Source organism: Streptomyces sp. NPDC005402, assembly GCF_040606575.1.
In the GTDB taxonomy this organism is placed as follows: Bacteria; Actinomycetota; Actinomycetes; order Streptomycetales; family Streptomycetaceae; genus Streptomyces.
Genome location: NZ_JBEXFB010000030.1, coordinates 1 through 54964 on the forward strand (window position 1 = coordinate 1; position 54964 = coordinate 54964).

The 54964-nt window shown below is 69.9% G+C and carries 64 protein-coding genes and 5 pseudogenes (1 of these 69 cut by a window edge); 25 read left to right on the plus strand and 44 right to left on the minus strand.

Annotated elements, in window-relative coordinates; translation table 11 throughout:
* Nucleotides 1-447 precede the first annotated feature (447 nt).
* The 14 genes from ABZT02_RS38980 to ABZT02_RS39045 all read right to left on the minus strand — a co-directional run bounded on the left by ABZT02_RS38980 (nt 448) and on the right by ABZT02_RS39045 (nt 11104).
* A complete protein-coding gene (locus ABZT02_RS38980) occupies nt 448-834 on the minus strand; it encodes a hypothetical protein (protein WP_356026563.1) in 387 nt (128 codons plus the stop codon).
* Between the two features lie 64 nt (nt 835-898).
* Nucleotides 899-1177: a hypothetical protein gene (locus ABZT02_RS38985; RefSeq protein ID WP_356026565.1), complete on the minus strand. Its 279-nt coding sequence runs from the start codon at nt 1175-1177 to the stop codon at nt 899-901.
* 361 nt (nt 1178-1538) lie between these two features.
* Complete coding sequence (locus tag ABZT02_RS38990) at nt 1539-2330, minus strand: SDR family NAD(P)-dependent oxidoreductase (protein ID WP_356026567.1); 792 nt, start codon at nt 2328-2330, stop codon at nt 1539-1541.
* The gene (locus ABZT02_RS38995) at nt 2327-2602 is read right to left on the minus strand and encodes a dihydrodiol dehydrogenase (RefSeq protein WP_234311807.1); all 276 of its coding nucleotides are present in this window, start codon (nt 2600-2602) and stop codon (nt 2327-2329) included. Before ABZT02_RS38995 ends, ABZT02_RS38990 begins: the two co-directional genes overlap by 4 nt.
* A gap of 11 nt (nt 2603-2613) precedes the next feature.
* Nucleotides 2614-3129, minus strand: a complete 516-nt coding sequence (locus ABZT02_RS39000; RefSeq protein WP_142165690.1) for a 3-phenylpropionate/cinnamic acid dioxygenase subunit beta — start codon at nt 3127-3129, stop codon at nt 2614-2616.
* Nucleotides 3129-4445, minus strand: coding sequence for an aromatic ring-hydroxylating dioxygenase subunit alpha (locus ABZT02_RS39005; protein ID WP_356026570.1), 1317 nt, complete (start codon nt 4443-4445; stop codon nt 3129-3131). Before ABZT02_RS39005 ends, ABZT02_RS39000 begins: the two co-directional genes overlap by 1 nt.
* A gap of 4 nt (nt 4446-4449) precedes the next feature.
* A complete protein-coding gene (locus ABZT02_RS39010) occupies nt 4450-5496 on the minus strand; it encodes a dihydrodipicolinate synthase family protein (RefSeq protein ID WP_356026572.1) in 1047 nt (348 codons plus the stop codon).
* A 67-nt stretch (nt 5497-5563) separates the two neighbouring features.
* Complete coding sequence (locus ABZT02_RS39015) at nt 5564-6406, minus strand: 2,3-dihydroxyphenylpropionate 1,2-dioxygenase (RefSeq protein WP_107447363.1); 843 nt, start codon at nt 6404-6406, stop codon at nt 5564-5566.
* Complete coding sequence (locus tag ABZT02_RS39020) at nt 6406-6657, minus strand: hypothetical protein (protein WP_107447364.1); 252 nt, start codon at nt 6655-6657, stop codon at nt 6406-6408. The genes ABZT02_RS39015 and ABZT02_RS39020 overlap by 1 nt, the downstream gene beginning before the upstream one ends.
* 15 nt (nt 6658-6672) lie before the next feature.
* The gene (locus tag ABZT02_RS39025) at nt 6673-7821 is read right to left on the minus strand and encodes an alpha/beta fold hydrolase (protein WP_356026575.1); all 1149 of its coding nucleotides are present in this window, start codon (nt 7819-7821) and stop codon (nt 6673-6675) included.
* 38 nt (nt 7822-7859) lie between these two features.
* The gene (locus ABZT02_RS39030; protein ID WP_356026577.1) at nt 7860-9050 is read right to left on the minus strand and encodes an FAD-dependent oxidoreductase; all 1191 of its coding nucleotides are present in this window, start codon (nt 9048-9050) and stop codon (nt 7860-7862) included.
* Complete coding sequence (locus ABZT02_RS39035) at nt 9047-9274, minus strand: ferredoxin (protein WP_159083370.1); 228 nt, start codon at nt 9272-9274, stop codon at nt 9047-9049. Before ABZT02_RS39035 ends, ABZT02_RS39030 begins: the two co-directional genes overlap by 4 nt.
* 40 nt (nt 9275-9314) lie before the next feature.
* Nucleotides 9315-10514: an amidohydrolase family protein gene (locus tag ABZT02_RS39040; protein WP_356026580.1), complete on the minus strand. Its 1200-nt coding sequence runs from the start codon at nt 10512-10514 to the stop codon at nt 9315-9317.
* Nucleotides 10511-11104, minus strand: coding sequence for an amino acid synthesis family protein (locus ABZT02_RS39045; protein ID WP_356026582.1), 594 nt, complete (start codon nt 11102-11104; stop codon nt 10511-10513). Before ABZT02_RS39045 ends, ABZT02_RS39040 begins: the two co-directional genes overlap by 4 nt.
* 271 nt (nt 11105-11375) lie before the next feature.
* Here ABZT02_RS39045 and ABZT02_RS39050 point away from each other — a divergent pair, with 271 nt between their 5' ends.
* The 8 genes and pseudogenes from ABZT02_RS39050 to ABZT02_RS39085 all read left to right on the plus strand — a co-directional run.
* Nucleotides 11376-11660 (plus strand): FAD-dependent oxidoreductase, encoded by a 285-nt coding sequence (locus ABZT02_RS39050; protein WP_356026771.1) that lies wholly within the window; start codon nt 11376-11378, stop codon nt 11658-11660.
* Between the two features lie 12 nt (nt 11661-11672).
* Nucleotides 11673-11960: pseudogene (locus ABZT02_RS39055) on the plus strand (transposase); the annotation flags it as partial.
* A gap of 240 nt (nt 11961-12200) precedes the next feature.
* Nucleotides 12201-13256 carry an IS110 family transposase gene (locus tag ABZT02_RS39060; RefSeq protein WP_356026584.1) on the plus strand — a complete coding sequence of 352 codons (1056 nt, stop codon included), beginning with the start codon at nt 12201-12203 and terminating at the stop codon, nt 13254-13256.
* Nucleotides 13257-13300: 44 nt separating this feature from the next.
* Nucleotides 13301-14146: pseudogene (locus ABZT02_RS39065) on the plus strand (IS3 family transposase); the annotation flags it as partial.
* Nucleotides 14094-14228 (plus strand): IS3 family transposase, encoded by a 135-nt coding sequence (locus ABZT02_RS39070; protein ID WP_356026586.1) that lies wholly within the window; start codon nt 14094-14096, stop codon nt 14226-14228. The pseudogene ABZT02_RS39065 and the gene ABZT02_RS39070, both read left to right, overlap by 53 nt.
* Nucleotides 14229-14484: 256 nt before the next feature.
* Nucleotides 14485-14796 (plus strand): oxidoreductase C-terminal domain-containing protein, encoded by a 312-nt coding sequence (locus ABZT02_RS39075; RefSeq protein ID WP_356026588.1) that lies wholly within the window; start codon nt 14485-14487, stop codon nt 14794-14796.
* Between the two features lie 89 nt (nt 14797-14885).
* Complete coding sequence (locus ABZT02_RS39080; RefSeq protein ID WP_107447373.1) at nt 14886-15710, plus strand: alpha/beta fold hydrolase; 825 nt, start codon at nt 14886-14888, stop codon at nt 15708-15710.
* Between the two features lie 29 nt (nt 15711-15739).
* Nucleotides 15740-16651, plus strand: a pseudogene (locus ABZT02_RS39085) (C-terminal helicase domain-containing protein); the annotation flags it as partial.
* Between the two features lie 108 nt (nt 16652-16759).
* Here the strand turns inward: ABZT02_RS39085 and ABZT02_RS39090 are convergent.
* The 15 genes and pseudogenes from ABZT02_RS39090 to ABZT02_RS39160 form a co-directional block, all read right to left on the minus strand.
* A pseudogene (locus ABZT02_RS39090) lies at nt 16760-16987 on the minus strand (hypothetical protein); the annotation flags it as partial.
* A 65-nt stretch (nt 16988-17052) separates the two neighbouring features.
* Nucleotides 17053-18180, minus strand: coding sequence for a DnaB-like helicase N-terminal domain-containing protein (locus tag ABZT02_RS39095; RefSeq protein ID WP_356026590.1), 1128 nt, complete (start codon nt 18178-18180; stop codon nt 17053-17055).
* On the minus strand, nt 18180-19454 hold the full coding sequence (locus tag ABZT02_RS39100) for a DNA cytosine methyltransferase (protein ID WP_356026591.1): 1275 nt from the start codon (nt 19452-19454) through the stop codon (nt 18180-18182). Before ABZT02_RS39100 ends, ABZT02_RS39095 begins: the two co-directional genes overlap by 1 nt.
* Entirely contained in the window at nt 19451-20323 is an 873-nt protein-coding gene (locus ABZT02_RS39105; protein ID WP_356026593.1) for a hypothetical protein, read from the minus strand. Before ABZT02_RS39105 ends, ABZT02_RS39100 begins: the two co-directional genes overlap by 4 nt.
* A gap of 181 nt (nt 20324-20504) precedes the next feature.
* A pseudogene (locus tag ABZT02_RS39110) lies at nt 20505-21308 on the minus strand (alpha/beta fold hydrolase); the annotation flags it as partial.
* Between the two features lie 23 nt (nt 21309-21331).
* Complete coding sequence (locus ABZT02_RS39115) at nt 21332-21997, minus strand: hypothetical protein (protein WP_356026595.1); 666 nt, start codon at nt 21995-21997, stop codon at nt 21332-21334.
* Nucleotides 21998-22054: 57 nt separating this feature from the next.
* The gene (locus ABZT02_RS39120; RefSeq protein WP_356026597.1) at nt 22055-23842 is read right to left on the minus strand and encodes a TraM recognition domain-containing protein; all 1788 of its coding nucleotides are present in this window, start codon (nt 23840-23842) and stop codon (nt 22055-22057) included.
* A 401-nt stretch (nt 23843-24243) separates the two neighbouring features.
* Nucleotides 24244-24762, minus strand: a complete 519-nt coding sequence (locus ABZT02_RS39125; RefSeq protein ID WP_356026599.1) for a hypothetical protein — start codon at nt 24760-24762, stop codon at nt 24244-24246.
* 74 nt (nt 24763-24836) lie between these two features.
* Nucleotides 24837-25658, minus strand: a complete 822-nt coding sequence (locus ABZT02_RS39130; protein WP_356026601.1) for a DUF317 domain-containing protein — start codon at nt 25656-25658, stop codon at nt 24837-24839.
* Nucleotides 25649-26005 carry a hypothetical protein gene (locus tag ABZT02_RS39135; protein ID WP_356026603.1) on the minus strand — a complete coding sequence of 119 codons (357 nt, stop codon included), beginning with the start codon at nt 26003-26005 and terminating at the stop codon, nt 25649-25651. Before ABZT02_RS39135 ends, ABZT02_RS39130 begins: the two co-directional genes overlap by 10 nt.
* Before the next feature lie 26 nt (nt 26006-26031).
* Complete coding sequence (locus ABZT02_RS39140; protein WP_356026605.1) at nt 26032-26835, minus strand: DUF317 domain-containing protein; 804 nt, start codon at nt 26833-26835, stop codon at nt 26032-26034.
* Nucleotides 26832-27215 carry a hypothetical protein gene (locus tag ABZT02_RS39145; protein WP_356026607.1) on the minus strand — a complete coding sequence of 128 codons (384 nt, stop codon included), beginning with the start codon at nt 27213-27215 and terminating at the stop codon, nt 26832-26834. Before ABZT02_RS39145 ends, ABZT02_RS39140 begins: the two co-directional genes overlap by 4 nt.
* Nucleotides 27216-27503: 288 nt before the next feature.
* The gene (locus ABZT02_RS39150) at nt 27504-28280 is read right to left on the minus strand and encodes a DUF317 domain-containing protein (protein ID WP_356026609.1); all 777 of its coding nucleotides are present in this window, start codon (nt 28278-28280) and stop codon (nt 27504-27506) included.
* A gap of 95 nt (nt 28281-28375) precedes the next feature.
* Nucleotides 28376-29026 carry a hypothetical protein gene (locus ABZT02_RS39155; protein ID WP_356026611.1) on the minus strand — a complete coding sequence of 217 codons (651 nt, stop codon included), beginning with the start codon at nt 29024-29026 and terminating at the stop codon, nt 28376-28378.
* Nucleotides 29023-29781 (minus strand): hypothetical protein, encoded by a 759-nt coding sequence (locus ABZT02_RS39160; RefSeq protein WP_356026613.1) that lies wholly within the window; start codon nt 29779-29781, stop codon nt 29023-29025. Before ABZT02_RS39160 ends, ABZT02_RS39155 begins: the two co-directional genes overlap by 4 nt.
* Before the next feature lie 165 nt (nt 29782-29946).
* On the opposite strand from ABZT02_RS39160, the gene ABZT02_RS39165 reads away from it, so the two are divergent.
* A complete protein-coding gene (locus ABZT02_RS39165; RefSeq protein WP_356026615.1) occupies nt 29947-30294 on the plus strand; it encodes a hypothetical protein in 348 nt (115 codons plus the stop codon).
* Between the two features lie 220 nt (nt 30295-30514).
* Here ABZT02_RS39165 and ABZT02_RS39170 read toward each other — a convergent pair whose 3' ends face one another.
* From ABZT02_RS39170 to ABZT02_RS39200, 7 genes are all read right to left on the minus strand, one after another.
* Complete coding sequence (locus ABZT02_RS39170) at nt 30515-31360, minus strand: relaxase/mobilization nuclease (RefSeq protein ID WP_356026617.1); 846 nt, start codon at nt 31358-31360, stop codon at nt 30515-30517.
* Entirely contained in the window at nt 31357-31782 is a 426-nt protein-coding gene (locus ABZT02_RS39175; RefSeq protein WP_356026619.1) for a hypothetical protein, read from the minus strand. Before ABZT02_RS39175 ends, ABZT02_RS39170 begins: the two co-directional genes overlap by 4 nt.
* A gap of 99 nt (nt 31783-31881) precedes the next feature.
* A complete protein-coding gene (locus ABZT02_RS39180; RefSeq protein WP_356026621.1) occupies nt 31882-32376 on the minus strand; it encodes a hypothetical protein in 495 nt (164 codons plus the stop codon).
* Between the two features lie 384 nt (nt 32377-32760).
* On the minus strand, nt 32761-33951 hold the full coding sequence (locus tag ABZT02_RS39185; protein ID WP_356026623.1) for a hypothetical protein: 1191 nt from the start codon (nt 33949-33951) through the stop codon (nt 32761-32763).
* Nucleotides 33948-34406 (minus strand): hypothetical protein, encoded by a 459-nt coding sequence (locus ABZT02_RS39190; RefSeq protein WP_356026625.1) that lies wholly within the window; start codon nt 34404-34406, stop codon nt 33948-33950. The genes ABZT02_RS39185 and ABZT02_RS39190 overlap by 4 nt, the downstream gene beginning before the upstream one ends.
* Before the next feature lie 257 nt (nt 34407-34663).
* A complete protein-coding gene (locus tag ABZT02_RS39195) occupies nt 34664-35593 on the minus strand; it encodes a hypothetical protein (protein WP_356026627.1) in 930 nt (309 codons plus the stop codon).
* Nucleotides 35583-35753, minus strand: a complete 171-nt coding sequence (locus ABZT02_RS39200) for a hypothetical protein (RefSeq protein WP_356026629.1) — start codon at nt 35751-35753, stop codon at nt 35583-35585. The genes ABZT02_RS39195 and ABZT02_RS39200 overlap by 11 nt, the downstream gene beginning before the upstream one ends.
* Nucleotides 35754-36204: 451 nt before the next feature.
* Between ABZT02_RS39200 and ABZT02_RS39205 the strand changes: the two genes are divergently transcribed.
* Genes ABZT02_RS39205 through ABZT02_RS39215 form a run of 3 tightly spaced genes read left to right on the plus strand, consistent with a single transcriptional unit; the run spans nt 36205 to nt 38220 of the window.
* Nucleotides 36205-37422, plus strand: coding sequence for a hypothetical protein (locus ABZT02_RS39205; RefSeq protein WP_356026631.1), 1218 nt, complete (start codon nt 36205-36207; stop codon nt 37420-37422).
* Nucleotides 37407-37742 carry a restriction endonuclease fold toxin-2 domain-containing protein gene (locus ABZT02_RS39210; RefSeq protein WP_356026773.1) on the plus strand — a complete coding sequence of 112 codons (336 nt, stop codon included), beginning with the start codon at nt 37407-37409 and terminating at the stop codon, nt 37740-37742. The genes ABZT02_RS39205 and ABZT02_RS39210 overlap by 16 nt, the downstream gene beginning before the upstream one ends.
* 31 nt (nt 37743-37773) lie before the next feature.
* Complete coding sequence (locus ABZT02_RS39215; protein ID WP_356026633.1) at nt 37774-38220, plus strand: hypothetical protein; 447 nt, start codon at nt 37774-37776, stop codon at nt 38218-38220.
* 57 nt (nt 38221-38277) lie between these two features.
* On the opposite strand, the gene ABZT02_RS39220 is transcribed toward ABZT02_RS39215, so the two are convergent.
* The gene (locus ABZT02_RS39220; RefSeq protein WP_356026635.1) at nt 38278-38823 is read right to left on the minus strand and encodes a hypothetical protein; all 546 of its coding nucleotides are present in this window, start codon (nt 38821-38823) and stop codon (nt 38278-38280) included.
* Between the two features lie 209 nt (nt 38824-39032).
* On the opposite strand from ABZT02_RS39220, the gene ABZT02_RS39225 reads away from it, so the two are divergent.
* A complete protein-coding gene (locus ABZT02_RS39225) occupies nt 39033-39206 on the plus strand; it encodes a hypothetical protein (RefSeq protein WP_356026637.1) in 174 nt (57 codons plus the stop codon).
* A gap of 71 nt (nt 39207-39277) precedes the next feature.
* Here ABZT02_RS39225 and ABZT02_RS39230 read toward each other — a convergent pair whose 3' ends face one another.
* The 7 genes from ABZT02_RS39230 to ABZT02_RS39260 all read right to left on the minus strand — a co-directional run bounded on the left by ABZT02_RS39230 (nt 39278) and on the right by ABZT02_RS39260 (nt 46619).
* Complete coding sequence (locus ABZT02_RS39230; protein WP_356026639.1) at nt 39278-40792, minus strand: ATP-binding protein; 1515 nt, start codon at nt 40790-40792, stop codon at nt 39278-39280.
* A 28-nt stretch (nt 40793-40820) separates the two neighbouring features.
* Nucleotides 40821-41282: a DUF6238 family protein gene (locus ABZT02_RS39235; protein WP_356026641.1), complete on the minus strand. Its 462-nt coding sequence runs from the start codon at nt 41280-41282 to the stop codon at nt 40821-40823.
* Nucleotides 41283-41382: 100 nt separating this feature from the next.
* Complete coding sequence (locus tag ABZT02_RS39240; RefSeq protein WP_356026643.1) at nt 41383-42855, minus strand: SCO6880 family protein; 1473 nt, start codon at nt 42853-42855, stop codon at nt 41383-41385.
* A gap of 81 nt (nt 42856-42936) precedes the next feature.
* Nucleotides 42937-44316, minus strand: a complete 1380-nt coding sequence (locus ABZT02_RS39245) for an ATP-binding protein (RefSeq protein WP_356026645.1) — start codon at nt 44314-44316, stop codon at nt 42937-42939.
* Nucleotides 44317-44354: 38 nt separating this feature from the next.
* The gene (locus ABZT02_RS39250) at nt 44355-45047 is read right to left on the minus strand and encodes a hypothetical protein (protein ID WP_356026647.1); all 693 of its coding nucleotides are present in this window, start codon (nt 45045-45047) and stop codon (nt 44355-44357) included.
* On the minus strand, nt 45047-45361 hold the full coding sequence (locus tag ABZT02_RS39255) for a DUF6112 family protein (RefSeq protein WP_356026649.1): 315 nt from the start codon (nt 45359-45361) through the stop codon (nt 45047-45049). The genes ABZT02_RS39250 and ABZT02_RS39255 overlap by 1 nt, the downstream gene beginning before the upstream one ends.
* Before the next feature lie 139 nt (nt 45362-45500).
* Nucleotides 45501-46619: a C40 family peptidase gene (locus tag ABZT02_RS39260; protein ID WP_356026651.1), complete on the minus strand. Its 1119-nt coding sequence runs from the start codon at nt 46617-46619 to the stop codon at nt 45501-45503.
* 512 nt (nt 46620-47131) lie between these two features.
* Here ABZT02_RS39260 and ABZT02_RS39265 point away from each other — a divergent pair.
* From ABZT02_RS39265 to ABZT02_RS39320, 12 genes are all read left to right on the plus strand, one after another.
* Nucleotides 47132-47887: a site-specific DNA-methyltransferase gene (locus tag ABZT02_RS39265; protein ID WP_356026653.1), complete on the plus strand. Its 756-nt coding sequence runs from the start codon at nt 47132-47134 to the stop codon at nt 47885-47887.
* 238 nt (nt 47888-48125) lie between these two features.
* A complete protein-coding gene (locus ABZT02_RS39270) occupies nt 48126-48668 on the plus strand; it encodes a DUF4913 domain-containing protein (protein WP_356026775.1) in 543 nt (180 codons plus the stop codon).
* Nucleotides 48665-49150 (plus strand): hypothetical protein, encoded by a 486-nt coding sequence (locus tag ABZT02_RS39275; RefSeq protein ID WP_356026655.1) that lies wholly within the window; start codon nt 48665-48667, stop codon nt 49148-49150. The genes ABZT02_RS39270 and ABZT02_RS39275 overlap by 4 nt, the downstream gene beginning before the upstream one ends.
* Nucleotides 49151-49168: 18 nt before the next feature.
* Entirely contained in the window at nt 49169-49867 is a 699-nt protein-coding gene (locus tag ABZT02_RS39280) for a hypothetical protein (RefSeq protein ID WP_356026657.1), read from the plus strand.
* 17 nt (nt 49868-49884) lie between these two features.
* Nucleotides 49885-50628, plus strand: coding sequence for a hypothetical protein (locus ABZT02_RS39285; protein ID WP_356026659.1), 744 nt, complete (start codon nt 49885-49887; stop codon nt 50626-50628).
* A 181-nt stretch (nt 50629-50809) separates the two neighbouring features.
* Nucleotides 50810-51124, plus strand: coding sequence for an SH3 domain-containing protein (locus tag ABZT02_RS39290; protein ID WP_356026777.1), 315 nt, complete (start codon nt 50810-50812; stop codon nt 51122-51124).
* A 99-nt stretch (nt 51125-51223) separates the two neighbouring features.
* Nucleotides 51224-51706 carry a hypothetical protein gene (locus ABZT02_RS39295; protein ID WP_356026661.1) on the plus strand — a complete coding sequence of 161 codons (483 nt, stop codon included), beginning with the start codon at nt 51224-51226 and terminating at the stop codon, nt 51704-51706.
* The gene (locus ABZT02_RS39300; RefSeq protein ID WP_356026663.1) at nt 51703-52146 is read left to right on the plus strand and encodes a hypothetical protein; all 444 of its coding nucleotides are present in this window, start codon (nt 51703-51705) and stop codon (nt 52144-52146) included. Before ABZT02_RS39295 ends, ABZT02_RS39300 begins: the two co-directional genes overlap by 4 nt.
* A 10-nt stretch (nt 52147-52156) precedes the next feature.
* Nucleotides 52157-52570, plus strand: coding sequence for a hypothetical protein (locus ABZT02_RS39305; protein WP_356026665.1), 414 nt, complete (start codon nt 52157-52159; stop codon nt 52568-52570).
* 40 nt (nt 52571-52610) lie between these two features.
* A complete protein-coding gene (locus tag ABZT02_RS39310) occupies nt 52611-53453 on the plus strand; it encodes a winged helix-turn-helix transcriptional regulator (RefSeq protein WP_356026667.1) in 843 nt (280 codons plus the stop codon).
* A complete protein-coding gene (locus ABZT02_RS39315) occupies nt 53450-53968 on the plus strand; it encodes a regulator (RefSeq protein ID WP_356026669.1) in 519 nt (172 codons plus the stop codon). The genes ABZT02_RS39310 and ABZT02_RS39315 overlap by 4 nt, the downstream gene beginning before the upstream one ends.
* Nucleotides 53965-54964 carry the 5' portion of an MFS transporter gene (locus ABZT02_RS39320; protein WP_356026671.1) on the plus strand. Its footprint extends 236 nt past the window's final position, so 1000 of the gene's 1236 nt are visible here — the first part of the coding sequence; the start codon lies at nt 53965-53967; its stop codon lies off the right edge, out of view. Before ABZT02_RS39315 ends, ABZT02_RS39320 begins: the two co-directional genes overlap by 4 nt.

Sequence of the window (54964 nt, forward strand, 5' to 3'; positions counted from 1 at the left end):
TGACCTTCCGATCAAGATCAGGTTCAGGCGAAGACCACCCAGAGGGTCACTTTTGATCCGCCGTCAGAGGGTCAGAATTCAGGCGTCGCCGAGACAGGCCGGCTCTGCCCATCGGACCACGCCGCCGGCGTCGTCGTACCCGCCGTGATCACGAGCCAGAGAGCACACGATGGCGGAAGCCCGACCATTGGTGACCAACTCGGGGACGATCAGGACGGCCGCTTCCACGATGCCAACTGAGCTGCCCCACCCCACCCGCGGGGCCTGGACCCGGCGCGGTGTCAGGCCCACAGCCGCCGGCGCGAGACCGGGCAGTCGTACACGAGTGCCCGGGCTCCGCGACGTCAGCGCGCGGTGAAGACAAGCTCCGCGGTCCTACCGATGCGCCTCGATTCACGTCAGGGTCGCTGCGGTTTCTGGAGGCGTCCTTACGGAAGGCGGTGTCCCTCACGAAGTGGAGCCTGTTTTCGAGCACCCCAGTGCACCCTCAAGATCTTCGCGACGCGTTCCGGGGATGCCTGGCGGCTGGTCAAGTCGGTGATGACCTAGACGGTCTCGCGGCTCTGCTTTGCGGTGGCGCATGACCTGGGCGGCGTGTGGGAAGCCGACTCCTAGGTCGGTGACGGTCAGCACCTGCACGACCCGGGTCTCCTTACAGCCGTGCCCCTCGGTGCGGTCGTAGTACTTTGCCGTCGCCTTCTGCCAGGGCAGGGTACGCAGCTGCTCGTAGAGGTTCTTCTGGTTCCGCTTCACGGTGAAGGCGCAGTAAGTTTTCTTCTCCTCGACAAGGAAGCGGGCGTGGTCGCGCCGGGTGTGTAGCGCGTCGCCGGTCACGGGGACTCCTTGCAGGTCATAGGGGTCCAGGAAGGCGGCGAAACAGGTGATCTCGTTCGTTTTCTCAGGGACCCTGAGCTGGGTGACCGGTCATGCCGGTGCCGGTCATCGCGGCCGGCAGGTGCGCGGCCGGGATGGCACCGAGGCGCGAGCCGCGGGCGCTCTTGCCGTCGATCGCGAGTGTGCCGGTGCCGGCCAGGTCGTGGCCGAGGAGGTCGGCCAGGCCGCCGGGGCAGGTGTCTTTGATGACTCTGCGGATCGTCGCGCCGCTGGGCGGTACCCGGAGCGTCCTGCGAGGCTCAGCAGCACTGCCACGAAGGGGTGACGCTTCCCGCGCCGACACCGCGGATCGGCCAGCGTGGCCAGCCGCTCGGCCGGCGGACGCGTGGCACGGTGCTGACGAGTGGGCGACTTGACCAGACAGACGGTGGCAGGCTGACGGCACATCGAAGCTCCGTTGCGCGCAGGCGACTTGGCAAGGTCACCTCCACAACGGAGCTTCGTTGCGTCCGGTCGTGCGCCCTCCCTGCATCGTCCCCCGCTGTGACCTGCACACTCACGAGGTCACAGCAACTTGGCAATCGCCCTGCTGGGCTCATGGCGGTGCCGCAAGCACGCAGGAATGACCCCTGTGCCTGTGGCTCGCGGCCGTACCCTCGCCGTACGCCGCGCACGAGGCGCGGCCGCAAGCCACACGTGCCTCGTCAGCCCTCGATGTGCCCGCCGTCGCTGTTGATGACGACTCCCGTGACGATCCGTGCGGCAACCGGGTCGGCCAGGTAGACAAAGGCACCGGTGTGGTCCTCGGGAGTCGGCTTCACCTGGAGAGCGGTGCCGGCTCTGATGCGTTCGTCGCGGCCGCTCCTGGCCTCGACGGTGGACCCGGCCTGCCCGAGAGCGTCCAGGCCGGAGAACCTGGTGCCCGTGGTACCTCCCGGTGCGACCCCGTTCACCCGCACATAGGGGGCGAGATCCACTGAGAGGTGCTGTACCACGCCCCGCAGAGCCCACTTGGAGCTCCCGTAGAGAACACCTCCACCGGCAGGGCGGAAGGCCGATTCCGAGAGAGTGAGGGTCACGGAACCACGGGTGTCGCGCAACGCCGGCCACGCTGTGGCGACCGCGACCAGAGTGCTGAGGACATTGAGCCGCCACGTCTCCTCGGCGGCACCGACGAGCTTGTCCACGGGCAGCTCGCGGAGCGAGGCGTAATGATCGAACACGCCGACGCAGCAGGTGAGTTGATGGAGGCCTCCGCCGGCCAGGACTGCCTCTTCCACTGCTTTCGCAAGGGTGTCGGCACGGGTCGCGTCTCCTTCGACCACGTGCAGGGGCGAGCCCTCGCCCTCGCGGCGCAGTGCGGCAGCGTGCTCGGCGGACCGCTCGATCGCTGTGACCGTCGCGCCCTCTTGCAGGTAGGCCAGGGTGGCAGCCCTGCCGATGCCGGAACCGGCACCGGCGACGAGCATGCTCAGACCACCGAGGCGCCCGCTCACGGTGCCGGCCTCCTCTCCAGCAGCTCCGAGATCAGCTCCGGCTCTTGGAAGGTGAGGCAGTCGAGGGCGACCGCGTCCAGAAGGATCCTGCTGCCCCGGCGAGGCGACCAGATGTCCAGCCGCATACCGTTGCGCGTCTCGACCTTGCGGATCACGACGTCGGCGAACTCGTTCGCGATGACGATCGGCCCCTCGGCCGACTGCTCCGGGTACTGCGAGACGTCACCGACCGGCGGACGCTCGATGGTGGGTTGCTTGCTGATCTCGTCCACGTCGTGCCTCGCTAGATCAGGATGGACAGGTTGTGCGCGTTGATCAGCGCCTGGTCGAAGGCCGCCCATCTGCGGGCCAGGCGCCATCCGTCCTCCGTGCGACGGACGACGTCCTTGCGGGACAGCGAGTAGAGACTCGGTGTCGGACTGGTGCCGCGGCTGCGGTAGATGAAGCAGTTGGAGTGAACCTTGTACTCGTCGGGGTTGTCGCCCGGGTCGGCGAGGACGTTGGTGACGAAGTGCCGCGTCTGGGAGGGCGGTTGCTCCGCCCAGGCGAAGTCGGTCTCCAACCGCTGGATCCGCACCTCGAGGGTCTGCCGGTCGTCGTCGAAGATCCGCGACGTCGGCGAGAGATCCCAGACTGCGAGGCCTTCCCGGATCACTCGCAGTGGCGCTTCGTAGCGGATGTCGTCGGTCAGCATCGCCAGCCAGTCCCGGAAGCGGCGTTCGTCGAGCGCCAGCGCCTCACGGAACATGAACTCCTGGATCTCGGAGGCGGTGTCGCGGTCGACGGGTTGCTCGCCCATCACGCCTCCCCTGCCAGGTAGTCCGCCCACCGGCTCCACAGGTTCCGGAAGTTGGTGTCGTTGACGTAGGGGACGACCGCGTGGCCCGGGCCCGGGAACTCCGGGTCCGGCGCGCTGTCCATGCCCATGATGTAGGGGAAGTCGACATCGCGGACCATCGTCATCCCTGCTGCCTGGGTGACCTTCGTCCAGTTCTCGAAGTCGTCCTGTTCGAAGGTGCCCGCCTGGCCGAACGCCAAGGTGTAGGCGCGGTAGGCCTCCTTCTTGTACTCCTGAGAGGCGTTCTTGGGCACCAGGCACCAGGAGTACATCTCCATCCGGCCCGGGCCGACGGGGTGGTAGAGCCTCATGGTGACGAATCGGACCCCGATCTCGCCGGGTTCCAGGCTGAACGGCTGCATCAGGAAGGATAGGTTGGGAAAGACCGACCCGACCGCCGTCCGGGTGCGGGAGAACACCTCCACCTGCTCCGGGCTGAGCGACTGCTTCATCTCCGCCACCAGATCGTCGGGGAAACCCCCGAAAGGCGGGAAGTTCGGACCGTGTCCCAGACCGATGCCGTGGCCCTTTCCGGGAATGCTGACGGCCCAGCCCTGGCTGTGCGTCGAGCCCGAGGAGGGGAAGTAGCCGAGGTGGAATCCCCATTGGTGGGCCACCGGGGTGTGGTAGCCGTCGCCGGCGAAGTTCTCGGTACAGATCTTCCAGTCGGTGTCGGCTATCCAGTGGTCCGGCGGCCCGTGGACCTCGACCCCGCCGAGCCCGTGCTTGAGGTAGAGGTCCAGGTAGAACTGGAAGCCTCCCAGGTATTCGTCCAGGGGCGGCGCCTCCGGGTCCAGGCAGCCGAAGACAAGCCCCTCGTAGGAGTCCACCCTGACCCGGACCAGACCCCAGTCCTTGCGCTTGAGCCTGCCTTCGTAGCCCTCCTTCATGTAGGGCACGCCCACCAGTTCGCCGGAGTTCTTGTAGGTCCAGCCGTGGTACGAGCAGCGGAAGTGGGAGGCGTTGCCCATCTCCGCCTTGCACATCACGTTGCCGCGATGCCGGCACATGTTCAGGTTGGCGTGGATCTCGCCGTGCTCGTCCCTGGCGACGATGAGGTTGTTGTTCCCGATGTACCGGGTCACATAGTCGCCGGGATGGGGGATCTCGCTCTCGTGGGCGAGGAAGCACCACGTCTTCGAGAACAGCCGTTCCTGCTCCAGGTCGTAAACGGCCTGGTCGTTGAAGGCGCGGACCGGGAACCGGCCGCTGTCGATACCCTCGCGGGTCTCCTCGACCCATGCGGCGAGGGACTGGGATTCCGGTTTCGTGTTCATCCCGTCACACCTGGCTCAGAGCCTGCTTCGGGGTGCGCTTGCCGAAGCGCTGCTCGATCTCGGCCCGGATCTGCAGGTAGCGCTTCACGTGCTCGTCGGTCGTGGTCACATGTTCCTGCGGGACGAGGTCCTCGGTGTACGGCGGGCGGCACTTGCCGACGTTGAGGTAACCGGCGCCGTTCACCCGGATCTTCTCCAGCGGGATGTTGTACTTGGCGAACTCCATGAAGTCCTGGCCCACCAGGAACGGTTCGTGGGCCCAGCGCAGCCGTTCGGTGAGCCAGCGGGCGTCGTCCATCCGTCCCTGCTGGAGCGCGTCACGCAGTTCCAGGACCGGGCCGGGACCCATCGCGGTCGTGGACGACCAGGCCATGCCGACGAGCTCCTCGCCGTACATCTCCCAGGCCGGGTACCAGTCCGTCTCGATGGACATCAGAGGGAAGCTCGTCCCGGTGTGCGCCATGTCGTTGTGGTAGCGGAAGCCGACCGAGGCACCGCCGGCGTACTTGACCGCCACCACCTGCGGCAGCTCCACCAGGGTCGTGTACACCCGCCGGGGGATGATGCCGCGGAAGGCCGCGGTGTTGTCGTAGACGACGATCGCCAGCTCGGGTACGGCGGTGGCGACGTCGCGGTAGAAGCGCTCCATCACCGGGGCGACCATCTCCCCCCACATCGGCCGGCCGAGCAGCGTGCCGGTGATCCCCAGATCGGCCAGGTACTTCATCCGGGAGACCGTGTCACGGGTGTTGAGCGTGGTAGCGCCGATGAAGACCGGGAAGTCCTCGTCGACGCTCCGGACGGTCTCCGCGACACAGGCCGCGTACGCCTTCCACTCCTCCAGGGTGAGGGTGGCCATCTCGCCGAGGGTGCCGTTGAGCGCGATCGCATCGACGCCGTCGTTGATCAGGTTGCGGATCATGCGCTCGGTCTCGTCCAGGTCGACCGTGTCGACCGCGTCGACGCGCTCGGCGCCGGGCAGGGCCGGGGTCGGGGGGTAGGCCATCACACCGCGCATGTCGCGTCCGGTGATCTTGGGAAGCTTGCTCACGGTAACTCCTTCTGTAATTCCTGAATTTCTGGCGGCAGTGCGTTTTCTTGTGGGGCCTATGTGGTGGTCACAGCCGGGCTGCGGCGACCGCGGTGCCGGTGAGCCAGGCGGGTACCGGCACGTAGGCGAGGACGTCGAAGCCGACCCCGGCCGCACCCGCGGCGACAAGCCAGGTACGGATCTCGTGGGCGCCGTTGCCGGCCCGGTCGATCTCCTCGCCGGTGTACTCCGTCAGGCGCTCCGGATCGCCCGACTCCAGCCGCGCGATGAAGTCGCGGTCGAACTCCTCGTTGATGTCGCCGGATTCCGGGAGTCCGACCCAGTGCGACAGACCGCCGGTGGCGAGGACCACCACTCTCTCGGCTCCGGACTGGCTCTCCACGGCCTCGCGGATCATGCGCCCGAAGGCGTAGCAGCGCTTGGGCGTGGGCCACGGAGGGTTCACTCCGTTGACGATCACGGGGACCAGGGGGTACCTGGAGCCGGGGTCGAGGTGCTTCAGCGGGACGCAGAAGTTCTCGTCGAACTCCAGTCCCCCTTCGACCAGGGCGGGATCGAACTCCGCCCCGAGCGCGAAGGCGTACAGGTGGCTGCCCAGGGCGGCCGCGCCCGGGTACTGGTGCTGCTCGACCTGTAGAAAGCCGGCCATCTCCGCGGTCGCAGGCCCGAGATAGGAATCTCCGGTGGCGATCGCGAAGGCGGGCAGGTTGCCGAGGTGGAAGTTGGTGAAGTGCTCGACCGACACCGCGATCACGGCGTCCGGTTCGAGGTCCTCGATGCGACGACGTACGTCGGCATACGCCTGCTCCACCGTGGCCCGAGCGTCGGACGCGGCGCGCTCTGGCCACCCGGTGATGCCGGGCGAGTGGGATGCCGCGAAGGCGCCGACGATGCGGCCGTGCGTTCTCATCAGGACTTCTCTCCTCGGATCTGCGCGTAGTACGCGGCTCGGTCGACCTCCAGCTGGATCGCGCAGAAATACAGCAGGTACGGGTTGACCCTGTGCTCGTACATCGACTTGAAGTCGAGGTCCTTCATCCAGGTGCGGAACTCCCCGGTGATGCCGTAGGCGTCGAGAACCTCGTCGGGGCTCGACCGATAACGGGCCGCCACATCGGGATGCCGGCGGATGTCCCACAGGAGCCGGTGGATTGAGTACATGGCGGTCTCCGTGCCTCAGCCGAGCCGCTGGACGAACCAGTCGGCAAGGCGCGCGGTCGCGACGGAGAAGTAGTCGTAGCTGCAGTGCAGCGAGCCGGCGCCGTCGTAGATGTCGGCGGTCACGTCGTCCGTGGTGAGGGCGTCGATGAAGCGCTGGGCACCCGCGATGTCCATGATGATGTCGTCGGTGCCGTGCATCACGTAGACCGGGATGCTGAGCTTCTCGGCCACGCCGTCCAGCGTGAAATCGGCCAGCTTGCGGCGCGCCTCGGCGTCGTCCTTGGACCCCGTCAGCCACTGCAGCTGCTGCTGCAGGGGCGGGTAGAACTCGTAGAAGTCGGTGAGGATGCTCCACGTGCCGCACCAGGCCGCGACCGCCTTCACCCGCGGCTCGAAGGCCGCCGCCCGGGGAGCGTAGTAGCCGCCGAAGCTCACGCCGGCGAGTCCGATGCGGTCGGCGTCGACGTCGGGGCGCTGCTCCAGGAAGTCCAGGATGGCCGCGACGGGGACTTCGTAGTCGGGACGGCTGTAGAGCTGCTTGAAGCGCAGGGAGCTGCCGCGGCCGGGAGTGTCCACCAAGACGACGTTGATGCCGCGGTCCGGGAACTCGGAGCCGCCCAGGAAGTAGAGTTCCTCGGCCCAGGAGTCCGCGCCACCGAGGAAGAGGACCGTGGGCCGGGGCGTGTCCGAGGTGTCGGGCCGGACGAAGTAGCCGTCCATCGTCGTTCCCTCGAAGGGGACCTGGATGCGCTCGATCAGTCCGTCGGTGAGCTCGGCGGCCTTCTGGAAGTTCGCCGTCCCCTTCCTGTACGCCTGCTCTCGGCGCGGGTCGGAGGACGCGAGGAAGAACTCCGAGTGCCGGTAGTAACTGCACGACCGCTGCAGGGACCGTTGCGCGGTGGTGATGTCACCGCGTTCCAGAGCCGCCTCGCCGGCAGCCGCGACCTCTTCGGCAGTACGGCTCCATTCTCGCTGCCAGACCTCACCGTCGGTCGTCGTACGACCGATGCGGGCGGCGGTGCGCGCACACTCGAAGAGGTCGGCGCCGCCAACGGCGACCTGCGCGAGCAGACGCATCGTCTGCAGCGACCAGTCCTCGTCCTGCGGGAACAGTTCGATGATCGACAGGGCGTCACGGTTCTCGGTTATGGCTGTGCTGGTCATCTGTGTCCTTGGGTAGGGAGGCGTTGTGCTGGGGCGGGTCAGGAGGCGACCAGGCCGGACCCGACCACTTCGGGGAAGGGTGTGCGGGCAGCGACCGCCTGGCGCAGCGTGGCGAGTTGGCGTGGAGCGTTGACGCACACGGCGCCGCTCAGGAGTCCTCCGCGGCCGTAGACCGCGACGAGGGTGGTGTCGTTCTCGGCGAGGATCGCGACGTCGTCCGCTGCCCCCGGCCGGCCGACGCAGCGCAGTTTCGCGTCGAACTGGTCGGTCCAGAAGAAGGGGACGGACTCGAAGGGGCGCTGCTCGCCGAGCAGGGTCGCGGCGGCGTGACGGCCCTGCTCCACGGCGTTGGTCCAGTGCTCGACGCGCATCGACTCGTCGAATGTCCGGTTGTGCCATCGGGCCACATCCCCGGCGGCCACGACGTCGGGGACATTGGTCGCGAGGTCCGGTTCGCAGAGGATTCCGTCCCCGAGCGACACCTCGGACCCGGCCAGCCAGGATGTGGCGGGTGTCGCGCCGACGGCGACGAGCAGGGCATCGGCCGTGAGGGTCTCCCCGTCGGCCAGCCGGACCAGAGTTCGAGGGCCCTTCTCCTCGATCCCTGCGACACCCGTGGCACAGAGGACCCGGACGCCGTGTGCCTCGTGCCGACGTCGGAACCAGTCGCCCACCCCGGGGCCGAAGGCCCGGTTCATCGGCGACGCGGCGATGTCGACGACCGTCACGTCGAGCCCCAGCCCTCGCGCGGTGGCGGCTGCCTCCATTCCGATGAAGCCCGCGCCGATCACGACGAGATGACCGGAGCGCCGGAGGATCCGGAGCAGCCGTTCGGCGTCGTCGATGCCGCGGAGCTCGTGGGCACGGGTGATCCCGGCTGTTTGGGCGGGTCTGCGCGAGGACGAGCCGGTCGCGATGACCAGGCCGTCGTACGCGATCGTCCTCCCGTCGTCCAGCAGGACGACTCGACGGTGGGTGTCCAGGCCCGAGGCGGCGTGTCCGAGGCGAAGGGTGACGCCGTTCTCCGCGTACCAGCCGGAGGGCCGCAACGCCAGTTCTCCGTGGTCGACTCCGCCGGCCAGCGCCTCCTTGGACAGCGGCGGTCTGGTGTACGGAAGGTACAACTCCGCGCCCACGAGGACGAGTTCGCCTGAGAAGCCGCGTTCCCGTATCTCCTCCAGCGCGTTGACGCCTGCCAGAGAACCGCCAACCACCACGATGCGCTTCACGGTTTCGGCCCCTCGACGCGTATGGCCTGGGCCGGGCAGCAGCGGGCGGACGCCTCGGCCTTGGCTCGCAGTGCGTCGCCGGGGTCGCTCAGGCGAAGGACCGCTCTGTTGCCGTCTTCGTCGAAGTCCCATATCTCGGGGGCTTCGATGAGGCAGTTGGCGTACCCCTGGCACTTGGCCGGTTCGAAGATCACCTGGACGGACATGACACTCTTCCTGTTCACGCGGGGCACGTTCCGCTGATGGCCCCAGTCGGGGATTGCTCTAGTGACCGGCGGCGGCGAGGTGTGGCATGGCCGGCTCGACCTGCACCAGGCGCGCCGCCCTGGGTGTGTTGCGGCTGGTCAGGTTTCGCAGGACACCGGTGGTGATCACGGCGGTGATGCCGGGGATGTCCCCGATGGCCAGGGCTGCGATCGCGTCGTCGGCGGTCGATCCCCAGGGCGCGTCCATCACGACGATGTCAGCGGCTGCCCCGGCGGCGATGAAACCGGCGGGCAGGCTCCAGGTCCGGGCGTTGTTCCCGGTGGCGGCAGCCCACACCTGGGCCGGGTCGATACCGGACAGGGAGGAGAGCTCCGCCACCGTCTTGATGACGCCCAGCGGCATCACACCGGTGCCGGTCGGCGTGTCCGAGCCGATGACCACACGGTCGAAGCGGTCCTCCGCGTGGCATTTCTCGATGATCCGGACCGCGGACCGGAGATTTCCGGCCTGTACCAGCTGCAGGGCCATCCCGGTCTGCTCGATGATCGTGTCCACGCCCGCAGCCGGCAGCGACGTGGGGCCGCCGTTGATGTGTCCGCACACGTCGGGCGCGAGGTGGAGCAGGTGTTCCGGTGTGATCGGCTTGCTGCCGGGAATACTGGCACCGCCAGAGTGGCACATGACCGTGATGCCGTGCTGCTGCGCGGCGCGGACCTGGTCGTATCCGTCGGCCGGGTCCTCGTAGAGCCCGAACCCGAACTTGGCGAGGTGGACACCGGCGGCCTGGAGGTCCGCGAAGTCCTGGTCGGTCAAGCACGGTTCGAGGACGACGGACCCCGCGTGCACGGTCATGCCTCCTGGGTTGAAGCCCGCGAAGCAGGACCTGGCGGCGATGGCCAGCGCCTTGACGCCCGTGGCGTCGTGCGGTCGTCCGGGAGCGTGGATCTCGCCGGGCGAAACCACGCTGGTGATGCCGCCGTGCACATAACTGGCCAGGAAGTCGACGGTCTTCTGACGAGGTGTGTAGTCCCCGAGTACGACGTGACAGTGCGAGTCGATCAGCCCTGGGGCGATCGTCGCGCCCTGGGCGTCGACGACGACCTCGCTTGCCTTCACCTGTGCGGCCAGGTCCGCCCTCCGGCCGACCGCTGTGATCGTGCCGTCGACGGCGATCACGGTATCGGCGTCCGCGATGACGGGTTGCCGGTGGTCGCCGGACAGGATCGTGCCCGCGCCGGTGACGGCGATGCTGCTCACGACGTCGCCTTGGACGTGGCCGTGGCTTTCGCCTCGGCGGCGGTCATTCCACCCACCCGGGCATTGATTCGGCCCCGGTTGGCGACCGCCGCGATGATGACCAGCTCATCGGGGTGGGGGGCGTCAGGGAGGTGCACGGTGATCGCGTCGTAGTGGCTGCGGACCCAGATCTCGTCCTTGAAGGCGAGGGGTACGTCGATGGTCGTACCGGCGGCCCCCGCCTTGGTGACGGACGTGATCCACGCCTTGCCGCCGCCGATCGCGTCGCGCAGGGCGTTGCCGAAGGTGGAGGTGAGCGCGGCGTTGATGTGCTCCTGCTCGCCGTCGGTGCCGACGATGCCTGCCTTGCCGTAGCTCTGTGGTGCCTGGCCGAGCAGACGCACGGCCTCTTCACCGAGTCGGGTGCCGATCTCCTGGGACGCTTCTACGAGCTCGGAGAGATCGGCGACGTAACCGCGGCCGGCGAACGGGTTGGTGACCACGGCGCAGACCGCGATCTTCTTCAACGGCCCCTGGCCGTCCGTCCGTCCGGCGGCGAGATGGGTTTCCTCTATTTGGGCGAAGGTCCTACGGACGACCAGACCACTCACGGCACTTTCCTCCATTGCGGCTCTGCCTGCAGACGCTGCGGCGATGGGAAAGACACTAGGAAAGCTGCTGCCGCCACACAGTCCCCGTTCGGGTGTATTGGGCCTGCCCGGGGCCGGGACCGAGTACGGCCGAGATTCAGGAGTACTCCGTGGTCGCCCTGAAGGCGGGACTTCCCGTCGCCGCGACGGCCACCCAGGGTGAAAGGGAAACTGCTGGACATCGAAATTCGTTGGTCGTGCGCGTGGACGACTGCGGTAGCACATCTGCTACCTGCGGACGGCCGATGGCGCGGCGCCGCTACGGGAACGCCTACGAGCCGCGTCTCGTGTCGCGGTGATCGGCGGCGACTTCGCCGCGCTCGAGGTGACTGCCACGGCGACCGGGATCGGAGTGCTCACGACGGTCATCGAGGTGGCGCCGGTGCCGATGGCGCGCGCCCTCGGCGACGAGCTGGGCAGGTGGTTCCGGCGTCTGCACGAGCATCATGGTGTGGTGATGGTCTGGGGGTGCCTCTATCTGAACCGCCCCGGTTCGAATGGAGACTCGATTTCATGAAAGGATCGAGTCATGGCACGACCTTCCCGTTACCCGCTTGAGCTCCGCCGTCGCGCGGTGCGCATGGTCGCCGAGGTAGGCGACGACTACCCGAACGAGACGGCCGCCCTGCAGGCGGTGGCCGAGAAGCTCGGCATCGGCTCCCGCGAGACGCTGCGGAACTGGGTGAAGCAGCACGAGATCGATGCGGGGACACGTCCGGGGGCGACGACGGAGGAGTCCGCCCAGCTCAAAGCGTTGAAAAAGGAGAACGCCGAACTGAAGCGGGCCAACGAGATCCTGAAGGCCGCGGCGAGTTTCTTCGCGTCAATGCCATCGTTGGAGACGTCGACCCGGTGACGGTGCGACAGTGACAGGTGCCGATGGGGCTGGCTCTTTTCTTTGCTGCCCCGCCAGTTCAGGGCTTTTCGGCGATGTGCCGCCCCGTCGGCGTCCCCGTTCTTCGCGATGTGGCCTGATAGAAGCGTGCTGCTCGCCCGATTGAGGCGTGCCCCCGCGGAGAACGACGACACCTCGTCCGACTCCCGTTGGAGGCATCGCGTGATCGTGGTCGGCATCGACTCCCACAAGAAGACTCACACCCTGGTCGCGGTGGACCAGGTCGGAAGGCGTCTGACGCAGCTGACCGTGGACGCCACCGCCAAGGGCCATCGGCAAGTCTGCGCCTGGCTGGGACAGTTTGAGCAGGTCCTACTCGCTATCGAGGACTGCCGGCATCTGACCAGGCGTTTCGAGGCGGACCTACTGGTGTCGGGGTACGCGGTGGTGCGCGTGCACACGCGACTGATGGCCGGCGCGCGGCGCTCGGCCCGCGAGCGTGGCAAGTCTGATCCGATCGATGCTGAAGCGGTGGCTCGAGTCGCTCTCCGAGAGCCCGATCTGCCCAAGGCCGAGTTGGATGGCCCGACGCGCGAGGTCAAGTTGCGCTCCGATCACCGACGCACCCTGGTCCGACAGCGCACCGCCATCGCCAACAAGCTGCGTTGGTTCCTGCACGAGATCGACCCCGAGCTGGTCGTTCCCTCGCGCGGTCTAAAGCGCCTGTGCGTCCTGGACAGCTTGGAAGCGGGCCTCGTCGCCCGACGCGGAGTCGTGGCGGAGATCGCGTTGGATCTGGTCCAGGATTGTCGGCGCCTGACCCTGCGCATCAACGCGATGGAGGCCCAGCTACGGCATCTGGTTCGCGAACTGGCTCCGAATCTGCCGGCGGTGCCCGGATGCGGGGTCCTGTCGGCGGCGATGATCCTCGGAGAGACGGCCGGGGCCACTCGCTTCAAGTCCAAGGACGCTTTCGCCCGGTTCAACGGCACCGCCCCGATACCCGTCTGGTCCTCCAACACGGTTCGCGTCCGCCTCAATCGGGGAGGCAACCGCACCATCAACAACGCCCTACACATGGCTGCGGTCACCCAAGTCCGCCGAGACGGGCCCGGCGCCGCGTACTACGCCAAGCAGCTCGCTGCGGGAAAGACCGTGAAGGAGGCTCTGCGACTGCTGCGGCGCCGCATCTCCGACCGGGTCTTTCGAGCTCTGTTGGCAGACGAGGCTGCCCGTGATGACCAGCAGATCATCCAGGAACTGCCGATGGTGGCTTGACATAGAAGCATCGCCGAGCTCGACCGGCCACACACACGCTCGTAACGTTCATCGACGAGCACCGGGACCGCTTCGGCGGCGTCGAGCCGATCTGCAGAACGCTCACCGAGCACGACTGCAAGATCGCCCCTTCCACCTACTACGCCCACAAGAAACGCCTCGAAGCTCCCTCCGCCCGTTCCGTGCGCGACGAGGAACTCAAAGAGCGCATCCAAGAGGTCCACACGTCCAACTACCGCGTCTACGGGGCCCGGAAGATCTGGCGCGAACTGAACCGGCAGGGACATGCCGTGGCCCGCTGCACCGTCGAGCGCCTCATGCGCGAACTCGGCATCACCGGCGCCGTCCGCGGCAAGAAGGTGATCACCACGCTGCCCGGCGGGCAAGCCGAACGGGCGCCGGACCTGCTGGACCGCGACTTCGTCGCTGCCGCCCCGGACCGCTGCTGGGTCGCGGACTTCACCCACGTGAAGACCTGGGCCGGTGTCGTCTACGTCGCCTTCGTGCTGGACACGTTCTCCCGCCGGATCGTCGGCTGGTCCGCGGCCACCGTGAAGGAAACGGTCTTCGTCCTTGACGCCCTGCAGATGGCCGTATGGCAACGTGACCGCGACCAACACCCAGTTCAGCCAGGCGAGTTGATCCACCACTCGGATGCCGGGTCGCAATATACGAGTTTCCGGCTCGCCGAGCATCTGGACGCCGCCGGCATCGCCGCCTCGATCGGATCGGTCGGCGACGCCTACGACAATGCCCTGATGGAGAGCACGATCGGTCTGTTCAAGACCGAGCTGATCAAAGCCCCGACGGCCCTGGAAGTCTCTCGCCCAGGTCGAGTTGGCCACCGCAGAGTGGGTCGACTGGTACAACCACCGCCGACTCCACGGTGAGATAGGGCACGTTCCGCCCGTCGAGTACGAAGCCAACCACTACATGGAATCCACGAAATTCCAGGTCACAACCATAATCTGAGATCTCTATCGAACCCGGGGCGGTTCATCGACCGTGTTGGTGAGGAGTACGTCGTCTCGGTGCCCGGTCGCGAGTCGGTCCGTGCCGACCTCGTGGTCGGTGCACTCGATGCGGTGCCGGTCATTGGTCGGCTCTCCGGCAGCGGAGTGGCCGTATCCGACGGCATCGTCTGCGACTTCGCCCTGCGAACTACCGTCCCCGACGTCGTCGCTGCCGGCGGCGTGGCCCGGTGGTACACCCGTTCTTCGAGGAGGACATGCGGGTCGAACAGTGGACCAACGTGACGGAGGGACGCCACGCCGCACGGACACTGCTGGGCGCAGAGGACGCCTACGCCCCCATCCTCTATTTCTGCTCCGACCAGTTCGACGCGAAGACGCGGTTCGTCGGTCGAGCCATCGCCGCCGACGAAATCGACATCCAGACCGGCACCCATCGCAGACTCGTCGCGATCTTTGCCCGCCGCGGGCACCAGATCGGCGCGCTGTGCGTGAATGCCCGCGCAGAGCTTCCCCGGCACCGGGCCGCTACCGCGGCGCGGTCGAACGTGTCGTCACCACCGGTCTGAGACGCAATCCTGCGCCGCAGGTTCGCAAGACCCCGAATTGCCCCGTGCGGGTGACACAGAACTGCCCGCTTCGCAGGGACGATCAACATATGCCAAATAAGACTTCCTCTACGACAACCGAAGTTGTCGACGGAATCGCGCTGACGCAGGTCGAACCGGATGGCGGAGCCACCCACGCCAACCCGATCGTCTTCGTCCACGGTGGGTGCCACGGCGCGTGGTGCTTTGCCGAATGGCAGGGTTGGTTCGCCGCGCGCGGCTGGCGCAATGTCGCATTGGACTGGCGCTCACACGGCTCCTCTGCACCCATGGAGCAGCAGCAGTGGCTCAAGCGTCCCATCACTGCAGTCGCCGAAGACGTCGAAATCGCGGTCGCGCGCCTGGCTGAGACGACCGACGCTGCACCGATCGTCGTCGGACAGAGCATGGGGGGACTGGCCACCTTGACCTACGCCGCGACCACTGGTCGAGACTTGGCTGCGATCGCGCTCATGGCACCGGTGTTGCCGGGGCGTTTCGCTCCAGAACCGGTGGATCTCGCGATCGACATGGACCAGCCATGGGGGCCGCCGCCGCTGGAAGTCGCCCGCGAACTGTTCTGGCCGCGGGTCAACCAGGAGGTCGCGAAGACGTACTACGCGCGGCTCCAACCGGAGTCGCCGACGGCCGTCTGGCAGGCTACACGCTGGACTGCTGAGGTCGACGTCGCTGCGGTCCGGGCGCCGTCACTCGTAGTCGCCGCCGGCGACGACGTTCTTGCGCCGGCCGACCACGTTCGTGCCCTCGGTCGCGCCCTCGGGGCGTATGAGATCTATCGCGAGGACGCTGGTCATTGTCTGTCGCTCGACCCGGTCTGGAAGGAAGTCGCCGAGCAGACCGAAGCCTGGCTTCTCGACGTCGTCACAGGACCGTAGCTGTAGGTCCGGCCCGTACAAGCGGTGGCATGGGAACCCCACCGCCTGCGGCCTGTTCAGCCCGGCCGGCCACCTCGTCCCACCGGCTGCCGTCAGATCCTCCGCCTCGGCCGCCATTGGCACTGGGGCCATGTCGTCACCAGCGCCCGCCAGCGGGCAGAGCAGGCAAGCACTTGCAAGTCCGCGCAGTCTCGGCCAAGTTGGCCCCGTCTGCTCGAGTACTACCGCGAGTGCGTGCTGTCCGACGAGACCGATACACCGCTGATGTCTGTAGACGATCGGGAGTCCGCCTATATGTCTGCCTCTCCGGCTCGGAGCGCTTTCTGTCCGGTGATGTCGACGACGACGGCTGCATCCCCGGCCCGGCAGAGGCCAGCCTTCTGATCGAGTCCGCCACCGAACAGGAGGCCGAACTCTGGGCCGGCTACCCGGCCGTGCTCGTGACCGGACCGCGTGGCGGTCGGCCGTGGCGGCACCCGAAGTTCGCCCCGCTGCTGATCCGCCGCGTGGAGATCGTCCCCGGAGACGGCCAGGTGCGGCTCAAGCCGTACGGTATCTACGAACAGGGCCTGACGGTCCTCACCGACACCCGAGGCCGGCCGTCCCTGCCGAGGCGATCAATCTTCTGGTCGCACGTTCCCGGCCCAGCCACCCGGTCCCCGTCCGGCAGCTCTTGGGTGAACTATGACGAGATCAGACAGGTGGACAGCTTCGTACGCACGCTGCTGGAACAGCTTCCTGAGGACGCCTCGATTGGTGTGGCCACGCCGTTCAAGCCGCAAGCCGACGAACTCCGGGACCGGCTGCGGCAATACGACCAGCAGCGCGTGCGCGTCGGCACCGTACACACCTTCCAGGGAGGGGAACGCGACGTCATGGTCTTTTCCCTCGTCGCAGGCGAGGGCATGCACGCAGGCGCCATCGGCTGGGTCCACCGCCAACTCAACCTGTGGAACGTCGCCATCACGCGCGCCCGCAGCCACCTCATCGTGGTCCGGGACATGAACCTGTGGCGCGAGCGGGGTGGTGTCGCCGCCGAACTCCTGAGCGCCTTCGGCGGTCAGGTGCTTGGCTGCGTCCTGGGCCCAGTAGGGCTCCTCGTGGTCGATGCGGACCAGGACCAGGACGTTGTCGGCGACGACGGTCCAGTCGGCGGCCTCCAGGCCCAGGTGGGCAATGTGGGCCTGGGTGCCGGTCAGGACGGCGGTCACGGCGCTGGGATGGGTGGGGTGGGTGTCGAGGCGGACGTGGGCGTCGATGGGGAGTGTGGTGGTCACGTGGGGGTGTCGTCTCTTCTGCCGGTGGCCGGGTCTTCGGGTCCGGCCACCGGCGGGTGCGGGTGCTATCGGGTGGCTCGCGCGGCGCGGGCGGTAGGGGCGGCCGTGGTGGTCGGCGGGCCGGCGCGAGTGGTGGGCGCCGGCCTCGGTCGCTGCGGCGGGATGGTTCCGGTGGCGTGCTGCCAGCGGGTGCGGATGGCGCCGATGTCGGCGAGGGATCGGCGGGCGCCGGCGACGAGTTGGAACGGCGTGTTCGCCGGGTCGCCGGCGTACGCCTCAATGCGTCGGCCGGTGTGATCGGCGGTTGCCAGGAGGGAGCGCTGCAGGGCGCGCTCGCCCCAGTGCTCCACGGACCCGGCTGGTTCGGCCAGCAGACGGAGCACCTCGCCCGGTTCACTTCCGTCGTCCAGCAGGCCGCGCTGTTCGGCCTCCCACAGGACGGTGACGGGGTCGACGGGATCGCGGCGCCGGGCAAGAGCGGTCAGGCACTGCCACAGGCCGGCGTGCAGCGGCAGGGTGAGGTCGTCGGGGAGCAGCCACCTGACGGACTCGATATCGGATGGGTGGGCGGTGGCGGTCGCGAGCAGCAGCCGCTCCTCCTCGACTGCCTCGATGTGGTCGGGCGTGATGGCAGGAGGCGGTGCCAGCGTGCGGGGCAGGACGCCGGCGCGCGGTGGGAAGCGGCTCGCGATGTCGTCCACGACCGCGGCGAGCGCGTCGGCCTCGGCGAGCACCGTCTGGACGGGCTGTGGGAGGGAGGCATCGTGGACGGTCTGGACGAGGCGTTCGGCGGCCGTCTGCAGGCGGCGGCGGGCGTGTTCGGTCTCGACCATCCGTGCGTAGGCCGGTGCGTGGCGGGGCCAGGGGCAGACCTGGATGAGGGTGTGCAGGTAGGAGGCGGTCAGTCCGCGCGCCTGCTCGCGCCCCGTGGCGAGCACCTGGTCGAGCCACTTGGTGTTCTTGGCGTGCTCGGCCGGGTCGGGCGGGGGCAGGGTGCTGATCGCTGCGTACACGGCGGAGTGCGCGGCAGTGGAGAACGAGTTGCCGGCGATGCCGGTCACGTCGGCGAGACGCTGCGGATCGAGGAGGAGGGCGCCGAGGAGGGCCTGCTCGACGTAGTGCACGGGCGGCGGCGGATGCGTGTCGGGCAGGTCGAGGTCGTCGTTCTCGTCAGGTTCGGGGGTGCGGGGCATCAGGCGGCGAGGGTGAAGTCGTCGGGGTCGAGGGTGACGCGGAGGTGCGGGGCGAGGAGGTGGCCGGCGAGCAACGGCGGTACGGCGTTGCCGATCTGGGAGAACTGCTGGCCTTTGTTGCCGGCCCAGGGGTAGTTGGCGGGGAAGGTCTGCAGGAGGCCGGCCTCGCGGGCGGTGATCCGGATCGGCTCCGGCACCGCTGGCGTGTCCGAGTCCTCCGTCGGTGCGAGGGCCGGTGCGGCGACCCAGGTGCACTCGTTCGCCCGGTGACCGAAGAACAGCGTGCCTGCCGGCTCGGACAGTGAACGGATAGTGGCGTTGGCCTGGTTGTTGCTGCGCAGGGACCAGGACCAGCGGTGCGCCTCGGCGGTGAACATCGGCGCCGGGGCGGTAGCGGTCCGGTTCTCGCGGGTGCCGTGCCGGGCGGCCCATTCGGCTCCTTCGCGGCGGGACTGCAGGACCACAGCCTCCGGTCGCGGCATCCAGGTGCCGCGATCCCGGGCGTCGGACAGCGTCTTGCGGGAGCCCGACGGGAACGGTTCAGGCCCGCCGCCGGGTCCGCCGCCGGCGCAGACGGTGGGGACGGGTCGGTCGGTGGCGCCCCAGCCGAGGGCCTCGGCCATCGACACCCATCGGTCACGGCCTGGCCCGAACAGGCTCTCCGGCTCGGCGGTCCGGGCGTGCGTGGGTGGTGGGGGCTGGGCGGTGCGGACGCGGGAGGCGAGCAGGATTGCCCGCCGCCTGGTTTGCGGTACGCCGAAGTCGGCGGCGTTGAGGATTCCGTACCAGACCGAGAAGCCCCATCCGCGCAGCACGGAGGCGTACTGCTTCCACAGCGGCAGGACGTCCGGCACTTCTTCCATGGCGACCCAGTCGGGCTCGCCGACGGTGTTGAGGGCGTGGAGGTAGCGCATGGGCTCGGCGGCCAGCAGCGAGCGTTCGTCCCGGCAGGCGGTCAGCAGCTTCTCGCGGGTGTCGCGGCCGGCGGCGAGGTCCGCCACTGCCTGGTGTACGAGCGGCTGGTCCACCAGGCCGAGGCGCTTGCCGGCCATGGACCATGCCTGGCAGGGCGGGCTCGCAATCAGCCCGGAGGTCTTGCCGAGGAACGGCCAGACGGGATACAGCGCCACGTCGGTGCGAATGGTCAACTGTCCTGCCGCCACACGCGTCTTGCAGGCCCACTCATCCCATTCCAGCCCAATGTCCCGTGCGCCGAGGACGTTAAGTGAGTGGCTCCATCCCCCCGGTCCTGCAAACAGGTCCAGGATGGTCAAGAGACCAGTCCGAAGTCGTCCTGTGCCGGCTCGGCGTCACCGCGGCAGGCCCACGGAGAACAGCCGTCGGCGACTCCTTGCTCCAGCTCCTCCAGGTCCGGTCCGCTGTCGGTGAGTTCTTGCTGCATCGCCGCCCATTCGGCGGCGGTGACGTGATCGATGGGAGCTTCGCTGAGGGGTACGCGGGAGCGGTGGAGAAACGCCTCGCCCAGCAGACGATTGCCGGTGGTGTTGGCGCGGGCATTTCCCTTGCGGATGGCCGCGTCGAACTCCACCACGTCCTCCCATTCCTCCGGGGAGTTGTCACGGATGTTGCGCCACTGGGCGTTTCCATGGAAAGGGCACCCGAGACAGCTCGATTTCGGGGTGTCGGCCAGGCCGACCGACGTCAGGTATCGGACGCAATCGGACCGTGACCACTCCATGTCGATGAGCGAGTGCCGGTTGCGCATGTACTTGACGTCGGCGTCCTTGGCCCGGTGGAATTCATCGGTGGAGATACCGAACCACTGCTCGACGAAGATCCCCTTGGGGATGCGTGTCGGATAGGGATAGCCGAGCAGTTCGCGGACCTTTTTCTTGATCGGCTTAATTTTATATTCCCCGGTACATTGCCGCCTGGTCATACCCGGATTTCCGTCCTTGTTCAGGACGTAGAGCGGCATCGAAGCAAACCTGTGCTCGGGGTCCAGGGCGTCCTTGCGTATGTTTCCGGACGATACGCGGAGAACGGGTATGCCAGCGGGTCTGGCTATTTCTCGCTCCAGCCGGTCGAGATGGGAATAAACGGCTCTCGGTTCCCAGCCTGTGTCGGCGAAAATTGCGTAGTCGACCTTCGGGAGTATGCCTTGTGCGGAGAGGGCGAGCATGGCGCTGGACTGGATACCTGCACCTAGTGAAATTGCCCGGAAGGCAGGGAGTTCGGAAATGATCGGTCCTGGGGTGAGGAGGGTGGGGGCTCGGTTCGGCGGCGAGGCGGGCGATGCGGTCGCTGATGAGCGCGGGGTGGCGGATGGGCAGCGCGTGCGTGGTGCGGGGGAGGATTTCCAGGCGGGCGGCAGGGAGTTGGGCGGCCAGCTGCTTGGTGTGGGCGGCGGGGATGTGCCGGTCGTCCGCGCCGGCCATCAGCAGCAGCCGGTCGCCGAACTGGTTGAGCACGGTGGCGTCGCGCGGCTGGTAGCGGCGCAGGCACTGCCACAGGTCGGCGAGGTCGCGGGTGTGGGTGTGGCGGATGCCGTGGCGGCATGACGGTGGCCCGTCGGCCGACCGGTCGGGGTGCGGCGCGAGGCTGTAGGGGTGTGTGGTGGGCAGCCGGTGCCGTAGGAGGTCTACGGCTTGGGGCGCGTGGGTGCAGGTCAGGGCGAACAGGCTGCGTCCGGCGGCCAGGAGCCAGGCGCGCGGGTCGCGTCCGGGCAGCACGCTCGCCCCGCGTGCGGTGGGCGACAGCAGCACCATGCCCCGGATGCGGGCCTGGTGTTGGGGGTGCAGGGCGGCGAGTTCCTGCAGGACGAGGGCGCCCAGGGAATGTCCGGCGAGCACGAGCGGCCCGGCGGGGACGACGTGGGTCAGGATGTGGTGCAGGTCGTCGGCGAGCTGCCGGATCGTCAGCGGTGCCTGGCCGCGAGGGGTGTGACCGTGCGCGCGCTGGTCGTAGCGCACGACGGTCAGGCCCAGGCCGGTCAGGTGCCGGGCGTGGACGCGCCACAGGTCCGCGGTGACGGACGCGCCGTGCACCAGCACGACCGTCGCGCCGCCGGGACGCGGGCGCACGGGGGTGTCGCGGTAGACGGACAGGCGAGTGCCGTCCGCGGCGGAGACCGACAACACCTCAGTGGCAGAATGAGAGTTGGGCACAGGTAGGACTCCCAAAGGGGGGATCAGTTGGGGGCAGCCGTTCGCCGTCCGCGCCGGCGGGCCTGTGGCGGGCGAGCGCGCGGTGGCCTTCGGCGGCTGCGCCGCTGGACCTGTGTGGTGGGCGGCGGTGCGGGGGCGGCACCGGGGCTGGTTGGCGTTGGCAGGATGTCCTGTGTGATCGCGATGCCGAGGTCGGTGCGCACGCTGATGCCGTCGGCGTAGAGGTGGGCCTCGGCGCGGACAACGGCGCTGAGTGCGGCGCGTTCACCGAGTCCGGATGGCAGCGCGTAGTGCCGCTTCGCCCCCGCGGGTATGAGGCCGTGCTGGACGAGGATGGCGTCGGCCTGCCCCGTGGCCGCGGTCGTGGTGACCGCGTGATCGGTGAAGCGGAGGGTGACGTCGGACTCGCGTGACGGGTTTGCGCCATGCTGGCGCGTGGTCCAGGCGAGGTCGACGAGGTCCAAGGCGTGGGCCATGAGCCCGTAGGCCGCGACACCGGCGCGCTCGTGCGCGTCCTCGGCCGTCTCGGGCGGCAGGAGGTAGAGAGTGCGGCCCTGGTGTTCGCGGGCGGTGAATCTCGCCGCGGTCAGGATGCGGGCGGCATTGCGGAGAGGGCGGTTGAGGACGACGAAGGTCCATCCGGCGCCGCTCGAGCCGATGAAGACGTCGTGGTGGTCGGTGAGAGCCATGGTGCTCCGGAGGATCGTGGTGCGGTTCGCGCGATCCGGGGGCGTGGCGCAGCCCGGTCAGGCGGCCGTGCCGTAGTCCCCCTGCTGGGGTGCGTGCTTGGCGATGGCGCGGGCGGTGATGGCCTTCGACGCGCGGGCGGAGGCGGCGGACAGTTCGTCGGCGCCGGGCTCCAGGTACCAGGGACGCAGGTCGAGCATGGCGGCGCGCATGCCGGTGGCGAAGCAGAGCGCGGTGCCCTTGGGCAGGGCGCGGATCGCGTCGGCGGGCAGGATCCGCTCCTGCCGCATCGACACCGAGGTCGACCTGCCGGACTCGGAGTGCGAGGTGGACGTGGTCTCGACATCGTGGTCGCCGATCAGCCGGGACAGCTTGTCGGCGAAGTCGGGGTCGTCGATACCGGAGCCGATGACCTTGACGGTCGAGGCGGACCACATGGCGTCCATGCCGGCGTCCGACCACACCTTCTGGCCCTGGCGGTAGGACTGGAGGATCGTGATCGGGATGATCCCGCGGGAGCCGAGGTGGGAGTACAGGTCCGGCAAGTCGCTGATCTTGCAGACGTTGGCGGCCTCGTCGAGGATCGCGAGCATGGGCGGGTCGAGGCGTCCGCCAGCGCGTTCGGCCTGAGCGGTCGCGGCCCGCATGACCGAGTCCGCGCACGCCGCGATCAGCGCACTGGCGCCGCCACCGCCGTCCTTCGACAGCAGGTACAGCGTGTCGGCGGAAGTGACGAACGCGGACGGCCGGAACTCGGGGACGTCCTTCTGCGGGGTGACCCAGGCGGCGATCTCGCTGTTCAGCAGCGCGGCGGCGTACTGGCGGGCGGTCTCGTAGATGCCGTCCCGGGTTTCCGGCGGTCCTTCCACCGTTCCCTTGAGCTGGGCGGCGACGGCGGCGAATTGGTGTTCGCGGAGGATGTCGAGCGGGGTGCGGTCGGCGGGGAAGGCCAGCCACTGCATGACGTCGGTGATCGGCCGCTCGTCGAGGGCAGCGGCGAGGAAGAGCTGGGCGAGGATGTTGGATCCGGCCTTGGACCAGAAGTCACCCTGCTGGCTCGCATCGACTGAGGCGGCGAGGAAGTGGCCAGCCAACCGACCGGCGCCGTCCAGGGTTTTGGCGTCCGCCAAGGGGTTCCACCACATCTCGCGTGCGGCGTGCGCGATCTGCTGCGGGTCCATCGACCACACCTGTCCGACGCGGGCGCGGGCGTCGTAGGTGGCGGTGAAGGCGTCGCCGGCGGCCTTGTTCGAGGTCAGCAGGACCGGGCCGGGCGCGGCGAGTATGGAGGGGATGGCGAGCGAGGTGGTCTTGCCCGAGCGGGGCGCCATGATGGCGACGGCCACATCCTCGTAGCCCATGCGCACTTCGTTCTTGGTGCCCTGGAGGTTGCCGAGCAGGATGCCGGTGTCGCGGGCCTCGATGTGCTTGGCGTCCTTCAGGCTCGGGCGCAGGGAGCGGGCCTTGTCGGTGATCGCCTTGGCCATCAGTGGTTCGATGTCCCGGGCCTTGGCCATGCCGGTGATCTTCTTCCGGCCGCCGCTGCGGTTCTTGTGCCGGGCCCACAGGATGCCCGCGGCCGTCCCGAGGGCAAGGAGGAGGAGAACGGGAACGATGCGGGCACCGATCAGCAGGGACGTTTCTCCCGCGTCGGGCCAGACCTGCTCGGGGTGGAGCAGGGCGGTGGTCGGCTGGTAGGGGGCCCAGCTGGCTCCGGTGAGGTAGGCGGTGATGTTGCCGGACAGCCAGGCGAGGTGGGCGAGGGGGGCGACGAGGGCGAGCACGCCGAGGGTGAGGCGCAGGACGAGGTCGTACCCGTCCGTGTTGCTGCTGGAGGAAGGGGGCAAGGGTACGGCGCTTCCGGGCGGGGACGGAGGGATCAGCGGCTACGGCTGTTCTTGGCCGGCGGCTGGAGGGGTTCGGACTCGCCGGCGGGATGGCGTGCCGGGCGGCGAACGAGTGGACGCGCTCTTCCAGCGCCCCGGCCACGTACACCGCGAGCACGTCCGTGGTCCTACGGGTGACGATGTTCGGGTCGCAGGTCGGGAGACTGCGCCCGCTGTCCAGGCGCAGGAGGGCTTTCTGGCCGGGGCTGGAGAGCAGGACGCGCGGCATCAGGGGGTCGTCGCCGTGGCTCCAGCCGCAGGCGCGGTGGAGGGGGATGGTGATCCAGGTGGGGTCACCGCCACCGGCCAGGTGGCGCGGTGCGATGAACTCGACCTCGACATCTCGGGAGCCGGGGGCATGGTCACTTCCGTGCCGGGGTTCGCCGGTCGGCCGCAGGAGCCGGTGCCGGCGCAGGTGCCAGAGGCGAGGGGGCATGGCGGGCGGCGGCGTTGATCTCGCGGAGTGTCTTGCCATGGGTGGCCCAGTCGTCGAGGTAGCTCCACGATTCGGCGTGGTACTCGGAGAGGGCGTCGTCGAAGGCCGTGGTGCCAGGCTTGGCGGTGGCGGGAAGGGCGTCTCGGGTTTCCAGCCACTGCTCGTGCAGTTGCTCGACCCGCTCGAGGGCGGCGTGCAGGACACTCAACTGGTAAACCCAGCGGCTCTGCACGGCTCCTTCCGGCAGGCGGCCCAGTTGCGTCTCCGCTGTGGCCAGCAGGTGACGGGCGCCGTACCGGAGCGATTCGAACGCCTCGGCGGTGTCGGCGTCGCGCTGGCTCGCGCGCAGGCCGTAGGCGTGGTCGTCGTAGGGCCATCCGTCGAGGTCGGTGTGCTCGTCGGAGTAGGCGTCCCACGCGTCGAGGATCTTCGTGCTGTCGCTCACGTAGCGGTCGAGGTGACGGAGGAAGTCGCGGTGTGCGCGGTGATCGGCGGAAATGGGGGAGGAGTCCTGTCGGTTCAGCGGCGGGCGGCTGGCTGGGCGGTGTGGGCCTTCGCCGGGGCCGTTGCGGGTTTCGTCTGCTGTCGGCGGGCGGAGCGTGCCCTCGCGCGGAGCGACTCGATACGCGCGGTGTGCGCGTCGACCACCTGCTGCGGGCGCAGCGGGCTGGGCTCCTGCGCGGCGCTGTAGTGACCGGTGCGGTCGTACATGCCGCGTTGGAGCGGGCTCCGGTCGACCAGTGCGGTGAGGAACAATCCGACGAGGTGGACGGGGGTGCGCTCGTCGAAGTAGGCGTGCCAGATGCGCGGGCCGGGGAACTGTCCGTGGCCGGGCTCGCGGGTCTCGACGTGCCAGGACGGCCCGCGGCTGAATTCGCTCAACGGGCGCAGTTCGATGTGGCACATGGAGTCCGGCGAGTGCGCTGTGCCCTCTGAGTCGCGGTGCCAGCCCGCCGAGGTCACCGGCTGCCACGGGTCCTGTTGTTCTGGTGGCGGGGCGATGAGGGCGTCGGTGAAGCCGGTGAGGACCTCGGCGGGAACGAGTTCGCCGAACTCGGCGTACCAGCCCGGCTCGGTGTCGGTGGCCTCGGTCCACAGCCGCCACCACGCGGAGGTGGTGGACTGCGGGTCGAGCTGGAGGCGGTGGCGCAGGTCGGGGCTGCGCAGGACGATCTCGGCGCTCAACGGATCGGAGACGGCACTCCATCCGGCGGCGGCCAGGCCGTGGGTGACGTGCCGGGCATCCCCGGGGCCGGCGAGGTGGCGGGGGCTGGTGTCGAAGGGGATCTGCCCGGCGTGCTGGTCGGCGAACGCGGCGAGCTGCCGCTCGCTCAGAGGCACCGGCCGTCCCCCTGCCCGTTCACGGCGGTGCTGCCATACAGGTCGCGGAGGTCGTCCAGCACGTAGTGGAGGGCGTGTTGGTCGGTCTGCTCCCACGCGGCCGTGCGCAACTCGGTGATCAGGAGATCGAGCTGCGCGGTGCGCGGCGTGCCCGGGTGCTCCTGCACGGCGCGGGCAAGGGCGCGCAGGGTGTCGGCGAGTTGGACGGGCAGGCCCGTGTATTCGTCGAGGAGGGGCTCGACGAGGGCGAGGGCTTCCACGGGGCTGGGGCCCTCACGCAGGTAGTCGGTGAGGTCCGACAGGATTTCGGTCGCGGTGCGGATGGTGTCCGGGGTGAGTGCGGGCATCGGGCTCCTTGGAACGAGGCTTCGGGTCAGCGGCGGGTCCGGGCGCCGCCGGCGGGGGCGTAGGGACGGGGAGTGGCGCGTGGCCGTGTGCTTCGGGCGCTGTTGCGGGCCCAGGTGGCGGCGCGGGCGGCCGTGATCCGGGCCTGCTGCCACGCACTGAGCTGGGAGGGCTTGACGGAGACCGACCAGGTGCGGATCTGTGCGCTGTGCGGGACGCGCTCGCGCGGGCGCATCACGGGATCGGGGCTGGCGAGTCCGGCCGAGAGGGCTTGCACCAGGTGCATCGGGGTGTTGGGCGTGAAGTTGGCCGTCCAGCCGTTGCCCTGCTTGTCCTGTGCCCCGGTCCACCACATTGCCGTGCCGTCGGCGCCCTGGTGGTACTGCATCCACGCGGTGCCGTCGGGGCTGGTCACCGTGTAGTGCTCGCCCTCAAAACGCGCGTGCCAGTTCTGCTCCTGCAGGGGTGCCCAGACGTTGGGGGCGTGGGCGGAGCGGGGTCGGGTGAGGGCGTCGGTCATACCGGCGACGATCTCCACCGGCGTCTGCCGGCCCAAGTGCGCCGCCCATTCGCCGTTGGGGCCGTCCGCTTGGCCGTGGATGGTCCACCCGCCGGGCAGGAGGTAGGGGTCGTAGGAGACACGGGCGGTGCGGTCCGGGCTCTCCATGAGCAGAGGGCCGCCCTTCTTGGACTTGTCCCGCCAGCCCGAGGCGCGCAGGAACTCCGAGACGTGGCGGACGTCGCCGCCGCCGGCGAGGGCACGGGGCTGGACGAGGTAGTGCTGCTCGGCCTGCTCGCCTGGTCCCCAGCCTTGCCATTGCTTGTTCTTCACCGATGCCGCCGGACGACGAGCGGTGCGGGTGCCGGGGGCTTCGCCGCGGTAGTGGTGGGCTGGGTGCCGACGTGCTGCAGGGTGTCCCTGTGCTCGTCCAGGTCGAGGGTGATGTCGTGCAGTTCGTTCGAGGCGCGGCCCAGAGCGAGCCACACCTCCGCCGGGAGGGCGCCTCGCTCTGCCTGGTCCTTGGCGAACACGCTGCCGGTGGCCACGAGGTGGGTGATGCCGCCGAGGACTCCGGCATCCGGGTCGAGAACGCGGGCGATGACCTGCGCGGCCTGGGGTGGGGAGAGCTGAGCGAGGTGATCGGCGAGCTGGTCGAGCTGACGGGCGATCTCGTCGGCCAGCCGCACCGGGTAGGGGGCGGGGTGGGACATGCTCCTCCGGGGCAGGGGGACGGTCAGTGGTGGTGGCGGTGACCGACGCGCTGGAGCTCGGCGAGGACGGCCTCCGGGCGCGCACCGGCCAGGGGCACGGTGTGATCGGGGCCGATGGGGATACAGGCGCGCAGGTAGCGGCGGAAGAGGAGGCCGGCCAGACGAGGCCGACGCTCGGTGGCGATCGGTGGTGGCTCGGTACGAAGGGGAATGCGGGGTACGGAAGGCTCCTGAACGAAGGAATCAGGGGAAAGTGAAGAGGGCGGTGGCGCGCGGGGGCCGTGCGGGTCAGCGGTTACGGGTGGCCGCCGTGGCCCGGGCGGACTTCAGTGCAGGCGCAGCGCTCCCCGATCCGGTGATCCGCCTGGTGCGGGCGTCGGTGATCCGGGCTTCGAGCAGTGCCTGCTCGTCGTCCCACCCGTGCGCTGTCCGGGCCAGGCGGGTGTGGGGCCCGCAGCCGTACAGCGGTGTTCCGATGGCCATCCGCGGTAGCGGATCGTCGCGGGCGAGACTGCGGGTGAACGCCGTGATGACAGCGAGCGGGGTGTGGGGGCTGAAGGCTGCCGTCGACCAGCAAAAACCGTTGACCGTGCACTGGGCATGCCACGGTCCTGGCGTGCGGGCGTGTTCGGGTTGTCCGGTGATGCGGACCAGGCCGTCCGGTGACACCGCTGTCAAGGCGGGGCCAGTACCGTCCGGGCGCCAACCCGCCTCCAGCAGCGGGGCAATGGCCCATCCGCTGGCGGCGGTTGGCGGTTGGCGCATGGCGTCGACCAGGGCGCTGACGTATTCGACGGGGAGGTACGCGCCGAGGAGTGCTTCCCACTGATGCCCGTCAGGGCCGGTGGCGCGCAGGTTCCAGGTCCAGCCCGCACGCCGGTCGTGGACGACATGCAGGCGTCCGTCGGGGCTGGCCAGCGCGGTGTGCGGGTCGATCGTGGACACGTTGTGCCAGCCGTGCCCGCGCAGCAGCAGCTCGGTCAATTGCTCCCAGTCACCCCCGCCGGCAAGGTAGCCGGGGGCGGCCAGGACATAGGGGACGGCAGACGGCTGACGCGGAGGCAAGCGGGTGTGGACTCCTGTCGGACGGACAGCGGGCAGGGACGATTCAGCCACGCGAGCGGCGCGGCCGGTGGCGCGAAGCAGCTGCCGCACGCGGTTCACCGGTGGCGGGAAAGGGGGGCGGATGGCTGCGCCGGGCTGGGCAGCGTCGTGGCGGGTGCCGGCCGGTGTGTCGTACGCGCGGCGTGATTGCGGGACAGGAGGATGCTGTCTTCGGCGCGGGCGAGAGCGTGCGCCGTGTCCCCGAGCCGCACGGCCGCCTGCGGGTCAGCGCCGGCGGTCTCCAGCAGCCGGGACCAGCCGATGAAGGCGCCGACGACGGCCTCACGGAGGAGAGGCAGCAGGCCGCCATCGGGTTCGGCGATCTCGGTCAGGACCGTGGCGACCTCGCCGCCGCTGCGAGCGTCGAGGGCCCGTCGGGAGAACTGGGCGAGATAGCGCCGGGCGGCCTCGCGATCGTCGTCGGGCGGATCGAAGGTGTTCAGCGCCGGGGCGAGGTGGACGCTGTATCCGGCGGCGACCAGGGCGTGCGAGGCGGCCGTGGCCCTGTGGCGCTCGTCTTCTGCCGGGAGGCCGAGCGGGAGTCGGTGGTACTCGCCCCGGGGCCCCGGGGCATTGAGGAAACCGCTTCGCTGGAGTATGCCGGCCGCTTCCCGGGTGCTGCCGAGGGCGATGACCAGCCCGGTGCGGGAGTCCTTGGTGATGGTGATGTACTCCCACACCGCGAACTCGGGCTCGCCCTGCCTCATCGGGGCCTGGCCGCCGAGGCCCGGGGCGCGGCCGGGGCCGGCGGCATGGAAGCTGAGGCGGAGGTGGGCGCGGTGCGGCCTGCGGAGTGCTGGAGGGCGGTGTCGATGCCGAGCGCGTCCAGCTGCGGACCGATCTCGCGCAGGGCTCGCGCCTGAGCCCGGGTGTCGTCGCCGCTGAGCCGGTAGATGCCGCTTGGCGGGTCTTTGATGAAGCCGCCTGCGACGAGGATCGCACCGGCACGGTCGTCGAAGGCGGTGGTGGCGACGCTGCCGTCTGGCTGCCAGGTCAGGACGACCCGGCCCGGCTGGGAGGGCTGTATGCCGCCCAGGGCGTTGTCCCGGGCCTGGGCGAGCGCACGGTCGTAGCGGGCGAGCAGGTCGCCGGCGACCTGCTCGGCGCCCAGGAACGGGTCGTCCGCCAGAGCGATGCCGTTGGGCTCGGGGACGGCGCGGTATGCCTCGTCGGGCAGGGCGCGGGGGGCGACGGCGGCGATGAGGAATCCGTCGCGTTCATCGTGCCGGTCCAGAAGGACGAACTGGGCGCCGTCCGGACGGCTCAGGACGGCTGCCTGCTGGAGCGGGTGCTCGGCGAGCAAGGCGGCGACCAGGTCCAGGTCCCAGATACGGTCCGTGAGTTCGGCGAGGTCGTCCTCGGCGTGTGGCGGGAGGTGAGTGCTGGTCCAGGTGTCGGGGAGTTCGCCGGCGAGGACGTCGGCGTACGAGGCGAGGCGCTCGGAGGTGTCGTAGTCGTGCATGGTGTCCTTGGGCGAGGTCGGGGGGCAGCGGCGCAAGCCGGGTGCGACCGGGGGCGGCGGGGCCGGGAGCGTGCGTGGCGGGGGAGGGCAGGCGTACATGGCGGAGCGTTCGCGTTCGGTGGTGGGGACCTGACCGGTGCAGGTGCTGCGGCCGGGGTGTGGGGCGTGCCGGTCGGCGAGGGCGTTGCGGGTGTGGGCGAGGTCGGTGCGGATGACGTGCAGGTGTTCGTCGGCGAGGTAGCGCAGCCGCCGGGCGGTGTAGGGGTCGGCCGGCTGGCCGAGCCCGTCGTGGAAGTCGGCGGTGGCGGTGAGGACTTCGTCCAGCGCGGCGAGGATGCCGTCGTGAGCGGCGGTCAGCTCGGTCAGCGCGTCGGTCGCCTCCTCGGTGGTGGTGGCGTCGCGAAGGCGCTCGGCGAGGTGGGCGACGGAGGAGCCCAGTGGCAGATAACTGGTCGGTCGGGCGTCGGTGTCGAAGTCCGGGGCGCAGTCGACGTGGTATCCGGCGGCCCGTAGGCGTGCGACGGCGTCGGTGGCGAGACGGGAGTCCTCGTCTTCGGCGAGGCCGGTGGGAGTGCGGTGGTAGGTCTCGTGGAGGCGGACGACGGCGACGAAACCCGCGCGTTGGAGGATGCTGTGTGCCTCGGAGTCACCGCCGCGGGCGAGGAGTTCGCTGGATTACGGGCCACGGCGGATGTCCAGGAAGCGGTCGGTACGGGGCAAGGAGACGTTTCTCCTACGGCGATCGGTGGGCGGTGTGCCGGGCCGCGGGCGGTACGGCGGCGACCCGCGGCTGGACCAGATGCGCGGCGGTGCTGTCCAGGTCCTGCTGGATGGCGTGGAGACGGCGGGCGATCAACTCCAGGCGGTGCGCCATGCCGGCGCCAGCGGCGCCGGGCTGGCGGGCGATCCGGTGCGCGGCGTGCTCGACGAGTCCGCGGACCGCTGCCAGGGGGCCGGCCTGCTCGTCGGCGAGCTGCGTGAGGACGCTCGCGAGCTGGGCCGATGCCGTGGGCGCCGCACGGATGGAGGGCCGCGTCGTGGGCCCGGCGCTGAGGGGGATCAGGTGGAGGTCCTGCTCGATGCGGCGCGCCTCGTCCGAGAGGCGCCGCAGGATGTCGGCGGGCGGGGCGTGCCATGCGCCGTCGAGGTGGATCAGGTTGGCGATCAGGTCGAGGCGTCCGGGCTGGGCCTGAACGGCGATCCACCGGCAGCCGTGCTCCTTGCCGGGAATCTCGATACCGGCGGCCCGCGCGAGCCGCTGAGCGACCTCGGCCCACTCGGGGCCGGTCAGCTCCCGGTCGTCCGGGTGAAGCCGGACGTCGAGGTGGAGGATCGCCCGCTGGTCGTCGTCCGGGCTGGCGGCGAACGGGTGCTCCAGGTAAGGGTCTTCGAGGTGCTCGGCCCACTGGACGGACGTCCAGATCTTCTGTTCGTCGTCCAGGGTGTAGTAATCCAGGCCCGGCCAGTGGGCGACGATGGTGTGCTCGGTCAGGCCCTCGTTCGGGGAGACCGGCCGCCGCAGTGCCTCGGCGAGCGGGTCGTGCGGAGTCTGGGTCTGCTCGTGGAGGCGGGGGATCACCGGCCGCTCCGGATGTCGGCGATGTGCACGAGCTGGCCCAGGGCGGTGGTGGTGTACCAGCCGCAGTCGATCAGCTCGTCGCGGCCGGCGAACCGCGCAAGGAGCGTGTCCTCCATGGCTCGCAGGTAGATCAGGCAGTCCGGGCAGCGGCGCGAGAGATGCACGAGGTAGCGGGGGTGGGCGGTGACGTAGGACTGTTCTCCGCCGGTCGCATCCCGCAGCCGCCATCCGTCCTCCTCGGTCGGGGTGTGCCAGGACGGGGCGACGACGCGCATCGCATCTCCCCACAGTTCTCCGCCGGCCACCCCCTTGAGGACGACGACGGTGTCACCGGCCTGGAAGTGCTGGTGCGTGATGTCCCGGTCGCGGGTGAGCGGGTCGGGTGTCGGCGCGAAGGCCGACGTGGGCGGGGGCTGGGACATGCGGTTCCTTCCACGCGAGGTGGGCGGGGTGGGAGGAACAATGGTCCGCAGGAACGCCGGTTTGGCTAACCGGCGCTTCCCGGCTATGATCCCCCGCTGTCAGCGGAACGGGTTCTCCGTCCCCCGGTCCGCCTCGGTCGCTGCATCGAGGAGTTCGAGCACGTCGGTGCCTTCTGCGTCCCGCTGATCTATCCACCACCCGGCGCGCGTGATGGAGCGGGCCTTCTCCTCCAGCTCCGCCCAGTCCGCCTCGTCCCAACTCCCCTCCACGACCAGCGCGCTGTGCGCGGCCGTCATCAGCTGGTGGCGGGATCGCTCACCCCAGTCCAGGGCCTTTTCGGGGCCTTCCAACTGCGGCATGTCGAACTGCTTCGCCCACGCGAGGGCCGCCTCCTGCTCTGCGGCGCGCTTGGTCGCGAGCCACTCCTTGGACTCAGTGTCGGCGTCGCGCGCCGCCTTCCAGCAGTCGGTACAGTCCTTTGCCGCGAGCCAGCGGGCGAATCCGGCCCGCTTGTCGGCAGGACGGCCGGACAGGTCATGAACCACCTGGTGAGAGCAGGCGTGCTCCACGGTCCACTGCGTACGGACGGCCATAAATGGATCTCCTCAAAAGGGTTAGACAGGAAGGGGTTGCGCCCTGATCAGGGCGTCTTGTGCCGGCTGCGGAGCGGGCGGCGATGCCGGCCGTGCTGCATGTGTCCGGTGGGACCGAGACGTCGGCGCGCGCCCGCCGGAAGGTGCACCGTGCTCTGGCCGTGGCGGTCCATGAGGCGTCCCTTGACCGGCTGAGGCCAGAGCGGAGAACAGCCCGTACAGGGCGCTGAGCAGCCCGCCGAAGGCGAGGCTGCCTCCGCTCGCGGCCGGTGAGGGTGCCGCTGAGCACGTGGGCACGTACGGGCTGCCCAGCACCGCGCCGCAGGTGATGCGCGGTGCCGGGGCCAGGTGTGCGGTCAGGGACAACGGGTGCTTTCTCGGTGCTCAGCGGTGGCAGGCGGGCGTGCTGGCGCGGGGCGGCAGCGTGGGTGGTGTGGTGTCCACCGCGGGGCGCGGGCGGACCCGCAGCACGGGGGTACGGTGCGGCGGCAGGACGGCGGCGGTCGCGCCGAGGTCCTCGGCCGCCTCCTCGACTTCGCGGGTGAGGAACTCGATCTGCCGGCCCAGCGCCGCGAGGCGGGCAGCGATCTGGCGCCCCTGAACGGTCTTCAGCGCGCTGGCGAACTGGCCACTCGTTTCCAGGAGTTCCTGGAGACGGACCATCGGGCCCGGGGTGTATCCGCGCTGGACGGCGCCGAGGAGAGCTTCGGAGACGTCACCCGCACTCTGGCCTTCGACGACGTCGCGGATGAGTTCCTGCAGCGACACCTCCTGGACCGGCGCTGGGCGGTTGAACCGGGAGACGTCCGCCCGCAGCACGCCGGGCGGGACCGCGACGGGCAGTACCTTTCCTGCCTCGTATTCGTGGGCGTAGTGCCCGATCACCTGCCAGCCCGGCGCGTCCGGGTCCCCTTGCAGCGCGACCAGCGCCGAGGCGTCGTTCTCGATGAGGTGGGCGAGGGTGATCGGCTGCCCGTCGGCGGCGTACCACGACTCGGTCAGTTCCAGCTCGCCTCGCCTCTGCGCGGCCTGTGCCCTCTCGGTCCACATCCGCTGGTCTTCGTCGGTCAGCGGTGCCTTGTGATGCCGGCCATCGCTCTGGTCGGCGAGGTTGCTGGCGATGAAGCTGTGATCCGCCCAGGCGGCGAGGTGCGGCCACAAGGCCGCGTGCTGCGCGCGTTCAGCTGCGGAGCCGGGGGCGGCCGGCCGGTCGAGCGCCCGGCGGACCTCGGCGGCGGAGGCGGCCAAGCCGTCCAGCACGGCCCGCCACCCGGCCAGATGCCGGGCAGGCGGCAGCTCTTCGAGCACACGGCGGGCAGCATCGAGCAGAGCATCGGCGTGCGGCGCGAGGTGGGTGGTGTACACCTCCACCGCCGCCTTGTCGCGCTGGGCTCGTGCGACTGCCGCAGCGTCTGCGTGGACGGTACGTCCGTAGCGGTCGCGTGTCGTGTCGAGCGCGGTTTCGGTCTCCCGGTCGATGACCGCCATCCGCAGCCGGAAGTCGCGTGCCGCGTTGGCGAGTTCGGGTGCCACCGGCAGGGGGCCGTCGGGGACCGGGGTGCTGGCGGGCGTCATCGGAACCGTCCGCTGCCCGAGGCCGTCAGGTGGACGGTCGGCGCGTAGGTGGGCTTCGGCGGAATCGGCCGGGCGGCTGGCGGGGACGTGGTGGGCGGGGTGGCGCGCTGCGTCGTTCGGCCAGCGGCGGCGCGGGCGAGACGGCTGCGGCGCTTCAGGAGTCCATTGGACCGGACGGGGCGTGGTGGGCCGGCGGAGAGGGCCGGGTCGAGGCGAATGTCGGCCTGCACGGTGTAGCCCTGACGGCGAAGATCGTGGACGGCCTGGCGGGTCCGGCGCGGGCCGTCGCGCTCGGGCTCGCTGAGCCGGTACAGCCCTGGTTCACCGGGGATGGGCTCGAACTGTTCGCGCTCCAGGTACCAGCGGGCGAGATGTGCGGGCAGGGAGGAGGTGAAGGAGGCGACGAAGCCGTGTTCCTCGTGGTTGCCGAAGGCGAAATGAATGCCGGGTTGCAAGGGGGCGGGGTTCTCTTCACGTTGTAGGGATGGAGCGGTCAGTGGCTGCGGTGCGCGGGACGGGCCGCAGTAGGGGGCCGGGCCGGCGTGGAGACGGGGAGAACCGGTCGGAGGTGGGGTGCGCTCTCGGGCCTGCCGCAGGAAGATCTCGCCTTCGGCGAGCCATGTCTCGATGGCCGGCCACACACAGGCATTGCGCTCCTGTGACGGCAGCGGGGTGAGGCCATGTGTTCCCGGAGAGAGGCTGTGGTCCAGCGTCAGCGCAGGTGCCGCGGCTGTACCGCCGGGAGGGCTCTCGGGGGAAGGGACGGCGGACGGGCCGGGGTGGACGGGAGCCGCGGTGCGGGCACGAGCGGGGTCAGTGCCCGCATCCGCTCCTCGGCCACGTGCAGCACTTCTCCGAGGTTGCGGATCTCGGCGGCGGCGTCGGCGAGATCGTAGGAGAGGTCGAAGCCGTCGTCCTCCTCGGCTTCCTTGGCCTTCTCCCCGGCTGCTTCGAAGAACTCACCGAGCCGTTCTAGCAGTCCGTTGACCGGATCCAGGATCTGGTGCAGCAGGGCAGCGGCGTCCGCGTGCGACTCGGCTCCGTTGAGCTGGTCGGTCAGAGCGAGCAACGCGTCACCGTAGACGTAGACAGTCGGGCGGTCTGCTGTGTCGGGGACGTCCGGGGCCTTTGGCGCGTGGAGTGGCGGCGTATCCGGGAGCACGTGCGGGTTTGCGGCGGGTGAGTCGGGATGTGGCAGCAGCCCGAGCTGGGCGAGGCGATGGTCGATCGCCTCGATCAGGGGCTGGGCGTTGCCGCCGTGGCGGACTTCGGCCCGCTGGGGTGCACCGGGGTCGTCGGAGGGAGCCGAGTCGTAGACGACCTCGAACGACGCCTGGTCGTCGGGGTGCTCACGGGTCACGATCCAGCCCTGCGGGTTTCCTGGCGGGCGGTCGGAGGAGGTCTCCTGCGGCGGACTGATGACCAGGTAGCTGCCGTCGGGGAGCGACACGCGCACGATGTACGCGCTGAGGCCGAACTCGATGTCGCACTGCAGCCCGCGCTCTCGCAGCGGCGTGGTGATGTGTGCGTGGCGGCGCCACAGCTCCTGCCACCACGGGGTGTCCACGTTGCGGTGGTCGGGGGGCGGCGCGAGCGGAGCCGCGCGGCGGGCGTCTGGGGTACTCGCGCCGTCAGCGGCCACGGCTCCTCCTGCGGGAGGTCGGCGTGCGGCGCGGCGCAGGCGCCCGCCGCGCCGGGTTGGCTTCCGGCTTCGGCACCGGACTGAAATCGAGTTCGTACTCGTCGTACGTGGCGATCAGGCCGTGTGCCATCTGGGCCTCGCGGTCGGCGATCTGCGCCATGAGGTCGCCGTGCTCGGCCTGACACTGCTGGTACTCGGCCCAGTCGGCGTCGCTGAAGTGGGCGGGGCGGTTCAGAGGACTCCTTGAAGGGGGGCGGCGGCACCGGGCTCTGGGGGTGGGCGGGCGTGAGGAAGAAGCGGTGGAAGTCGAGGTGGTCTGTGAGTTCCTGTACTGCGTCACCAAACGACTGCGACGCGCGCCGCAAGTCGGGATGGGACATGAGGGGTTTCTGGTCGATGTGATGAAGGAGAGAGAGGGGCGTGCACGTGCGGATCGTGACGCTGGTGCCCGCCCGCTGCGGCCTGTGGCAGGGCAGGTTCCCGCCGGACGGGTGCGCTGCCGGTCGTGTCCGTGACGGCGGCGGCTCTGATGTCAGCCACTGGCCGCGTGCGCCTCGTTCGCAACCGTGCACGGTGCGAGGGGAGTTGGGGCGGGCGGGGCGAGGGGAACGTTGGACATTCGGCATCAGACGGAGAACTTCGTCAACGCGTCATGGTCCCTGGTGGAGTTGCGTGACCTGATCTTCGACATGCTGAGCCTGCTGTCCGCCGAACTCAGCGGGAACGGGGGCATGGCGGGCGACGACGCGGCCGGGCGGGCCTTCGCCACCGTGTACAGGCAAGCCGTCACGACTGTCTTCGAACAGGCCGGCTTCGCCCACCGGGTGATGGCCAGCGGGGCGGGCGCGTTGCTGAAGTCCGCCGAGGAGTTCTTGAAGACGGAAAGCCGGATCGCCGCGGAGCTGTTGGCGAAGAGCCCGCAGGCGTCGGAGATCGGGGCGCAGCCGACGGGACCGGACTGCAGCCCGCGCGCGAGTCACCAGGCCGAGGATCTGCCCGAGGTCGTGGGCGAGACCAGCGGAATGGACCAGTATCTGTTCAACGAGCGTTTCCTCGGCCAGCCGGCCAAGCTGCGGGCGGTGGCCGGATCCTGGCGCAGCGCCGGCAAGATCCTGGAGGACGCGTACTGGGATGCGGAGGCCGCGTGGAAGAGGGCCACGCTCGACGAGGTCGGCGTGACCGCGGACGCGGTCGAGGAGTTCTTCGGCAGGTTCGTGGGCAAGCGGCCCCCGTCCAGTGCGGTGAGCGAGGACGAGAGTCTCATGGCGAACCTGCCGTCCGCCTGCAAGATGCTCGCCGACGCTTGTGAGGCGTACGCCGCTCACATCGAAACGGCCAAGGCCCGACTGCCGTACGAGCAGACCTCGCCCACCAGCGAGGTGCTCATGCCGTGGGAGCAGCCCAGGTTCGGCGGGGACGGTTACGACGGCGGGCTGCACGACCTGATCGCCGCTGACACGCGGATCACCGCCCTCGGTCAGATCCCGCCCGCCCTCGACAGCGCCAAGGCCCGGGTGAAGATGCCCCGCCCGGACAACGACAGGCTGCTGCCCGGCCTGCCGCCGTTTGTGGCTCCGCTCATCCGGGTGCCCACGCTGGTCCCGGTCGCCTACCGGCCGGCGAACGGCCCGCGCTCCAGCCGATACCGTCGGCCCTCCCGCCCGACCCCCGCTTCCCGCCGCTCACCCCCGGCCAGCGCGGCAACTTCCAGACCTGGCTCAGCTCACTGCGCGAGGGCGACTTCTCCGGCGGCCGTCCTGCCGAGATCGCCTACCAGCGCCGTGTCGCCGGCTACCCGGAGTTCGAGGTTCCCATCCCGCCGGGGCTGAGCGCCAAGAGCACCCTGATGGTGGACGGCTTCCGCGACAGCGACGGCATGGCGATCGAGGCCAAGTACGTCAACAAGCCGGACCAGCGCTGCTATCGCTCGCTCGAAGAACTGCGCGAGAACCACGCCTCCGACAAGAAGGACTTCCTGTACCGGTCGGACCGCGACGAGCTGAAGAAGTACGCTGCCGCGCTGAACGACCCACGCAACAGCGAGATGCGCGGCGTGGAGACTGTCACCAACAACCAGGATGCGGTCCAGTACTGGCGCGTCATGATGGCCGCCTACGGTGTGAGCGGCCACGCCCGCTACATACCCTGACCATCCCCGCACAGAAGGCAGCACCCCCACGATGGAGCCGGAAGAGATCGCCGCCCTGCGCACCCTGTACGTCTTCACCCCGCCCGCGGGGGAGAGTTGGGGGCTGACCTATGCGGGGCTTGAAGCCGTGCTGCGGGAGCAGAACCCTGAGGCGTTCATCCGTGTGGAGGAGGGCACGGACGGGCCGGTGACGGGGTCGTCGATGCACTTCGGCATCACGGTGGACGAGGAGGAGCTGGAGGGCATGGCCCTGCTGTCGCCCGAGGGTGTGTCCGTCACGGACTGCACCGTGGCTCTGGCGGCCGGTGTCGTGGCCTGGCTGAGGTCGGCCGTGGTCCCGCAGGGCGCGGCTGTCACGTTCAATACGGAATGGGGTCTGGAAGCGGAGCTGCCCGACGCGGCCGTCCCGGACGCCGACCGGCAGGGCATCACGGCGGCCTTCGTCGACCACCTGGTGGCAACGGGCGACCTCGACTGACAGCGCACAGTCGGCGTCCTGCCCAAGGGCATGGACCGCGCCGTCGCGCCCTTGACGCTAGGGGCGTGAGGTGGTCGGGGACCGGGGCATAACAGGTGGACCGGGCGGGAGACGCATGTCGGCGAGGAAGCGCTGATAGGCGTGATGGTCCCCCAGGTGCTGTCCCGCTGCCTGGACGGATTCGGAGGCCCGTCGCAAGTCGCGTCGTCCGGTGGCGTGATCGATGAGCGTGCGCCCGTTGTGGCTCTCCGCGTGCGTGGTGCCCGGTTGGTGAGCTGGAGATGCCGCGGTCTCGGCGATGCGAGCGAAGAGGTGGGCGGCTGTCGACGTTTGCGCTACTGCGGTGACCATGCAGGCGAGGGCTTTGGCCTGCTCCTTGGAAGGCTCGGCTCCGATGCTGCTGACGAGGTCGTCGGCCAGCCGCGTGGTGTTGGTGGCCAGAGTCTGGGCCGTGACCGTGTGCCGCAGCAGCTTGCGGATAGGCAGGGGAGAGGGGACCTGACCATCCACGTCGAGGAGTTCGAGGGTGCTGGTGGCGCTTCGCAGTTCGAGGCACAACTGGTGCAGGCGGTCCGGAATTCCGTGTGTGGAAGCGTCAGGCATGTCCGGAACTTTCTGTAGCTTTTCTCTGCATTTGATCGCTTTGTCTGTAGGGCCGTCAGTTCGTTCATGGCCTCTTCGAGGTGTCCAAGCAGTTGCCCAGCTCTCCTGGGTTGGGACGAGGACGGTCTGAGTTCTGAAGTTTCGTCATTCCCAGTGAAGGTTTGTCGGTAGGCTCGATAGAGGGACGCTCTCGGTGAAGGGGGCGGTCGATGAGCCTGGCCGTAGTCCGTAACCTCTCCTCGGCGCGTGCGCTGCGGACGCAGCGGGATGTCGAGGACTTCGGCATCGGTATCGAGTCCGCCCTGCGCTATCAGAACGTCCTCGATCTTCCCGAATCCGCTGCCCCAGCTGCCACTGAGCCGGGAACTCACGCCTCCACCTAGGCTCATCGCTGCACCTCACGGAGCCGCAGCGGAATTGAGAAACCGTCAGTCGGAGTGAACTCACTGACTTTTCAGTGCATGCGAGCGTCGGTGTCGAACAGCGACAGCTCGTGGCTGTGTAGAAGGTGCTGCACGATGAAGCTCCGACCTGCGACTTTCCACAAACCACGCCCTCGGTTGAGGTGGGCGATGGCTTCCATTTCGACGGAGGTCAGGCCGAGCAGCGAGGCCGCGGCGTGGAGTTGGTCGGTCTCCTGGCGGTAGATGATGCGGGTGGAGCAGTCCGCGAGGAGGCCCTCGGCCAGGGCGCGCCCCTGTGATCCGGCGTCGCCGGCGGTGAGCAGGTCGGACAGCCGGTGGATCACCATGAGGTTGGCGATGCCGAGGCCGCGGGAGAGCTTCCACTGGGCCTGCATGCGCTGGAGCAGACCGACGTGTCTCATCAACCGCCACGCCTCGTCGTACACGATCCAGCGCCGGCCGCCGGACGGGTCGGAGAGGGCGGATTCCATCCAGGCGGAGGCGCAGGTCATCGCTAGGACGAGGGCGGTGTCGTCGCCGGAGCCGCCGAGCCGGGACAGGTCGATGGTGAGTATCGGCGCGTTCGGGTCGAAGGCGACGGTGGAGGGGGCGTCGAACATGCCGGCCAGGTCGCCGTGGACGAGGCGGCGCATCGCGTGGGCCAGGTCGCGGGCGGCGTCGCCGAGTTGGCCCGACATCATCCCGGCGGCTTCGTCGAGCGCACTGGGGTTGTTGAGGGTGGCGGCGACGTCGCCGAGCAGCGGGGTGCGGCCGGTGGCAGCGGCGCGGGTGACGATGGCGTCCAGGGCGACGTCCAGGGCGGTGTGCTCCATGGGCATCAGGTCCCGGCCCAGGACCGTCCGGGCCAAGGAGCCGAGCAGGAGCAGGCGCCGTTTGCGGATCTCGCCGACCCAGTCGGCCTCCGCAACGCTCTGTGGGCGCGGGGCCGCATCCAGGGGGTTCAGGCGTCCGCGCAGCCCGGGGCCGAGGGTTACGGACCGGCCGCCGAGGGCTTGCGCCACCGGCGTCCATTCGCCTTTCGGGTCGCACGGCACGTAGACGCGGTATCCGAAGGCGACCGAACGCAGCGCGAAGCTCTTGGCGAGTGCGCTCTTGCCCTGTCCGATCACCCCGGCGAGCAGGAGGTTCGGGTTGGTGAAACCCTCGACGCGGCCGTACAGCGCGAACGGATCGAAGACGAACGACGCTTCCGCGTGGACATCGCGCCCGATGTAGATGCCCTCGGCTCCGAGTCCGCCCTCTGCCAGGAACGGATACGCGCCGGCGGCCGCGGCCGTCGTCATGCGGTGGGCGGGCAACTTCAGCCGGTTGCTATGTGCGGAGGCGGGCCCGGGACGTCCGCTCTGCGGGTAGAGCGCGGCGGGTATCTCCTGCTCGGTAGACGTGCTCTCGCTCTGGTGGGCGCTGGCTTCCGCGCGGGCCTTGGCGGTGGCCTCGGCGAGCTGGCGACGGGCGGCCTTGCGGCTGGCGCGGTCGGTGCCGTGGGGGGTGAAGAGCGGGCTGGCGGAGGCGCGGCGTTCGCGGCGGGCGGGCCGGTGGCTCATCGGGGGCCCTCGATTCTGCGGGTGGTGCTCATCGCACGCAGGCCGTGGTGTGCGGGCGGAGGTCGGTGGGGGTGGTCTTGCGGCGGATGCTGTGCCCGGCGGCCAGGTGGCGCTGGCAGATCGTCAGCACGGGAGGCCCCTCCGGCAGCCGCTCCGGATGGCAGACGCTCGCCTCCGCTTCTGCCACGGTGGTGCTGGGCAGCAAGTGGAAGGCGGAGTGGACCTCGCTGGTGGCCTGCCACAGGCGGGTGTGCGCGGTGGCGAGGTGACGGCCGGCGGCGGGATGCGGTGGCCGGGTGCTGTCGGCGAGCCGGTCCAGGAGCTGGAGCAGAGCGGCGAGGTGAGCGTGGAGCACATCGAGGTGCAGGCGGTCCCCGGGCCGGGCCGGGTTCGCGTCCGACGAGGCAAGGGCCCGGGTGTGGTGGCGGACTCCGGCACTCGCGGCGCGGAGGTAGGGGTGCGCATCGTCCGGAGGTGTGCGAGACGTCAAAGGTGGTGGTCCTTCCTGCCGACAGGCAGGGCGGCGACGGGTGGCCCGTCGCGGGTGATCCGAAGTACAGCGGGCCAGGTGGTGCACTGACCCGACTGGTTCACAGGGCGGTGCGGGCGAGTGGGAGCGCGGTGAGGGCGAAGGCGTCCGGCTGCTGGTAGTTGAGCCTTCTCAGGTCGACGCCGGAGGTGACGGCGTGGGTCTCGATCTGTGCGCAGGCGGCGTCCAGGAGGGCGTCGGTCTCGGCGGTGACGGTGACCAGGCCGGTCAGGGCGACGTCCGCGTGCCCGGCGATGAGCTGCCGTTCCCGCATTTTGACGTCGGCGTACTCGACGGAGTCTTCCTCACGGTCGACCTGGCCGCGGCGGGCGCGTTCGTTGGCGTCGGCGATGATCGCCGCCTTCTTCCGCTGGACGTCCCGCAGCGCGGATTCGAGCCCCTGCGGCACGTATATCAGGGAGAGGCTGCGGCGCACGCCAGCCGTGAACATGATCCCGTGCAGGAACCCGGCCCCCATTTCGGTCCTCGGCCAGTTCTCCACCCAGTACGTCGTGTGCCGTGCGGAGTCGGTGGCGAGGCGGTCGTATTCCTCGAACTGGACGACGGGCCCGGCGGCTTCGGGTTCGGCTTCGGCGCGGCCGGTCTCGGACCACTGCTGGAGTGCGGCGAGGGCCCCCGGGTCGTAGGCGGTGCGGATGACGGCGGCGATCTCTCGCGAGGTGAGCCATCCGGTGACCTGGAGTCCGGCGTTGCGGGCCGCCTGGGCGATGGACGCGGTGGTCTGCGCCATGACGGTGAACGCCCCGGGCAAGCCGCCGCCGGCCTGGTTGATCAGGCGCCTTGCGGCCTTGAGGTCGAGGGAGATGGCGAGGTAGGTCTCGTGCGGGGCGGCGGCGGGGCCGGCCGAGGCGACCAGTTCGGAGTAGATCTGTCCGGCCACGGGGGCGTGGGGCTGTCCGTTCTGTGTCCAGTGGCGAGTGAGGGTGTCACCGCTGTCGGGGACGGTGCGCTCCAACACCTGCACGGTGGCGATGTGCCCGGTGCGGGCGATGCCGGCGAGCGCACGTCCCCAGCTGCTGACGTTGTGGTTCTGGGTCGTGGGGTCGAGGAGGGCGAAGGCGAGGCTGCTGACGCGGGCGATGGCGGTCAGGGTCTGCTGGTGCGGGTCGTGCACGGCCGCGGCGCCGTTGGCGGAGTCGCCGGGGGTGACCACCTTGAGGGAGGCGGCGGTGCCGGGCAGGTGGAGGATGCCGTCCTGTCGGGGACGGGTGACGGGCCGGGCGAGCCAGAGGGTCTGGCCACCGCGGCGGCGGTGCGCGTAGCGGGTGACGATCGGCGCCCAGTCGATGAGGGAGCGGCCGTGCCGGCGGATGGCGACGAGTGCTCCGGATGCCGCCCACAGCGGGGCCAGGGCGACGGCGCCGAGCAGTCCGGTGGAGATCACCGTTATCAGCAGTAGCGCCAACGTGCAGGAGACGAGGATGAGTTGGGGCAGGGAGAGGCCGAGGAGGATGCCGCGGCGGGACCGGTGCGGGAACTTCACCGTGACCGGGGCGACGGAGAGATCAGTCAAGGGGCGGGTCCTGGTGGCGCGAGTGGAACCCGGGGGCGGAAGGTGGCGTGCACATCCCGCCCCCGGGAGTCGGGCAGGGGATCAGACGCCGGTCGGAGGCAGCGGCGGTCCGCTCGCCCCGCCGGACGTGGCGTTCTGTGAGCCGAGGGACGGGGGTGCGCCCTGCGGCGGCGGGGTCGTGGTCGGCGGCGTGGTCTGCCATCCGCCGCCCTGGCCGGATGCGGCGTTCGCGCCGGATCCGCCCCGCCCCGGGCTGCCGCCCACCTGGCCGCTGGTGGCGTCGGACACGCTCGTCGGTGCGGGCTGGACGGCCTTGTCCAGACCGGACTTGATGGCATCGCCACCGGGCGAGCCGCCCGTGCCGCCGCCCGGCGAACCTTCCTTGCCCTCTCGGCCTCCACCGGTCGGGTGGGCGGCGACATCGCCGGGGAAGCCGCCTCCGCCAGCGGCGTCGGGCCCCTGCGGTGCGGCGCCTGCTCCGACGGCAGCGCCACCGGTTCCGGCGGTGGCCGCAGCGGCGGCGGCCTTGCGGGCTGCCTTCTCGGCATGTGCCTTGGCGATCTGGGCGCCAGCGCCACCGGCCCGGTGGATGGACTCGCCGTCGGTGCCGTCGGCCGCCCAGTGCACGAACTTGAAGACGGCGTACGGGCACAGCAGCACCAGGATCATGATCACGATGCCGGACATGACGTCGGCCAGAGCGGCGATGCCGTCCTTGGCCTCGGTTTTGCCCATGGCGGCGATGCCGAGGACGAAGATCACGGTCATCAAGAGCTTGGAGACGACGAGGGTGGCGGTGGCTTCGATCCAGCCTTTGCGCCAGCGCCGGGCGACCTCCCAGCCGCCGCCGGCCGAGGCGAAGACGGCCAGCGTGACCATGACGAGGATGCCGACCTTGCGGACCATCATCACGCACCAGTAGAGAAAGGCGCCGATGGCGGCGCCAAGGCCGACGGCGACTGGGACGAGCCAGCCCAGGCCGGACAGGGCCCCGATCTGGTTGACCTTCACGATCCGGCGCACGGCCGACTCGATGTTCAGGTGCGCGGCCTTGAACAGGCCGTCGCTGACCGCGTCGACCACCTCGACGGCGATCGTCGTGAATGCGATGGCGCCAAAGGCGAACAGGACGCCACTCATGGTGCCGGTGAACGCTTGTGTCAGGGCTTGTCCGTCGCGTCGGATGGCTGCCCGCACCAGTTGCGCGCAGAACGTGGCGACCAGCAGCACCAGGCCGAGCGGCAGCAGCATCTCGTAGTTGTCGACGAACCACGTCGCGTTGAGGTCCACCTTCGTGGTGGTGTCGACTGCCTCGGCGGCCAGGTCGGCTGCCGCGGCGGCGAGTTCGCCCGCGGATTTCGCCATCCAGTCGCCGATGGCCTTGCCGGGGTCCGAGGCGAAGTCGACAGCATCGCCGACGGAGCACAGCTTGTCTGCCAGGGGGAAATCACAGAAACCCACGAGGAGTTACCCCTCCTTTCTTGTTTCTCCGGCGCGGGTCACTGCGTGACGCTGGGGGCGATGGCGGCCAGGGTGCAGTCGTGGTTCGGGCGGCACTGCACGGCGAGGGTCACGGCCCGCTCCTCGGCACCGCCGCCGCCCTTCTTCCAGGCGATCCGCTGCTTGCCGTTGACGGTGACGACGTAGATGTACGCCTCGGTGATCGCGGACGGGTCGTCGGCCAGGGCCGCCTTGAACGCCGAGGGGTAGTGGCCCTCGGTGACGTGGGCGGTGGCGTGCTGGTCCTGGTCGGCCATCCGCGACCAGAGCACCGGATCGGGAACCTGGCCGGAGACCGAGGCCCAGTCGGCGTACGTGGGCTCCGTGGTCATCCAGGCGCGCATGCCCGCGAGTTGCTGGTCGCGGCTGGTGTCGCGGGTGTCGTAGGACCACAGCATCGGAGCCGCCGCCTTGGCATAGGCGACCGGCTCGGCGATCTGGGGTGGCTTGGCCACCGACCCGGATCTGGAGGAAGGCTTCGCGGCGGCCTCGGTGGAGGACGGGCTGCCAGCCGGGGCAACTGTGGCGGTGTCCGGGGGTTGGCGGCCGTTCCCGCTGCCGGTCAGCAGGGCGACGATCCCGGCGAGGGCGAGCAGGACGGCGACGACGCAGGCGACGATCGCTATGCGCCGGTTGGCCGACCAGCCCGCGCCATACGAGGACAGCGCAAGGGAGGGGAATCGGTTCCGCATCAGTGGACCTGCGCCCCCAGGCCGGAGAAGAAGGCCACGATTCCGTTCGCGGCACCCAGACCGAGGGCGGCGCCAGCGGCGACGACCGCGCCCTTCTTACCGTTGGCCTCGGCCTGGTGGCCACCGGAGTGGTGACCCCAGGCCCAGACGCCGAGCGAGACGGCAAGGGCGCCGACGACGGCGATGATCCCGAACATGTTGATGCTGTTGACGACGTTCTTCAGGACGCTCAGCCCGGGCAACCCGCCGCCCTTGGGCGAGATTCCTGGGTCGTAGGCAAGCTGGATGACGCGGTCTGCGAGAGGGACGGACATAGGTGTGGCGGGGCTCCTTGCATACGCAGGCCAGGCGAGGGCCGGCGGAAAAGGGGATAGCGGAGGGGGATGTGCGCTCGGGGGCGCGGAAGTGGCCGCGGCGGAGGCCCGCCCGGAGCGGTGCCGGGCAGGGGCGGCGTCAGAGGACGCGGCGGGCGGCGAGAATCGTCCAGTCCTTGATCGGGGTGATCCGGACCGGCTTGGTGGTGCGCGGCGCCTCGATCGCGAGGCCCTCGCCCATGTACATGCCGACGTGCTCGGGCCGGGCGGCGGTGCCGCGGCTGAAGATCAGGTCACCGGGCCTGAGGTCTTTCGCCGAGACAGCCTTGCCCTCGTTGACCTGCGTGTACGTGGTGCGGGTTAGTGTGACGCCGGCATGCGCGTACGCCTGCTGCATCAGACTGGAGCAGTCGCAGCGGCCCATGGGGTCAGGACCATGCGCGTTGGTGCAGGACCCGCCCCACTGGTAGAGCGTGCCGAGCTGGTGCATCGCCCACTCGATGGCCTTGCGCGCCTTCGGGTCGGCGTTCTTGGGGATCGAGTAGCCCTTCGGGACACTTCCCTCGGGGATGCGGCCGAAGCCGGAGCCGTCCTGGCCCGGAGCACAGCCGGGCGTACTGATCGGCGGTTGCTTGCCCTGGTCCGCGCCGTTGCCGCCGCCCGGGAAGGTCTTGGCGATGGCGGCCTGCAGTGCGGTGGCCAGGTTCTCCCACTGTGCGTATGCGTCCGGCAGGCCGGACTTCTGCACGGCTTGGGCGGCCTGGGTGACGGTCATCTGCTGCCAGCCGTCCACTTTGAGCAGGTGCTTGTAGAACTGCTCGGAGGCGTAGACCGGGTCGCGGATCTGCTGGGCGCTGCCCCAGCCCTGGGAGGGACGCTGCTGGAACAGGCCGAGGGAGTCGCGGTCTCCGTAGCCCAGGTTGCGCAGTCGGCTCTCCTGCATTGCCGTAGCGAGCGCGACGATCCGTCCCTTCTTGGGGACGTCGAGCGAGAGGCCGGCGGCCACGATCGTCGCCGCGTTGGGGACCTGTTCGGCGGGCAGGTCCAGGCCCTCGATGTGGACGCCTCTGCCGGACGCGCCGTCGAGGATCTTGGTGACCTGTTCGGCGACCTTGTCGGTGTCGATGTCGGTCAGGCAGTTGCTGAAGGAGCCGCTGCTCTGAACGGCGTCGGCGGAGGAGGCCAGCATCATGCCGGTGCCGGCGATCAGGATCGGGGAGAGGAAGACGACGCCGATGCCGGCGGCGAGCGCCTTCAACCGGAGCGGACCGCTCGCCGGTCAGCGGTTTCGGGCAGGGGTGGGTAGCGAGACGTCATGGACGTGTCCTTCGGGGTGCGGTGTCCGGCGTGCCGCGTGCGCGAGGCGTGGTGGAAGGGCGCGGCGGCCGGAGTGGGCGATCGGGACGGGCCGGTGTGGGCGAGTTGCCGCTCGCTCCGCGTGGCCGGGCCGTGAGCTAGGTGTGCCGGGGCAGGGGGTACCTCTGTGAGATGTGGCGGGGAGTGGCCAGCGGCGGTGTGCGCCGGGCGGTTCAAAAACAGTAGGCGCGGATCGGCGGTTGACCAAAAAGTGGGCGTGAGGTACCGGAATCCGGCACCTCAGCAACGCACTTCTTGGTCGTCGGCGCTTTCGCCTCTACAGTTTTTGGACTCCCCCCTCGCCTTCCTCGGTCTGCGGCCCTGGGCTTCTGCATGCCCACTTCCGGCCTGCGAGGCTCCTGTGCGAGGCGGTGAGTTCCCTCCGCGCTTCCGCACCCGAATAGGGGTTCCTCTTTGCCTTTTTCCCTGCACCAGGGCGACGCTCTCAGCGTTCTTTCCGGCCTTCCGGACGACTGCGTCGACTCCGTCATCACCGATCCTCCGTACAACAGCGGGGGCCGGACCGCGAAAGAGCGCACCACCCGCTCCGCGAAGCAGAAGTACACCTCCGCTGATGCTAAGAAGGATCTCGCTGATTTCACCGGCGAGAACATGGACCAGAGGTCGTACGGGTTCTGGCTGACGCAGATCATGACCGAAGCCCACCGCCTCACCAAGACCGGCGGGACCGTGCTGCTGTTCACCGACTGGCGTCAGCTTCCCGTCACGACGGACGCGATCCAGGCGGCCGGCTGGCTGTGGCGTGGCGTGCTGGCCTGGCACAAGCCGCAGGCCAGGCCGCAGAAGGGCCGGTTCACCCAGAACTGTGAATTCATCGTCTGGGCCTCGAAGGGCCCGATCGACGGCTCTCGCAACCCGGTCTATCTGCCCGGCTTGTACTCGGCGTCGCAGCCCTCGGGGGCGAAGCGCCAGCACATCACGCAAAAGCCCGTCGAGGTGATGCGCGAGCTGGTCAAGATCTCACCGCCGGGCGGCACGGTGCTCGACTTCTGCGCCGGCTCCGGCTCCACGGGCGTCGCCGCCCTGCTGGAAGGCCGGGACTTCATCGGCGTGGAGAAGACCGAGCACTATGCGTCGATCGCGGCCGACCGGCTCACCGAGACGATCCGCGAGACCCTCACGCAAGACGACGTGATTCTCACCGCCTGACGCGAGCGCGCTCCACGTTAAGGCCATCGACGCCCTGGGTGGCATTCCGGCGGAGCGGACTTTTGTCTCGCTGCCCGGCCCGCGCGTCGCGCTTCTGCCTTTCTCTCATTCCGCGTCTCGTAGGAGGCCGAACTTTTTCATGCCCGAATCAGCAAAACCGTCTGACGATGGGGAGTTGGAGCCGGTTCGCATACCCGATCCGCAGCTGGAGGGAATCGAGGCGAGCGTCCGACGGCTCATGGAGCAGTCGGCGCAACAGGCGCAGCAACTCGACCACCTCGCGTCCGCCCCAGAGCCGAGCGGATCGCCGTTCGCCGCGTTCGGCATGCCGGGGCTCGGCGGGCCGCCTGCCGCGGCTCCGCCGGAGCCCCGCCCGATCCTGGAACTCGACGGGGAGGAGCGGGAGGACGAACTCGACGCCTTGTCGGACTGGGTCGACGACTTCTTCCTCCCGGTCTACGGGGCGGAGGTCACAACCGCGGCGCCCTGGTGCCTGCAGTGGCAGGAGCACGACGATGTCGTGGCCTGGCTCCACGCCCTGTGGCTTGCGTACCAGCAGCACAAGGACCCTGAGGCCGGATTGAGCGGCCTGTTCGTGTGGCACCGGGACTTTCTCACCCACGCCGTTGCGGCGATCCGCGCACCGGGCGGGCCGCTGTCGGCCTGTATGACCTCCCCCGATCGGCCCGCACACCGTCTTCTGCCCGGCCCGCCGCCGTCCGTGCGCACGGAGACGGTGTCCACGGCGGAGGCCGCCGAGCCGGACGAGCCGACGTCATGACCGCGGGAGCGGGACAGCCCGCCTTCGGACTGAGCTTCGACCCCCGCGCGCTGACCGATCTCCTCCAGGCTCCCAGCGATATCCGCGACCTCACCCTCGCCTACCTGCAGGACGTCGTGAACGCGCAACGCTTCGGACTACGCCTGGACGGTGACCTGGAGGGCTTCCGGAAGCTGTTCGTGGACTCCCGCAAGGACTGGCGCGTCGTCTACGGCGTCCGCCCGGGGCCCCCGGGATGCTCACACCCGAAGGATATCCACGTCGTGGCGATCCGGCCGCGTGCGGGCAATGACGTCTACGACGAGGTCGGCCGCCGCCTGGGGATGGCACGCCGGCCGCTGAGCGCCCGCACCCACGCGGCCCGCTCCCGTTCCCCGCAGCTGACCACCCGCACTCCCGTGCCCCGGCCCGGCCAGCCGCCCACCGCACTGCCGGGTCTGCCCCGTCCCGCCCAGAACCCCGCGCACCATCACACCCGCTGAACGCACGGAGCGTTGCCTATGCCTCCTGAACCCACGCCGACACCAGGTCGGCGTGCGGTCTCCCCGCTCGACCATCGCCTCGAAGCCGCCACCGGCCACGACATCGACACGCTGTGGGCCTACCGCGACCGCGGTGTCCTCGACGAGCCCCACGCCCACCTGGTCGACCGACACCGCGAGCTGGCCAAGGCCCATACGGGTGTCGTGTTCTACCTCAAGCTCCTAAACCGTCTGTCGAGCGGCGAGTTCGACGTCGATGCCGCCCTGTTCACGCGCATCGACCGCACCGTGGACCACCTGGAGGAGGCCACCGCTGCCCACGAGGCCGCTGCCCGGATGGTGATCGCCGCCTTGGAGCCCATCGAGGCCGCCGCGACGGCCTCGGCGTACGGCGCGAGTCCGCTCTCGACGGACGACCAGGCGGCGCTGCTCGCCATCGCCGGCGGCGCCAAGCTCTACGAACACCTACTGACCGGCCGGAAGTCCGTCACCGCTGCCTCCGGGACTCGCATCCCTCACGCCAAGCTGCAGCGGCTGGAGGCCGCCGGCCTGGTCGTCCGGGACACCGGCCATCCCATACACGCCGGGCAGCCGGTCGCACTCACCGATGCCGGACGCGCCGCGCTGTTCGCCGCCCGCCGAACGCCCACGACGCAGGCGCCGAAGCTCCCGGCCCGCCCGGGTGTATCGCCGTCCACCCCGGCGCAGCGGCGCTGAACTCCACCGAAAGGCCCTTGTTGTCTCCCACCGAACCGGCGCCGGTCCGGAAGTCCATCCCCCAAGTCGACTTCGATCTGGACGATCTCGACGCCGACGAGGAGAAGTACCTCGACTTCTACCGCAAGGTCGCCGTCCACGAGGACATGCTCGTCCCCCTCGTCGAACACCACGACGGTGCACACAGCTACTACGTCCTGTTCGACCGCACCGCCACCTGGGAACACCCCGGCCTGCCGCAGGTGCTCGCCGTACATGTGCAACGGGACTACGAGCACAAGACGTTCACCTTCGACCAGGCCCCCTTGCCGCTGCCCGCGATGGCGCAGTCCTGGCTCATCCACCGCGGCTGCCCCCACGATGCCATCGGCCTCGACCCCGAACTGGGCCCACGGCCGGCGGATGAGGCCACGCGAGCGCTGGAGCGACGCCTCGCAGGCGACGGCGATCACTACGCCATGGGTTACTCCTACACCCGCGACGACCCGGACGACATGGTCACCGTTGTAGCCCTGCGCGCCCTGGATGAGCGAGCCTCCAGCCCGTTCCGTGTCGTGGTCGAGGAGGTCGACACCGACGCCTGGACCCACACCCTGCGCGAGGGCGGCTTCGGCACGGCCGACGAGGCCCTGCAGTGGTGCAACGACCGGCTCACCGGCGAAGCCGGCCCTCTGCCGCCGGTCCGCCTGGCAACGGCAGCAACCCGCCCGGCCACTCTGCCGAAGGCCCCTGCTCCGCGCCCGCCCGGCCGCTCGCGCTAAACGCCCGATCCGACCGGGCGCGGCGCAACATAGCCGACGATCGCCGGTTAGCCAAACCGGCGATTCTCCGGACTCTTATACAGCCCCCGGGACAACCCCGCGGCGCCAATCCACGCAATCCCCATGCCTTCACGGAGGTTTCTTCCGCATGCGCTCCACCCGAATTGCCATATCCGCGGCGATGCTCGGCGCACTCGCTCTGCCGGTGCTGTCCGCTACCACCGCCAGCGCGGCCCCCACCGCCGTATCCGCGACCACCGCCAGCAGCTGCTCGTCTTTGCCGCCGCTGCCGTACAAGGTCCACGCATCCGCTGTGACCATCCGGTCCAAGGCCAGCTCGAAGTCCACCGCGGTCGGCGTGCTCTACAAGAGCCACAAGTTCACCGTGCACAAGAAGAGCGGCAACTGGCTCTACATCACCGACCGGACCACTGGCGTCAAGGGCTGGGTCTCCGGCACCTACGTCTACCGCGACACCCGGATGTGCCTGGACTGACAGGAATCCAGCAGGTGCCCCTATAAGGCTGAGTCGCCGGGTACGGACGTCCCCTCGCATTCCCCTAGGCATCGGCCTTTCCAGAACAGGAGTTTCCTTGTGTCCGACGGCATATCCGATGGTGCTGAGGATGTCGTGGGCGTGCTCACCGAACGGATCGAAGCGCGCTTCGCCATGGACATGGATCAGCTGAAGGCCGCAGTCGCCGCCGCGCCGGCCGCGAATCCTGCCGCCACCGATGTCGTCAAGTGGCACGGCCTTCTCGTCGAGGCCCAGTTGGTACTCGACAGCGCGGAGGACGATCTCCTCGCCGCGCTGGACACACAGCCCAGCGAGGTCGACGACCCGGCGATGGGCCTCGCTCACCGCGTGAACGCGGCCGTCGCCACACGCGACGGCCGGGCCCTGGTCGTGCGGTGGCTCCTCGACCCGGACGCTCCGGGCAAGAAGGAGCTCGCCGCTGAACGGCTCGCCCGCCTTCGCATCCACACCGGGCCTGCGGTGCCAATCAGCGCTCCCCACCGTCCCGCGACCACACCCGCGCCGGCGTCGGCATGGCGGGCGGGAAGGCCCGTCCGATGAGCCGGTTCAAGACCAGCACCATGGACGCTGATCTGCAGAAGGTCTTCGGGAACCCGGTCCCCGAGCTGTACGAGGCGGCTGCCGGTCCCGACGCCTCTGCCGCGCTCGCCCGGGCCCTGGAGCTGCGCTCCTTCCTGGCTCTGGCCGAGGAGCAGGTCGCCCGCGTCCGCGACCGCGTGCACGCGGACATGGATCCGGACCGCGACATGGGCGAGCTGTCGGCGGACCAGCTCCGCTTCGACGCGCAGTGGCTGGAGGCGGCGCTCGATGCCCGCGACGGCTACCGTGCAGCCCTCGGCGAGTTGCTGCGCACCATGCCTGCGCCCGACCAGCGGGCCCGGCCTGTCCGAACGACGCAGCTCAGGGCCACCGCGACCCTGCCCCTGTCCGCCGCCCCGGCACCCACACGTGCCGGGGCGGCCCGGGCCCGCCGACCGTGAAAGCCCCCGCTTGTCTCAGCTCACGTCTACCGAGATAGCCGGACGGATCGAGGACCTGTACGGCGCGCCGCTCGCCGACCTCGAAGCCCACGCCCAGGATCAGCCGCCCGGCATGCTCTCCGCCCTGCTCGGCATGCACGACGACCTCGCCCTCGCCGAGCGCAGCATCGACTTCCACCGTGACCATCTCGCCCGGCTCATTCACCCCGAGCGGCAGATCGGCCGGCACGAGGTCTCCCACCTTCTCGACGGCTCACGCCGGCTCGCCGAAGCAGTCGCCGTCCGTGACGTCCAGGCCAAGTCGGTCGCCGCCGTTCTGCAGAGCCTGGCTCGCGGCCCGGCCCCAGCGCCCTCCCCACCGGCGCCCTCGCCGCCGCTACCGGCTCCGCCCCTTCCGGCTCAGAGCTCGGCGCACAGCCGCTGACCGCAGGCGATCCCCCTTCATTCACCCAGGAGTTCCTCCCTTGGCCATCACCGCTCTGCCCCCTGACACCGACGCCGACATCGCCCGGGTCACCGAGGCCCTCGCCATGATCACCCCGCGCTGGAACGTGAGGATCCTGCTGGCACTCTCCGGCCCGCCGCTGCGTTACAGCGAGCTGGCGGCCAAGGTGTCCTGGCTGCAGAACGGCCAGCTCCATCCCAAGCTCACGTCACTGTGCGACGCCGGTCTCGTCGAGCGCACCGAACACACCGCACGGCATGTGACCTACGGCCACACCGAGCGTGGTTCTGCCCTGCTGCCGGTCCTGCCGATGATCGTCACCTGGGCCGAGGAGCACCTGGAGAAGGCGGACCACCCGCTGCCCGCGATCGAGCAGATCGAGGACAGCCTCACCCTGCTCACCCGGCGGCACGCCGCCGCCCTCCTGTGGGTGCTCAAGTCCCGCGAGGAGGTCAGCGGGCGGGCCCTGGCCAGGATCGTGATGCCCAGCAGCGACTGGACCAACGTGTACCCGCCGCTGCGGCAGCTTGTCGCCGACGGCCTGGTCGACACCGACGGCATCGGACAGCCCTACCGCTTGTCCGCGGCGGGCCACGGCCTTGGCCCCGTTCTCGGCGCCCTGTCCGCATGGTCCGCCGGACAGCCCCTCAACCAAGGGGCCCAACACCCCATCTGGGGGCACCCGCAGGCGAAGCCCGCGCCGAAACCGTGGGTCAGCAGCCAGCCCCGGCCGGCCCCCGAAGCCCTCCCGCAGGCCCGGACGGGGGAGTCCTCTCCGGCCTGGCACCACCGCGATCTCTTCTCCCACGCCACGACCGCCCGCCCGAAGGCAGCCATCCAGGCGGGAGGCCCGCGCCGATGACCACCCTCTTCATCCCTGCCGAAGTACGCAACGCCATCGAGTTGCTGGCCTCGCGCCCCTTGATCCGCCTGGTCACCGAGATCGACGACAACGGAGCGATACCACCGCGACGGCTGGCCGGCACCCTCCCCGATCTCTCCTCGCACCAACTGCGCCGCGCGACCGAGACGGCCCGCGCGCACGGCCTCGTCCGTCTCGCGCCCGGCGCCGGTCTGGAACTCACCGAGTCGGGCTCGGAGTTGGCCGACCTGTACGACGCGGCGGCGCGCTGGGCCCGACGCCACGCCTACCCGGCACCGGTCTGCGAGTTCAGCACTCGCATCCGCCACGTCCTCGACCTCCTGGCGCCCTCGCCCGCGACCGAGCGCGCCGACGGCTTCTCGCGGCCGTCCGCCGCGCGCCTGCCCAGCGACGAGGCCGAGGCGGACCTTGCCCATCCCCGCGCTCTGCTGATCCAGTGGCTGGCCGACAACCCGCAGATCACTCGGGTGCCCGAGCCCGAGCCGACCGCGTGAGCGCAGCGGTCACACCCCGGCGTGCAGGCCACACCGCCGGGCTGATGCGCAGCATCTACGTGCCGCGCACGGCGGACGCTCTCGCGTTCGCGATGTCCACCTACGGCATCCCGCTGCTGGTCCTGGCCACCACGCGCTCCGCCGCGTTGACGGGAGCGGCGTTCGCCCTGGAATGGATCCCGCGGCTGGCGGCGTTCGGGTGGGCCGGCTCGATCGTCGACCGGCGCGGGGCGGCCGTCGTCTTCCCCCTCGCCTGCCTGGGGCGCGCGCTGGCCCTCGCCGTCGGCGCGGTCCTGCTCCACCTGTACCCGTCCGGCACTGTCGCGAGCGCGACCGTCATGGTGCTTGCGGCGACGACCGGCGTGCTCACCGAGTTCAGTTACATCGCGGCCGAGACCGCGGGCGCCGCCGCCGGCCGCCGAGCGGGAGCGCGGGCCCACCGCGTCCAGGCGGTCCTGCTCGGCATCGATCAGAGCGCGACCCTGTCTGGCCCAGCCCTCGCAGGGATACTTCTGCTCGCCGGGCCGCCGCCGATGCTCGCGGTGATCGCCGTGCTCTCGCTGCTCGCCGCGCTGCTCGCCCTGCGTACACCTCTCTCGCCCGCCGCCCCGGCCCGCGCGCCGAAGGGGCAGACCGGCGCCGGACTCCTCACTGGGTGGCGCACCATCCGCTCGCTTCCCGCGCTCGGCTGGCTCGTGACCGGGCTGACCCTGTCCAACCTGGCCACCGGGCTCCTCCAAGCGGCTGGCCCGGTGATCGTCATCCAGCACTTCGGGGAGTCCACCACTGCCGTCGGCCTGGTCTGGTCCGCCGCTGCTGCGGCCACCCTCTTGGCCGTCACCCTCTGCCGGTTCGCGCTCGACCGCCTCGGCCTGTGGCCGGTCGGTGCCGCCTGCGCCGCCCTCGCCTCGCTCGCCTGTCTCGCCGCGGGCCAGGCACCCGACTACCTGTCCTACCTGGTCCTGGTCGCGGTCCTCATGGCGGCAGACGGCGGCA

Coding starts and splice junctions, on each gene's coding strand:
- ABZT02_RS39275 (WP_356026655.1), top strand. CDS start 48,665: ATGACCGCGGGAGCGGGACAGCCCGCCTTCGGACTGAGCTTCGACCCC.
- ABZT02_RS39160 (WP_356026613.1), bottom strand. CDS start 29,781: ATGCACGACTACGACACCTCCGAGCGCCTCGCCTCGTACGCCGACGTC.
- ABZT02_RS39280 (WP_356026657.1), top strand. CDS start 49,169: ATGCCTCCTGAACCCACGCCGACACCAGGTCGGCGTGCGGTCTCCCCG.
- ABZT02_RS39250 (WP_356026647.1), bottom strand. CDS start 45,047: ATGCGGAACCGATTCCCCTCCCTTGCGCTGTCCTCGTATGGCGCGGGC.
- ABZT02_RS39095 (WP_356026590.1), bottom strand. CDS start 18,180: ATGCCCCGCACCCCCGAACCTGACGAGAACGACGACCTCGACCTGCCC.
- ABZT02_RS39135 (WP_356026603.1), bottom strand. CDS start 26,005: ATGCCCGCACTCACCCCGGACACCATCCGCACCGCGACCGAAATCCTG.
- ABZT02_RS39255 (WP_356026649.1), bottom strand. CDS start 45,361: ATGTCCGTCCCTCTCGCAGACCGCGTCATCCAGCTTGCCTACGACCCA.
- ABZT02_RS39215 (WP_356026633.1), top strand. CDS start 37,774: ATGGAGCCGGAAGAGATCGCCGCCCTGCGCACCCTGTACGTCTTCACC.
- ABZT02_RS39175 (WP_356026619.1), bottom strand. CDS start 31,782: ATGTCCCAGCCCCCGCCCACGTCGGCCTTCGCGCCGACACCCGACCCG.
- ABZT02_RS39300 (WP_356026663.1), top strand. CDS start 51,703: ATGAGCCGGTTCAAGACCAGCACCATGGACGCTGATCTGCAGAAGGTC.
- ABZT02_RS39315 (WP_356026669.1), top strand. CDS start 53,450: ATGACCACCCTCTTCATCCCTGCCGAAGTACGCAACGCCATCGAGTTG.
- ABZT02_RS39145 (WP_356026607.1), bottom strand. CDS start 27,215: ATGTCCCACCCCGCCCCCTACCCGGTGCGGCTGGCCGACGAGATCGCC.
- ABZT02_RS39200 (WP_356026629.1), bottom strand. CDS start 35,753: ATGGCGCAGATCGCCGACCGCGAGGCCCAGATGGCACACGGCCTGATC.
- ABZT02_RS39230 (WP_356026639.1), bottom strand. CDS start 40,792: ATGAGCCACCGGCCCGCCCGCCGCGAACGCCGCGCCTCCGCCAGCCCG.
- ABZT02_RS39015 (WP_107447363.1), bottom strand. CDS start 6,406: ATGAGAACGCACGGCCGCATCGTCGGCGCCTTCGCGGCATCCCACTCG.
- ABZT02_RS39270 (WP_356026775.1), top strand. CDS start 48,126: ATGGAGCAGTCGGCGCAACAGGCGCAGCAACTCGACCACCTCGCGTCC.
- ABZT02_RS39180 (WP_356026621.1), bottom strand. CDS start 32,376: ATGGCCGTCCGTACGCAGTGGACCGTGGAGCACGCCTGCTCTCACCAG.
- ABZT02_RS39225 (WP_356026637.1), top strand. CDS start 39,033: ATGAGCCTGGCCGTAGTCCGTAACCTCTCCTCGGCGCGTGCGCTGCGG.
- ABZT02_RS39020 (WP_107447364.1), bottom strand. CDS start 6,657: ATGTACTCAATCCACCGGCTCCTGTGGGACATCCGCCGGCATCCCGAT.
- ABZT02_RS39080 (WP_107447373.1), top strand. CDS start 14,886: ATGCCAAATAAGACTTCCTCTACGACAACCGAAGTTGTCGACGGAATC.
- ABZT02_RS39185 (WP_356026623.1), bottom strand. CDS start 33,951: ATGACGCCCGCCAGCACCCCGGTCCCCGACGGCCCCCTGCCGGTGGCA.
- ABZT02_RS39220 (WP_356026635.1), bottom strand. CDS start 38,823: ATGCCTGACGCTTCCACACACGGAATTCCGGACCGCCTGCACCAGTTG.
- ABZT02_RS39105 (WP_356026593.1), bottom strand. CDS start 20,323: ATGCTCGCCCTCTCCGCACAAGGCATACTCCCGAAGGTCGACTACGCA.
- ABZT02_RS39075 (WP_356026588.1), top strand. CDS start 14,485: ATGCGGGTCGAACAGTGGACCAACGTGACGGAGGGACGCCACGCCGCA.
- ABZT02_RS39000 (WP_142165690.1), bottom strand. CDS start 3,129: ATGGGCGAGCAACCCGTCGACCGCGACACCGCCTCCGAGATCCAGGAG.
- ABZT02_RS39025 (WP_356026575.1), bottom strand. CDS start 7,821: ATGACCAGCACAGCCATAACCGAGAACCGTGACGCCCTGTCGATCATC.
- ABZT02_RS39290 (WP_356026777.1), top strand. CDS start 50,810: ATGCTCGGCGCACTCGCTCTGCCGGTGCTGTCCGCTACCACCGCCAGC.
- ABZT02_RS39155 (WP_356026611.1), bottom strand. CDS start 29,026: ATGAGGCAGGGCGAGCCCGAGTTCGCGGTGTGGGAGTACATCACCATC.
- ABZT02_RS39005 (WP_356026570.1), bottom strand. CDS start 4,445: ATGAACACGAAACCGGAATCCCAGTCCCTCGCCGCATGGGTCGAGGAG.
- ABZT02_RS39115 (WP_356026595.1), bottom strand. CDS start 21,997: ATGGCTCTCACCGACCACCACGACGTCTTCATCGGCTCGAGCGGCGCC.